The sequence below is a fragment of the Deltaproteobacteria bacterium genome, from assembly GCA_015233135.1.
Classification (GTDB): domain Bacteria; phylum UBA10199; class UBA10199; order JADFYH01; family JADFYH01; genus JADFYH01.
Genome location: JADFYH010000027.1, coordinates 1 through 41987, shown reverse-complemented (window position 1 = coordinate 41987; position 41987 = coordinate 1). Strand labels below are relative to the sequence as shown.

Sequence of the window (41987 nt, the reverse complement as noted above, 5' to 3'; positions counted from 1 at the left end):
TCTGCCTATGTTTCTCAAAATGCTGCAAACCGCTATGCTCAAGCCCCCCAAGTACCTTCAAGAAATTTTTGGACCCGGGGTTGGGAGAATTTTTCCATTTTTGATTTGATCCCTGGCGTAGGCTGTTCAGCCAGTTTAGGTGTGAATGAATCCAATGCAGATGCTGGGCTGAGTCCCGACGCCACCCCGCGTTCAGATGCTGCTCTGACAGATGCTAGGAATCGTGATGTGGTTTCGGATACTGGCGATACTGGATTCCAGTCTGTCTGCGATACCTATGCTCCATTTACGCCTCTGGCCCCTGTTCGCCCCAACACACCTTTAAACAATATTGTTTTAGGGGGCCCCAACGGAGAGTTTGTTTGTTATCAGGAATGGAACTGGGTTCCTGCAAGAGACCCTATTCCAGGGTACGGTTCTCCGTATGTCGATGGGTATGCCATTTTAAACCGTGTTACCGGTGCAATCACTCGCCTGAATGTCATTCATCGTGAAGACGCTTATGCTAGAAACTGCTCCTTCTCCGATGATGGCCGCTATGTAGTGGTGCTGGAGAGTCCCCACGCAGCAGGTCCTGAACAAATTGTACTTTATGATCTGCAAGATCCTGCTTCACCAAGGCGTATTACAGTGACAGCAGGGAATGATTCAAGTGTTGCAGGAGTGATCTCCTCTGATGGAACCAGACTCTACTTTGTTTCCCATGCCACCGATCTGACAAGCGAGCCGAATCCTCATGGTGGAATTTTTCAGTATGATGTGCGTACAGGAAGGTTGAATCGATTGCCACTTCCCAATGTTTACTTTAATAGTGTTGAATATGGGATTGATCTTAATAGGCCTGCGTTGTCTTTGAGTGCAGATGGCCGTCGTCTGGCCTTTGTGGCCATGTCGAGTGTGACTTCTGCCATTCCGCAAATTTATCTCGCCGATCTGGAGACGTATCATATCTCGCAGATTTCTTCTGCATCAAACTACTCTGCTTTGCCCTTTACTTCAGGCACTGGCCATCGCGTTTTGTTTACTTCTTCTAGTGGCGGTGGTGTTTTTTTATGGGAAGAAGGAAGCGGTTTGCGTCTTGTGAGCACTGCTCCTGATGGAAGCCCTTTGCGTTACGGTAATATTGGGTCTGGAATCAGTCGCGATGGCACTCGTGTGGCTATGAGCGCACAGGACTCTCGAGTGGTGCCTGGTGCTTGGCCTACATTGCCTGGTCGTCAAGATGCTTTTACGGAGCTTGTTGTTCTTAATCTCAGTACAGGGCGACGTAACTTGGTTTACCAAAATTTATGCCTGGGCATTCGATTTGGAATGGGCGCCATTTCTGCCGATGGGCACTTTGGTATAGGTTCTTTCGCGGGTTTCTATGATAGGGGGGATGCTAATAGTTTTTATATGTATCCTTTGCTTGGATTTTCGGTGGATCATTTTTTGAATCCTTAGGCGTCTGTGAATTTGGAAAAATGATACGATCGCATTGGGGAATTGAGAATAAATTACATTGGCGATTAGATGTTTCATTATTGGAGTTCTGCTTTAGGTCAACATCTCTCGGTATTTTTCAGGTAATTTTTTTCAATCCCCTTATCCTTTGATACTTGCTTTTGTCCGACAAAATCTCTACCCTCGCAAGACAAAGGAGAAATTATGATTCATTCAGAATTGAGCAAAGTTTCTTTGCGTATTCCTAAAACAATTATCAAAAGCATTACGCAAATTTATCCCAAAGATTCGCTTTCCGAAATTATTCGCATGACTTTGTTGCAGGAGATTGAAAGAAAAAAAGTCATGAAAGAACATCTGAAACGCTATGGTAAATTCAAGCCGGAGCATTTTGATGAAAGCATTCTTTGATACCAACGTTTATGTGAATACTTTCTTCAGGCCTGTTTTACCCAAAGCACAATTCGAGTCTTATTTTAAGTCTTATGAAGTATGGATTTGTCCTCTCGTAAAACATGAACTGTTATTGGGAACGATTCATCCAAAAACCAAAGCCGATTTGGAAAAGTTTTTCTTGGCCTGCCCCACTTTTGAAGCCCCTGATCGCGAAATGTGGAATCAGGCCACTGAGCTTATGAAAAAAATGAAATGGAAGGAAAGTAAACATCAAAACGATGTATTGATTGCCCTAACGGCTTGCCGAGAATCTGCCTTATTATTTTCATACGATAAAATTTTCAAGATTCTCCAAAAAGAATTGAGTTTTTCCTTTCAATGTTTGGAAGAGAAAAAGCATTAAATTTATCTTAAATTCTTTTGTTTTCCCTCATTGCATTTTTTTCATAAAGCCATTATCCCAATTGCCTTATGAAAGACCTCGTCCAAATCTACGACACCACCCTCCGCGACGGCACGCAGGCGGAAGAGGTTGCTTTCACGGTAGAAGACAAGCTCGCCATCGCGAAAAAATTGGATGAGCTGGGTGTCCACTATATTGAGGCCGGCTGGCCGGGTTCTAATCCTCGTGATCTTGATTTCTTCAGGCAAGCGACAAAGCTCAAGCTCAAGAAAGCAAAAATCACCGCTTTTGGCTCCACGCGAAAATCTTCGATCCCCGCGCATCTGGATCCTAATTTAAAGGCGCTGCTTGATTCCAAGGCCAGCGTGATTACTATTTTCGGCAAGAGCTGGGATTTTCACGTCAAAGAAGCCCTAAAAATTTCTCTCCACGAAAATCTCAAGCTCATTGAAGACTCCATCCAGTTTCTGAAAAAAAATTCGGAGGAAGTGATTTACGATGCCGAGCATTTTTTTGATGGATACAGGGCCAATCCGGATTATGCCTTAAAAACCCTGGAAGCTGCTCTTCGAGGAGGGGCAGACTGGCTCATCCTCTGCGAAACTAATGGGGGGAGGCTTCCTGAGGAAGTGTTTGAAATTTTTTCGCAGGTGAAAGAAGTGTTTGACGTCCCTTTGGGTATTCATTGCCACAACGATGGGGAATTGGGCGTAGCCAATAGTTTGGCGGCGGTGAGGGCAGGGGCGCGTCAGGTGCATGGCACCATCAACGGCATTGGTGAACGCTGCGGCAATGCGAATCTCATTTCGATTATCCCCAATCTGGAACTCAAAATGGGATATGCAAGCGTAGGGGAGAGATCGCTCAAAAAACTGCGAGAGACCTCCCATTTTGTGTCCGAGCTGATGAATGTTCAAGTTCCCACCCATCAGGCCTTTGTGGGGAACTCCGCTTTTGCCCATAAGGGGGGAATTCACGTCAGTGCAGTGATGAAAAATCCAAAGACTTATGAACACATCAACCCCGAAGCAGTAGGCAATGTACGCCGTGTACTGGTTTCCGATCTGTCCGGGGTTTCAAATATTGTCTACAAGGCCAAGGAGTTTGGATTAAAGCTCGATTCAAAAGATGAGCGAATCAAAAATCTTCTGAAAGAAATGAAGGAGCTTGAGAATAAAGGTTTCCAATTTGAAGGGGCCGAGGCCTCTTTCGAGATTCTACTAAAGAAGGCCTTGGGGAGTTATAAAAGTTTTTTTAGACTCATTAGTTTTCGGGTGGTGGATGAAAAAAAACTGAATGAAGCAAATCCCTTGTCCAGTGCCAGCATCGAAATCGAAGTGGAAGGCCAAAAAGAAAGTTCTACTGCGATGGGTCATGGTCCAGTAAACGCTCTGGATAAAGCCTTGAGGCGGGCCCTGGAGCGCTTTTATCCTTCGCTTAAAAAAGTAAAATTGATCGATTATAAAGTACGGGTCTTGCAAAGTGGATCGGGAACAGATTCAATTGTGCGGGTGTTAATCGAATCCAGTGATGGAAACCATCGTTGGGGAACCGTGGGAGTCTCTGAAAACATCATTCAAGCCTCCTGGATGGCACTGGTCGATAGCATGGAATACATGTTGCTTCGATATACCTCTAAAAAAAGGAGGGGCTGATTGTATCCTTCTTTCCTCAAGGCCTTCCTGTCTCTTTTTGTGCTCACCCTTTCTTATCTTGTCCCTTTTTTTGTGCATCCTTTTGGGCAGGATTTTAAACTGAAAAAAGAGTCTAACCCTTGGGTAAACCTCCTCCAATCTTCTCCACTCTTGTCTGAAGAGAGGGCCGAAGAAATTAATTCCCTCAGCGCCCCAGCACGATTGAGTTTAGGTGAAAAAATAAAACTCAATCAAGCCACAGTGAAAGATTTGGGATATCTCCCTGGTATTGGTGAAAAAACGGCGGAAAAAATTATTGCAGAACGCCAGCGAGTGGGGGCTTTTAAGAAGTTGGAGGATTTAATGCACATTAAGGGAATAAAAGAAAAAAAGTTTGCTAAAATTAAACCCCAGTTGGAACTTTAGATTGACACTCTGTGTAAAGCCCTTCTACAAGTAGTATGCCGAGTATAGGCACATTTATAATTTGCATTTTTTTCAAGGAGGAAAAAGCATGAAACATAAGAACAAACTCAAGGTATTTGCTCTGGCGATCTTGATGTCCGTGTCATCCGTCGCAAAGGCGGAATTGGTGTCTGTGTTTGATGCCATCAACTTCAAGCCCGCAGTAGATTCGTCCAAATTTATAACTCTTTATGATGCTGAATTGCGTCCTGCTGGTGAGTGGAATACAGGATTTTATATCGATTGGGCCCATCATCCTTTGGAGCTCGGAACCACAGGGGGGACCCGTAGTGCAGGGGTGCTGGACGATACCGTGTTTATAGATATTGGGGGCAGTTATAGTTTTACCAATTGGTTCACTGTTGGGGCGCGTGTCCCTGTGGGATACTACAACTACCTGGGATTAACCTCTACAGTGGCGCGCAGCCTGGATGAATCTTCTTTCTACCTGGGGGATGTGGCTCTCGATTTCAAATTCCGTTTACTAAAGAGTCAATATGTAAAACTAGCCGTAATTCCCTTTGTTGCTTTCCCAACCGGAAAGTCTACGACCTTTCTTGGTCAGGGAACTGTAACGGGGGGTGGAAAGATTGCCTTAGACTTTGATCCCCATGAAAAGGTAAAGATTGGTTTGAATGTAGGGTATCGCGTAAAAGACGAAGTGATTATTCGTGGGGCTGACATCAATGATAGCTTAAGTGCTGGTTTAGGGGTGAGCTGGAGAGTGCATGATAAAATCTCCTTAATTGCCGAAGGCCAAGTAGAGGGGGTTGTAAAAAACCTGTATTCAAGTGAAGTTCAAACCCCCGCTGAAGTAGGTGGAGCTGTTCGGATTCATGCCACTCCTAATTTGGATGTCACTGTGGGTGGCGGTGCTGGTTTGACCTTGGGTGTGGGAACGCCGGATTTTAGGACTTTCCTGGGTTTGAATTATACCCATCATAATAGCGAAGAAGCGCCTCCCCCTCCTGTCAAAAAAGAAATCAAAAAAATCGTGATCGATAAGGTGATCTATTTCAACTTTGACAAGTCGGATATCAAAAAAGAATCGATGGCTATTCTTGACGATGTGGCTTCCGTGTTGAAGTCCAATCCTCAAATCAAGAAAATTCGAGTTGAATCACATACCGATGCCATTGGGAGTGAAGCTTATAACCAGAAACTTTCTCAGCGTCGTGCAAATTCCACTGTAGCGTATCTGGTTTCCAAGGGAGTGGATACAAGTCGTCTTGAAGCGGTTGGATACGGTAAAACCCGTCCTATTGCAGATAACAAAACTGAAGCAGGTCGTGCGCAGAACAGGCGTTCGGAGTTTAATGTGGTTGAGCAGTAATTCCCTTTTTGCCTTAATAAAAATGCCTCGATTTATCGGGGCATTTTTTTTAACTTTTTTTTATATCTAGGATGGAGTGTACAAATGGACAACCTCTACTATAAGCATTGCAAAATAAAATCTTATAGTTTTCTTTCCTTCTTTTTAGTGGCTCTATTTATATCCGGTTGTAATTTTTTAGGAAATGCTTATCAGGAAAGTGGAAAGAAATTTTCTGAAAGGGTTATTTTAGAAAGTCCAGAACTTGCCCAGCAGATTTTTCACCTCGTTGAAACCCCGGAAGTCGGTTTTCGCAAAGAACAAGAGAAAAAACAATATCCAGACTGGATCAGCGGAGTTGATATTCAATTTTTCAATTGGAAACAGGATGGGAAAGAAGATTACACGGCCCAGGTAGTTGCAGAAGTTCATTCGAGCCCTTGGTTGCAGAAAAGAAAAGCCCTTTCTCCGGTTTCGGAAAAGGCAAACATACACCTTACTATTCGTTTTTATATCAAACATTGGCCAGCTCCTATTATTTTTTTTCCTGAAAGCAAAGATCTGGAACCCTATACTTGGGAGCTTACCTTGGTGGATGGAAAGGAAAGCAAGGCCAAGGGTTTCTTTAGAGATTATCTAAGTTACTAATCCTCAAAAATGATTTTGCGGATGAGCTCAATGTCCACGGACTTCCCTTGATAAAAATTCTCAAACACCCGGCTGGCGCCTTCGTAAAAGGTGGAAAGAATTTTTAGTTGGTTCAATAGAAAACTCAAGTCTTCGGGAGCTGTTGCTTTGCTATTCTCTATTTTCTGAAAAAGGTTTTTACACTTATTGATAATGCGAATGCTTTCATCCACCCCGGTTCGCAAGCGATCAAAAAAATCTCGGAACACTTGTTTGGGATATTCCCTCTTGGCCTCGTAATAATCTTTGCGAGTGCCTTTCACCCAAACTTTTTGAACCAGCTTACATTTTTCTAACAAACGAATGTTGATGCTCACATTCGATTTGCTGGTCTTGAGATGGTCTGCAATCTCATCCAGTGAAAGGGGTTTGGAAGAAAGAAAAAGCAGGGCATAAATTTGCCCTCCCACCTTACTCACCATCCCCAGCATATTGGCCGATATTTTTCCGGCAGCCTGAATAAAGGTATCCAGGGCTTTTTCATATTCGGGAGTAACGGCTTTGTTTTCGCTGACAATCTGTAACATACGGAGAGAGAGGGATTCGAACCCTCGGTACCTTTTCAGGCACGCCGGTTTTCAAGACCGGTGCAATCAACCACTCTGCCATCTCTCCAACTTTACCAAGGTTTCCAAATGATGGGTCTTTGGAAAAAAATCACAGGGAAAAATTTTGTCTATCTGCCATCCTGCCTGAATCAAGATTTTTAGATCTCGAATGAGGCTCACAGGATGACAAGAAAGATAAAACAGGGTTTTCAAGCTCGATTGAGCCAGGCAATTTGCGGCCTGCTCATGAAGCCCCTTTCGAGGGGGGTCTACCAAAGCCACTGTATTAGTTAAATCTGCTTTCTGTAATAAATTTTCAAGTAAATCTTCTACACGGCCTTCAATTATTTTCCAGCTCTTCATCTGATGCTGTTCCTGATTATATTTCGCCAGCCCAATGGAATAGGGATGTTCTTCAATCATCCAAACCTCTTTGATATGCCTGGCCATTAAAATAGAAAAAAGCCCTACGCCGCCATATAAATCCAGAAAAAGGGTTTCGGAATTCCAATTTTGCAATTCTAAAAGTTTTTTATAGAGAGGACTCAAAATGGAAAAATTGGCCTGAAAAAAAGTGGAGAGAGAAAAATAGATTTTTTGTCCTTCAACTTCAGTAAAGAGATAATCTTCCGGTTTTTGAACGAGTGATTTTCTTCCAATGCCTCCCCAATAAATTTTACCCTCTTCACTCACTTTTGCCACGATGCTGGCAATCTTGTAATTGGCGGGAAGTCTGGCAATAGCTGCTTCTCGTAGCTGAGGAATGAAGTCTGAAAGTTGTTCCATCGCAATGGCACAGCTTTCAATCGCTAATATTCTTTTGGGGGCTTCGCTAACAAATCCGAAAAAGTATTCTCGTCTTTTGTCTTTTCTCAGGCTGATGTCGAGTCGATGACGGTAGTGATATTCTTTGGGCGAGGGAAGAATCGGTAGAAAGGTAGACTCGGTAATTTGAAAATCTTCTTTCAAAAAAAGAGCTTTCAGTTCTTCTTCTTTGAAGCGAAGTTCTTCTGCATAGGGCAAATGCTGGTAACTGCAGCCACCGCAGGTGCCGAAGTAGGGACAGAGAATATGGGGGGAGGGGGGTATCATTGAGCGTTATTGACAAACTAATTCTTCCCCTCTCCCTCGAGGGGAGAGGGCAGGGTGAGGGTGATATTGGTGGAATCAAATTGAATCAAATGTCACCCCCTCCCTAACCCTCCCCCCTCAAGGGGGAGGGGATTTCTAATCCAAGTGGAGTCTGTCGACTTCTAGTCGACAGTGGTTGAAAAATAACAAATCTTTCTACATCAACTGCAAATTCGCATACTTCACCAGTAATCGCTTCAACTCCCCATTTTGAAACAACACCGTCAGCTTGGCATCACTGACATTTCCCTCAAAAACTTTAATAGTCCCAAAACCAAAAATAGGGTGTTTTACCTTTCGTCCGACTTGGTAAGGATTGTCACTATTGGTAGCGGAAGCGGATGAGCTGTTGTCCACCGTATGATTCCCCATTCCACTTCTTGAAGACGTAGCCTGTTCCTCTTGAAGATGGAGTAAGTTTTTGGGGACGTCTTCCAAAAATCGTGAGGGGAGATTCCACTGTTCCCTTCCATACAAAAGTCGTGTTTGAGCATGACTCATAAATAATTCTTTTTTGGCTCGGGTCATCCCTACATACATCAGCCGGCGTTCTTCATTCATTTCTTCGGGGCTTTCAAAGGAGCGCGTGTGAGGAAATAGACCTTCTTCCAGGCCCACTAAAAAGACATAATTAAATTCCAGTCCTTTTGCCAAATGCAGAGTCATCAAGGGGAGCACGCCTTTGCCGTCTTCCATTTTATCCAGATCAGAAGCGAGGGTGATTTGTTCCAAAAAGTGACTGAGTGTTCCTTGAGGATTAGAAATTTCAAAATCGGCGACTACGCTCAAAAGTTCTTGTAAATTTTCGAGACGACTTTCGGCTTCAATGGTTTTCTCGGCTTTGAGTTCTGCAATATAGCCTGTAGCTTCCATTAAACTCTTTACCCATTCTGAAAGTTTTTTATTGTTTGTCATCTCGAGTGAAGCGAGAGATCCAGTGGATGCAAGTGGAAGACCAACGGGATCTCTCTCCGGCGTTGCGGATCGAGATGACAGATTCTGATCTTCTAAGCTTGTTCTTAAAGTTTTTAATAATTCCAAAAATTTCAAAACTTCCTGAGCAGTCTTCCCGGCGATGCCTGCTTCCTGAGGGAAAGACAGTGCGTCAAAAAGATTGAGGCCACGTGCGCTCGCAAGGCTCTCCAATTTTTCAATACTTGTTTTTCCGATGCCACGGCCTGGCACATTGATAATTCGTTTGAGATGAAGACTATCTTGAGGATTTGAAATGATATACAAATAAGCCAGCATGTCTTTAATTTCGAGTCGGTCGTAAAAGCGGGTTCCTCCGACGATGATATAAGGCAGATTGTGCTTGCGCAGTTCATCTTCAAACACCCGCGACTGTGCATTGGTTCTGTAAAAGAGGGCGAATTGATTGAGAGAAATATTTTCTCTTTCACTAGTCTCCTTAATTTTCTGGACTACAAATGACGCTTCCCCTTTTTCACTTTTAGAAGTGAAGAGCGTAATTTTTTCACCTTCGTCATTTTCGGTCCAAAGCTGTTTGGGGCGTCTTCCCTCAATTTGGTTGACCACTGCATGAGCGGCTTTGAGAATCGTTTGAGTGGAGCGATAATTCTGTTCCAGCTTGATGACCGTGGCATCTTTAAAATCGAGCTCGAAATCCAGAATATTTTTAATATCCGCCCCCCGCCAGCGGTAGATGGATTGATCGTCATCTCCCACGACACATAAATTATGATGAGCTTGTGCAAGCAGTTTGATGAGACGGTATTGGGCATGGTTGGTGTCTTGGTATTCATCCACCAGAAGATAGCGAAAACGATCTTGATACAGTTTTAAAATCTCGGGATGTTGTTCAAAAAGTCGGACGGGCAATAAGAGTAGGTCTCCAAAATCGACGGAATTATTTTTGCGCAACTTTTCTTCATACCAGCTGTAAACCTGGGCGACCTTTTCATCAAAAAAATCATTATATTTTTTGCTATAGTTTTCAGGCGAGATAAGTTCATTTTTCGCATTGTTTATTTTTGCCTGAACACTGCGCGGGCTATAAATCTTCGGATTGATATTGAGTGTTTCCAAGGCCTCTTTGATGAGAGTCATTTGATCGCTATCGTCAAAGATAGTGAAATAGGGCCCCAGCCCGATTTTTTCGGCATGCCTCCTCAAGATTTTTACACCCGAAGAATGAAAGGTGGAAATCCAGACATCATCCGCTCGTGAGCCGAGTAGATGTCCAATGCGCTCTTTCATTTCCCCGGCGGCTTTGTTGGTAAAGGTGACCGCAAAAATGTTCCAGGGGCTCACTCCTTTTTCTTGGATCAAATAGGCAATACGATGAGTAAGGACGCGAGTTTTCCCTGATCCAGCACCGGCAAATACAAGCAGTGGGCCCTCAGTGTGGAGTACGGCTTCTTGTTGGGGAGGGTTGAGTTTTGCGACTAGGGACTGGGAATTCATTATTAGATGAGGTTTTTAAAAAAATTACCGCTTTTTAATCTGTAGATATCAAAATCAGAATCGAAGCTTAAGATTTGATTAATTCCAAGAGAGTTTCCAATACAAACCAATGAAGCATCTGCAAAATCCATTGGGACATTTTTATACTTCTTCATTAAACTTTGGCACTCCAGTAAATTTGCTATGGAAAGGTTTTCAAGAATTATTCCTTCTTCTTTTATCCAGCTGAATAAAATATCTATATTTTTTAAATTTTTCCTAAGCAAATAAATGACTTCACAAATTACAGGAAAGGTTGTTCGGTAGATGAAATTATTGAACTCAAGAAGACGTCTGTTTTTTTGAAAGTTTTGATCGTTTGGATCGAGTAAGGCGACTAGAGGTCCTGTATCGAGGAGAATGTTCGCTGTGTTCATCAAAAAACTCCCTAATATATTTTTTTGAGTTGGTTCCCAGGTCGGATTTTCCACTACCTTCAAGTGGGCCATATTTTTTGATAGCTTCTAAGTAGATTTCGTAGGCACTTTTTTTATTTTTTTTGACAATAGAGATACCAAAAAGCAATTCTAAGCCCCGTTTGATAACTTGACTTTTGCTCATTTGGTTACTCTTTGCCCATTGATCAATTTTTTTTTGAAGTTCTGGTTCAAAATGAAGGGTCATTGCCATAAAATTTCTCCTATTTATCATTTGCATTATAATTTTCAGCTTCGTCAAGAAGCTATTACTCCACCGTTACACTCTTCGCCAAATTTCTCGGCTGGTCTACATCGTGCCCTTTTTCGTTGGCAATGTGATACGCGAAGAGTTGCAAAGGAATAATTGCAAGCAGGGGATAAAAAAGATCTAGCGTTTTTGGTATTTCAATTACCGCTTTGCATTTTTGTTTCAAAGATTTTTCTTGTTCATTACAAATCGCCAAGACTTCCGCACCGCGTGCCAGCACTTCCTGAATATTCGAACTCATTTTTTCATAGCTTTCGTCCTGAGGAACCAAGGCAATGACCGGAGTTCCCTGATCGATCATGGCAATAGGGCCGTGCTTGAGTTCGCCGCCCGCATAGCCTTCGGCAAAAATGTAAGAAATCTCCTTAAGCTTCAGTGCCGCCTCCAAGGCGATGGGGTAAAGTAGGCCGCGCCCAATAAATAAAAACAAATTTGAATTCATGTAATGCAAGGCTAATTTTTTAATTTCCTCTGCTTGTTTTAAAACCAATTCCATTTTTTGGGGAAGTTCTGCAGTTTCTTGCAAGATGGTTTTTAATGCCTCTTTTGAAATTTTATTTTGATGATCGGCCCAGCAAAGTGAAACCAAGAGCAAGGCCTGCAGCTGAGTCAAAAAAGTTTTGGTGGCCGCTACCCCAATTTCAGGGCCTGCATGCGTGTAAAAAACTCCATTCGCTTCACGGGCAATGCTCGATTCTAAAACATTGCAGATGGCGTACACCGGCGCTTTTTGCAATTTTGCAGATTTTACTACGGTGAGGGTATCTGCGGTTTCTCCCGATTGAGAGATCACTATTAATAAAGTTTTGGAATTTAATATTGGTTTTCGATATCGAAACTCGGAAGCCACATCCACCACTACAGGAATTCTGGCCCATTTTTCCAAATAAAATTTTCCGACCAAGGCTGCATGATAACTGGTTCCACAGGCCACCAGATAAATAAGTTCAGGTGGATATTGATCGATGGTTTTTTTGAAATCCTCGAGTAGAATTTCGCTGTGATCGGCGGGCACTTTACCTCGCAAGGTATCGATGAAGGCGCGGGGGCCCTCAAAAATTTCTTTCAGCATGAAATGCTTGTAGCCTTCTTTTTCGGCCTGGGTCAGACTCCAATCGATATGCTTCGTCTCAAAATTGACGGTGTGTCCCTCGTTATTAAACACCTCAATTTTATCGGGTTGAAGGACTGCGATTTCTCCATCCTTCAAAAAAATAACTTCTCGCGTGTAAGGGAGCAGGGCAGGCACGTCCGAGGCGATAAAATTCTCTCCAAGGCCTTCACCCAAGACCAGCGGGCTTTGGTTACGGGCGACCAAAACTTGCTGCGTTTCTTTTTCATTTAAAATCGCCAGGGCGTAAGAACCTCGCACCCGCTTCAAAATATTTTGCAGTGCTTTAAAACTGGATTTGGTTTGTTGAAATTCTTCATTCATCAGATGGGCTAAAATTTCGGTATCGGTATCCGAAGAAAAAACATGTTTCTTTTTTTGCAGTGCTTCTTTGAGCTCCAGATAATTTTCAATGATGCCATTGTGGACTACCGTAAACAGGCCATAATGATGCGGATGCGCATTCTGTTCATTCGGTTTTCCATGAGTCGCCCAGCGGGTGTGTCCAATGCCTACATTTCCTGGCAGTGCATTTTTTTGCAGTTTGCTTTTCAGTTGCTTCAGTTTTCCCTCAGCACGGCAGATTTCTGTTTTATTTTGATGCAGGGTGGCAATCCCTGCCGAATCGTAACCGCGATATTCCAGACGGGTAAGGCCGTCAAAGATGATATCTGCTGCACTTTGTTTGCCGATATAGCCGACAATTCCACACATAAATATCCTTATTTATTAATGAGATGAGAATTCTTCATTTGGAATGATTATCGGGATCAATTTTTTTTAGCAACTAATTCCTCAAACAATCGATAAGTTCCCAAACCAGAGGAGGAGCTGTTTGTGGTCCATTCCAATATTACAACACTACGCGGGAATGATTTTGCTTCTTTGCGTCACCCTCAAAGTACGCTCGATCATCCTCGTGTGCCTGCGGATGCAAATGAGCTGGGGCAGATTTTATCTCAGTCCAATGAAAATATTCTTGGTCACATTGCGGCGCTTTTGCATCGAAATCAGGCCCAGGGCTTTGGTCGCGATTATGTCTCTCGCCTTTTTGCAAATCTCCCTTTTTTTCATGCCCACAACGAAGCCTTACCCCGTGCGCAACAAGACCTGGCCTTGGTGCAGTCGCTTTTGATTGCGCTCGAAGAAAGAAATTTGTCTTCGGGTCTGCGCTCGCAAGTACAAGAGCTGCGTCATACTTTTGATACCCTCGATGGTTTTATGGAAATGGATGCTACTTTTCGTCAAAGCACTTTTTTCTTTGCCCGTAATGGATTGGAGCGCTGGGGAGCAATCTTCAATTTGGCTTCGGCGTTAAGTGGCATGGCGGCCTCTGCCTTGGCAGTATGGGCGGGAGCACGGCAAAATTTTGCCCTGGGTCTTATTTCCGGTCTGGTGAATGCCAGCAGCCAAAGCGGTTTGCAGTTGCTTTATCGGCTGACGATTAACCATGAAAATTTCAGCGGCGAAATGGCGGCGGATTTGGGGCAGGCTGGCTACGATGCGCTGGTGTGCAGTCTGGTTTCTTATGGGATGGGAAGTCTGGGGACAAAACTCGGCATCACAGAAACTTCTTCAAGAGCAGTGAGGGCTTCCTGGGCGGTCGCAGAATTTGGCAGCGATGTGGGTGCCGAATATTTCAGTGGGCAGTTTGCTGCCCTCAGACGAATTGCAGGATATGAAACAACCGATTTAAGTCACCTCACTCTCAGGCGCATGGCTTATGGCTTAACGGCCAATGCCTTGGGAGAACTGCTAGGAGACGCCACTTCAAAACCCCTGCATCACTTTTCACCGCAGATGCATCACTGGGCCTTGCAGAATTCTATTGCAGTACCCGTCTCCCCCGAGGAATCGGGGGCCCATTCTCTTCAAACTTATCTCAGCACCCCTGCCTCCAACGAAATCTTTCCCGGCCAAGGGGATGAGCCTGCTAACGATAATGTACATCCCTCGGAAGAAGAACCTCATGTGATGCCTATTGCAGTAGGAGCAGAGGAATATGGGGATGTGAGAGGGACTTTGCTCCAACTTGTTTCTTCAGCTCATTCTTTGGAATTATCACCTCGTGCCATGGATGCTTCGGATCCTCGTGCACATAATGTTCGTCTTCTCGTAGAGGGTCTAGTTAGGGCGGGTATTCCCCATTGGAGAATTACAAACGCTTTTCTGCAGGCTACTGCTGTTTTGAAGAGTACAGAGGAACAAATATTTGCTCTTGAACTTTTCCTGTCAAGCCTGCGTGATGCTACTATTAAACAAAGTGCGGCTTTTCATATTGCCGAAGCCCTCTTGCCTCGTCTTCAGGTAGGCTCTCCGGAAGTGTTTGCCTTGGCCAAAATTCTAAATTCAGTTGTAGTTCTCTATTCTAATGATGGATTGGGACCGGGTTTTTTAATACGGCTTTATTTAGCTTGTCTTTCAAAGTTTGGAGCTAATTTGGAAGCCATATTAGAAGAACTTGGCAGGATAGCTGCCATGGCAACTGCGCCTCATTATGAGGATGAAGATTCAGAGGGTTTCTATAGGGCCCCTAGTGAACAAGAGGATCGGCGTAGAGGAGTAGAAGAAGCGCGGGCAAAGGCGGCCCGCGGGCGCTTAGAAGAAATGCTGATGGATCAATTGATCGGTGGTCGGAATGCTGAGTTCGTAAGTTCTATGAAAGCCTTGTACGCGTACTGGAAGAATACCGCTTACAATGAAAAATGTAGAGGGGTTGCTTGCAATCTATTTAAAAAACATTTTTCAAAACTGCTCCACTTACTCAGTGTATCTCGTTGGGAGGAATGTAAAGAAACTTTGAAAGCTGTTTTATTAGAGCCAAGATTTGACCCCGATTTTCGTACTAGTATCCAAAAATTCATTGCTAATATAGTAGATCATAGAAGAACTTCGGAGCTTGAACTGCTTATTCGCGAGCTTATTCCTCAGGCAGATAAAGGGGGAATGCTAAGACGAATATTTTTGGAGGATCATTCTGAAAATAATCCTTATCTTCATCTGCTTCAACACATCCATTGGTCAGAGACTGATGCAAAGCCCGTGGTAGAGTTTTGGTTAACACTTTTAGAATTGGACAAAAGAGAACGCTATTATGGCCGTGCTTATTTGATGGGATTTCTTTCCGGGCTTTGGGCAATAGTTTTTTCTGCAGCCTTTAAAGATTCGCCCTTTAGAGAAGGGCGTTTACTATTGTTGGATGCCCTAACCGGACCCGAAGAACTTTTAACTTTTTTGGAAGAATTCAAAGGCCCGGTTCTATCGGAAGAAGAGTATTTCCATCTCTTGCCAAGGCTGGAAGAAATTTACTTACAGCGCCCAGAATTGCGTGACCGATTAACGCGTTCAAGGCTTTACCGCTGTCTCAAGGTCTTTTTCCCATGGATAGAACATCTTTTGGCAGCTGCCGCTCCTGAAGTGCCTCAGTTTTTATCGATCTTTAAAATTGAGTTGAGGGGCTGTTCTCATATTGATGTTGCAGGCTACGCCGCAGCTCATCCAGACTCTGCCTTTCAGATTTTTTATGCTTATTACCAGGCAGGTTTGCCCTTAGACCATCCTGAGACTGTGAGAGCCTATCTTGAGGCGGAAGACCGGGATTTTTAGAGAATCTTGTAGAAATCGCTATCCCTTATGCTTATGGGAAAAAACATATTCGATCGGATGATCCTGTTTCTCTGAGAGAGGCCTATCTGGCTTTTGCAGCTTATGGTGCTTTTTCATGGGCACAATTACAAGATCGAATGCAGGGGGCTCTTGAACATTCTGGTCGCCACATTAAAACACCTCAATCCTTTCAATTTGAAATTGCAGATCAAAATGTGGCTGTGGTTTTTTGTGAAGAAAACGCCCTCGATCGAATGCTGATCACAGGATGTCCAGGGAAGCAGATCGCGCGCATTATCGTGAATGGCTTGTGGCGAGGTGTTGTGGCTATCAACGAAGGCGAACACGAATCTCGCAAGGCCTGGTTGATTCAATTGGATTTGGGCGTTCGTAGTCCTATCACGGCAAATCAACTGTTAATGGGGCTTGCTGCAGGATTCGGTAATATCGCCAGACACGATCCCGAAGTCGATTTTGTGCTTTGTATACAGGGGAACAATCGTGAAGTGTTTTGGTCGAGAGAGACGGACTCTGAACAAATTCCCTTGGTGGAGAGAATCATTCAACAAGGAGATGGAGCAATATTTCCTACAGATAAAAATGCAACGATAAGGCTTTTTTCGGAATTGTTACAGTTTTTAACAAACAAAGACAAAAAGGCAAAAGACAGAAAAACTGCCTCACGATTATTAATAGGCTTGTTCCCCAGTTTAGGCCGTACTGCGACTGAGTTTGCGGAGATTGTCGATCTTCTTCTCATGGAAGAAGATCTTGATCATTTGAGCAAGAAACTTCTCGAAAATTTAAGAAGCATGTGTAGTGATGAAGAGGAGGCAGAAGACAGAACAGAATCTTCCTCTGTATCTGGCAACACACCTGCTGGGAATTCTTTATTAAGCATACTTGCCACTTTAGGTGTGGGCGCCTTAACTGCGTTTGTCGCAGGAAGAGCGAGGAGTGCAGTAATGCAAAGCCCTACTCCAATTGCCCAACTTCCGGATGGATCCGATCGAATACGCTTGGATTTGGGAGAAACCAGGACAGCTGTAAACATCTTTCAATCTCCCCTAGACAAGTTCCCTAAGTGCCGATAAAAACATCAGCACCATGCAAAATCCTTACAATCCAAAGGCTGTCGAATCCAAGTGGCAAAAGCATTGGCAAGAGCACAAAACTTTTCAAGTGCTTGAAGACCCCAAAAAACCTAAATATTATCTCCTTGAAATGTTTCCCTATCCCTCGGGCCGAATCCACATGGGGCATGTGCGCAATTATACCATTGGGGATGTGGTGGCGCGCTACAAGCGTATGAAGGGTTTCAACGTGTTGCATCCCATGGGTTGGGATGCCTTTGGGATGCCCGCCGAAAATGCTGCGATTCAAAATAAAACTCATCCCGTAAAGTGGACCGATTCCAACATGGCCTACATGCGGGAGCAATTGAAGAAGATGGGATTTTCTATCGATTGGGAGAGGGAAGTTGCTACTTGTCGCCCCGACTATTATCGTTGGGAACAAAAAATATTCACCGAGATGTATGAGAAGGGGCTTGCCTATCGAAAGCATTCCCTCGTGAATTGGTGTGAAAAATGCCAAACCGTTTTGGCGAACGAACAAGTAGAGCAGGGCGCTTGCTGGCGCTGTGATACAACCGTGACTCAGCGTCCTTTGGAACAATGGTTTTTTAAAATTACTGCTTATGCCGAAGAGCTTTTGCAGGATACTTACAAACTAAAAGGTTGGCCTGAAAAAGTCCTCACGATGCAACGGGATTGGATTGGAAAAAGTGTTGGGGCTACGCTGCAATTTACCTTAGAAAATTCGGATCAAAAAATTGAGGTCTTTACTACTCGTCCGGATACCTTGTACGGCGTTACTTTTCTGTCTCTAGCTTTGGATCATCCTTTGATTGCTCAGCAGGTAAAAGAGGAAACTTTACTAAAAAAGCTTTCAACGCTTCGAGAAAAAAATCGCAAGATTGATCGAGAGAAAAAACTCGCTGGAGATTATGAAAAAGAGGGTCTGTTCTTGGGCTTTTACGCCCTGCATCCGCTGACGGGAGAAAAAATTCCTGTCTATGCCGCAAATTTTGTATTGATGGAATATGGCAGCGGTGCGGTGATGGCGGTCCCTGCGCACGATGAGCGAGATTTTGAGTTTGCGAAGAAGTATGGGCTAGTGGTTAAGCAAGTGATTGAACCCCTCACCCTGACCCTCTCCCCCAAGGGGAGAGGGGATAATGCTCAAGGAAAAAGTAGTAAAGAAATCCCTTCTCCCCTTGGGGGAGAAGGTGCCCGTAGGGCGGATGAGGGGACAAGTTTAGCACAAGCCTTTACCGATCCCGGCATCCTCATCCACAGTGCCCAATTTACAGGGCTTCCTAGCGAAGACGCCAAACTCGCCATCATCCAACATCTCGAAGAAAAAAAAATGGGCCAACAAAAAATCAGCTACAAGCTGCGCGATTGGGGAATTTCCCGTCAGCGTTATTGGGGTGCTCCGATCCCCATGATTCATTGTGATGCTTGCGGGATAGTTCCTGTTCCAGCAAATCAGCTTCCAGTAAGGCTTCCCTTGGATGTGGAATTTACAGGGGAAGGTGGGTCGCCCTTGAAAAAAATTGAAAGTTTTATCCACACCACTTGCCCCAAATGTCAAAGGCCCGCACGGCGTGAGAGTGACACGATGGATACCTTTATGGAATCGTCCTGGTATTTTTTGCGCTACACCTCGCCGCATTGTGAGCAGGGGCCCTTTGATCCAAAGGCTGTGGAATATTGGATGGGGGGAGGGGGAAAGGAAGAGGGAAGAGGGAAGAGGGAAGAAGAACATGAGAGGAGCGGCAGTAATCCCCTCTCCCTTGAGGGGAGAGGGCAGGGTGAGGGTGAAGGGGTAGATCAATACATCGGCGGAATTGAGCACGCGGTTTTGCATCTTCTTTATTCGCGTTTTTATACCAAAGTGTTGCGCGATTTAGGCTATCTCAAAATTTCAGAACCCTTCAAAAATCTGTTGACCCAAGGCATGGTGATTAAAGATGGCGCCAAGATGAGTAAGTCGAAGGGAAATGTAGTTGATCCTAATTATCTCATCGATAAATACGGTGCCGATACAGCCCGCTTGTTTTCATTGTTTGCCGCTCCTCCCGAAAAAGATTTGGATTGGAATGATCAAGGCGTGGAAGGATCCTTTCGATTTTTGAATCGGGTTTGGAATTTGTTGGGGGACCTGATTGAGGGTGGTTTCAAGCAGGGCCTGGAGGACGAACAGGAGACTAAAAAACTAAAACGAAAATTTCATCAAACGCTCAAAAAAGTGGGAGAGGATCTTGAACGCTTTCAATTTAATACTGCCATTGCAGCCATCATGGAATTGACCAATGTACTTCAAGATTATCTCAAAAAAAATTCGTCTGTTTTTTTGAAAGATTTTACCCGTGATTTTATTTTGATGCTTTCTCCATTTACTCCCCATTTTGCAGAAGAGTTATGGGAAAAGTTTGGAGAAAGAAGCGAACTCGCTAATGTAACCTGGCCAACCTTTGATGCAAAAGCCTTGGAGAGCAGCACTCAAAATATCAGTATCCAGGTAAATGGGAAACTCAGGGCTAATTTGGAAGTCGCTGTGGGCGCCAAACAGGACCTTGTACAAACAATTGCTCTAAAAGAAGCGAAGGTGGCTTCGCAATTAGAAGGGAAACAAATTGTAAAAGTGATTTTTGTGCCGGGGAAGATTTTGAATCTGGTGGTGAAATAAATGCATAGCATTTACCTCATTCTCAACGAAGATCCTTATCTGGCCGATCAGGCCTTGGCAAAGCTGCGCTCGGAATTAAAAAAAGAAAAAAACGAATTTGAAGACCTCTCTTTTGATGCCTCCGAAATGGGTGTGGAGGCCCTTCTCAATGAGCTGAATTCTTTTTCTTTTTTTTCAAGTTATAAACTCATTCGTATTCAAAATGCCGAGAAATTTAAAAAAAACGATTGGGAAAAAATAATTCCCATTCAAAAAGATAATGAAGGGGCCTGTCTTTATATCTCTTGTGCAAATAAAACTCTTTATAAGGAGTTGAATAAGCAGGCTCAAGGCTCCTTGATGGCTATTGAGTGTTTGAAGCCTAAACCCCGCGATTTGCCGCAATTTTTAATTCAGGCCGCCAGGAAAGAAGGAAAAGAAATCAGCTTGGACAACGCGCGACTGATTTTTGATTTAATCGGTGACGACCTCGCATTTGCCTTGGGGCAATTGGAGCTGCTTGCTCTGTTTACTCAAGATAAAAAACGAATTGAAGCCGAAGATATCCATGCCTTACTGAGTGAAACTTCAGAAAAAAACGTATTTGCTTTTACTCGCAGTCTATCCCAAGAAAACCTGGTCCAAGGAAACCTGGGGCTTTGCTTTGGGCTGCTCGAAAAAATATTAAAACAAGGGGAAGCGCCTGTAAAATTGATGGGTTTATTGGCCCGGCATTTTCGTATTGTTCTTAAAACAAAACTGCTTCAACGCCACGGAGCCTCTCAAAGCGATATTTGCCAGCAATTAAAAATTCCACCCTTTGGATTTTCAGAATATGCCACTCAAGCAGCAGAACTCAGTTGGAAAAAACTCATTCGACTTTACTCGAAGCTGGCAGAAGGGGACATGCATCTCAAAAGCGTTCCTTTGCCTGCTGAGAAAATTTTTCAGAAATTCTTATTGGGAGTTTTTGAGTCCTAATACGGGGCTACGTATTTAGGATCAACGCCAATCGTGGCGTCTATCTCTGTCGTGATCCCAGTGTCTGCGTTCGCCATAAGGCCTATAATAAGGTCGATGAGGGTGTCGGGGGGAATAGCGATAATAAGGATAAGGCCGATAGTGTCGATGGTGGTGCCTGCTGCGATGAGCGTCTGCTAAGGGAAAATAAGCGGTGAATACAAATGCCAAGGCGATAGCGATTGCTAGAAGTTTTTTGAACGGCTTCATTTGTTCCTCCAAGTTTAATCTCTTCAAATTCGACGTACGTCCTATTTTTATTTTTGACGAAAGACCTCTTGCTTGGCAAATAACGTCCCCATCCCCACAAAAAACAAAAAGGCTGCTCCCACAAAGGGGCTTTGAATTCCATAATGGTCAAATAGCAGCCCTCCCAAAGGTGGGCCGAACATGCGTGCCAGGCTTCCTGCGGATTGAAAAACGCCCATGCTTAATCCTTGAACATCCGAGCCGGAATTTTTTGAAAGCAGGGCCGACAGGGAAGGGTTAGTGAGGGAAGATCCCAGGGCGAGCAGGCAAAGAAAGAAGACGAAAAAAGCCAGAGATGGGGCGAAGCTGGCGAGTAATAAGCCAGAGCCCATGAGTAGAGTTCCCGATTGAGCCAGTTTTATTTCTCCCCATTTTTTGGAAAGTCTCCCAATGGCGCCTCCTTGAACGAGCACCATAATGACTGCCATCAATGCCAAAATGAAGGAGGCGTGTTCTGCATCCAGATGAAATCTTGCCAACAGATACAGGGCAAAAGTGGTTTCCATTTGGGAAAAGGCAAAAGTAACCAGGAAAAAAAGAAAGATGGGAATTGCACGTTGGGGAGAAGCCAAAGTATTTCTCCAGACTTCTCTCCCTCCTTTGTGACGATGCTCTTTTCGAATTTCTTCGTTCAGTTTGGGTTCTTGAAGGGAAGAGAATGCAAAAAGTAAATTAATCAAGGCAAGAGTGGCGGCCATAAAACCTACCGATCCATAACCCCATTTTGCAAGGATTCCCAATTTTCCCAAGATGCCTACCAAGGCAGGACCAAACAAAAAACCCAATCCAAAAGCGGCTCCAATGAGGCCCATTCCTTTGGCGCGCTGGTCAGGCGGCGTAATGTCGGCGATGTAGGCGGAGGCCGCGGAGATATTGGCTCCAAAAAAACCGGCCAGCAATCGAGCTATAAAAAGGAGGGTCAGGTTGGGGGCCAGTCCCAATAAAATCATCGAGGCCCCAATTCCGGTGATGCAGGTGAGAATGACAGGACGTCTACCGATGCGGTCGGACAATCTTCCCCAAAAAGGTGAAAATAAAAATTGCATGCCGGAGTAGCTCATCATCAAAAGCCCCATGGTGAACCCCGAACCACCGTAAGACTTTGCATAGTAAGGAAGTATGGGAATCACCATCCCAAAGCCGACAAGATCGATGAAGACTACAAGAAAAATGGTAATAAGAGATTTTTTTTGCATGGAGCTTCTATAAGGAAGGGAAATAGTGGCGACAAGAGAAAAGAAGCAGGGTTTTTGGTTTGCATTCTGTGGGGTCTATCGATACATCGAAAAAAAGGAGTAATTTGTGAGTGAAGATAAAAAACAGGAAGAATTGGCAAAGGCCTTGGGTCGCATTCCCAGTGGCATTGGAGTACTCATTACTCAGGATGAGGAAGAGAATCCTCAAACCCTGTTGTGTTCCTGGTTTCAGCAACTCAGTTTTGATCCTCCCCTCATTGGAGTAGCTATTAAAAAAGGGAGTGAGATTGGAAATTGTATCCAGGATTCTGAACTTTTTGTGCTGAATATTTTGGCCGATGGAGATCAAAAAAATAGTATCGCTTATTTAGAATGTGAACTTCGGCACGTGTTTGAAATAGGGGATCATCGTTTGTATGTGGGAGAAGCGGTGGCTGGAAAATTGAATGAAGAAGGGGCCCCGCAAGTGCATCTCAGGAGAGATGGGTTTAAGTATTAATCCTTTTGTATGATTGAAGAAGAGGGTATTTTTAGTTATCATGACCCTCGATGGGGTTCTTCAAAATATCAGGAGTGGTTTATGAAAAATTCTGCATTAAAATTATCGGATAAAGGGGAGCTTACCCTTCCTTCCATGTTACGGAACAAGCTTAACCTTAAGCCGGGAGATAGGCTAGTTCCGCAGGTTCAAGATGGAGTGCTCGTTTTATTAACGGAAAAAATGTCTAAACATAAATCTTCTCAAAATTGGTTTTGGACAAAAAAATGGCAGCAAAAAGAGAAAGAAGTAGAGCTGGCCATTAAAACTAAAAAAACAAAAAGAGCAGAAAATGTGAAGGATTTGATGCGAGAATTACAAAAATGATTATTGAATGGTCATCTCCTTTTAAAAAGGATTTCAAAAAACTTCCTCAGAAAATCCAGGAGCTGTTTGCAGAGAAAATGCACCTTGCTACTGATTCAAGGCTTACACATCCATCTCTCCGCATTAAGAAAATGCAAGGTCATCCTTATATTTGGGAAGCTTCTGTCACGATGAATTATCGTTTTACTTTTCATAAGACAGAGTTGGGGATTTTTTTAAGAAGGATTGGCACTCATGACATGTTGAAAAATCCTTGACCTTCATTAAATTAATACCAATCTTGGGGTGCGGGCTCAGTAGATTAATCAAAGTAAAGAGGAAAGGAGAAGAAGGAATGAGAAACTATAAAACTGTATTTTTATCGCTGCTAATTATTACTTCGAGTTCTTGTGCTTTTACCAAGCAGCAGATGAGTATTCAGGCAGCTCCAGTTGAGGCTTCGCGTTGTGCTGTATCGGGTCGGGGTAAGGCTTTAGTCTTAAATGTAAGTGATGAAAGAGAAGATTCTAGTTTTATTGGTAAACGTATTGATGGTGGCGCGGCAATCAAAGATACGGGCACAACAATGCCTACTTTTAAACAAGCCCTGCAACAAAGTTTTCAAAATTGTGGTTTTAAAGTGACAGAGGCCCCCCCGCAAAAAGCAATTGGTTTGAAAGTGGCTTTGAGAAGTTTGTCTTATACGGTGATGGATGGTATTTGGACTGGGACAGTCAGAATGCAAGCTGCTGCGCAAGTCAGTCTTCTGCCAAAAGAAGACTGGTCTAAAATGATTAGAGAGGAGAGGGAACTTAAAAAAGCGGTTGTGCCTTCTGCAAAAGAAAATGAGCGTTGGATGAATGAATTGATTAGTAATCTAGTAGCTAAAATTGTGGGGGATAAAGAACTTAGCGCAAAATTGATTCCTTAACTATTTCTTTGACATTATCAGACACTCCTATATACCACCCACGGACTAAAAAACGCAGCCTCTTGCAGTCTCTGGAAAACGAATGATGAAACTTAAAATAGAATTGATTTTGAAACACAAAACCCTCCCTCGGTAAACGACGGAGGGTTTTTTTTAGTATGAAAACCTTGCTCGATCAAAAACAACTGGCAGTAGCCATTCAGCAGATGGCGCAACAAATTTCGCAGCGTCATCCCCATTTGGCCAATTTGATTTTTGTGGGTATCCAGCGGCGAGGGGTTATTTTGGCACAGCGCTTGATCCATTTTTATCAGCAACAAAATATGCTGCTACCCAGCTTGGGAACTTTAGATATTAATCTTTACCGGGATGATTTTTCTTCGCTGAATAAAGTGCCCGTGGTGCATGCCACCGAAATTTCGGAGTCCATTCACAATAAAGGCATCATCCTGATTGATGAAGTGCTCTACACCGGTCGCACGATTCGCGCGGCCATGGATGCCTTGATGGATTTGGGAAGACCTCGCTTTATAGAGCTGGCGGTGTTGGTCGATCGTGGAGGTCGCGAGCTGCCTATTCAGGCAAATTATGTGAGCCTCGTGCATCCCATCGGTGCCGATGAGGAAATTCAGGTGCGTTTTCAGGAGTTGGACGGAGAAGAAGGAGTACGAAGCGTGAGGCGTGATCCGTGATCCGTGATCCGTTTCCCGCTTTACAAAACAAAAATGTCATTCAATCGCAAACATTTACTTTCTACCCATGATCTTCGCCTCAGCGAAATCGAAGAGATCTTGCACAATGCGAAATCTTTCAAGGAAGTGCTTTCGCGCGAGGTGAAAAAAGTCCCCACACTTCGGGGGAAAACCATTCTCAATTTATTTCTGGAAGATTCTACGCGAACCCGAACCTCCTTTGAAATCGCCGGTAAACGCCTGTCTGCGGATGTCGTCAATATTTCCAAAAGTGGTTCCTCGGTTTCAAAAGGTGAAAGTCTACTGGATACCGCGAAAACCTTGGAGGCCATGCAGCCGGATATCCTCGTGGTTCGAGCCAAGCAAAGTGGTTTTGCCTTTCGTATGGCCCAGTATCTGCATTGTTCCGTCATTAACGGCGGCGACGGTACTCACGAGCATCCCACCCAGGCCTTGCTCGATCTTTTTACCATTCTTGAAAAGCGCGGTTCTGTAAAAGGGATGAAAATAGCCATTGTGGGGGATGTGGCGCATTCCCGGGTGGCGCGCTCGAATATTTATCTTTTAAAAACGATGGGGGCGCAGGTCTCGCTCGTCGGTCCTACGTCACTCATGCCTGCACAAGTAGAGCTTTACGGTGTGGAAGTTTTTAATGAGCTGATTCCCGGTATTCGCGATGCCGATGTCATTATGATGTTACGCATTCAGCAAGAACGTCTGGATGAAGTGCCCACTTTTCCTTCACTCCGGGAATACTCCCGTTTTTATGGATTAGATCGTCGCAAGATGAATGAATGCAAAAAAGAGGTGCTGATTTTACATCCGGGGCCCGTCAATCGCGGGGTAGAGATTTCTCCGGAGGTGGCCGATGGTCCCCATTCAGTGATTCTAGATCAGGTGGCTCATGGCGTGGCGGTCCGAATGGCCTTGTTATATTTATTGGGAAAGTGAAATATGTCTACACTACTCATCAAAAATGGTCGACTGATTGATCCGGCAAATCATCGGGATGGCCACTTCGATCTCAAAATCGAAAATGGAAAAATCGTTGAAATTGCTGCGTCAATTACTGCGTTAAAAACGGATCAACTGATCGATGCAAAGGGCTTAATTGTTGCTCCGGGTTTTGTGGATGTGCACGTGCATCTGCGCGAGCCGGGGCAGGAATATAAAGAAACCATTGAAACAGGCAGCAAAGCCGCTGCAGCGGGGGGATTCACGTCTGTTTGCTGCATGGCCAATACGCATCCCGTCAACGATCATGGCGCCATTACTGAAGCCATTTTACAACGTGCTCGGGAAACTGCTTTGGTGAATGTGTTTCCCATTGGTGCAGTGACTAAAAGGCTGGAAGGCCAACAGCTCTCTGAAATAGGAGAGTTGAAAGAAGCCGGCTGCGTGGCCCTGTCGGACGACGGAAGAACTTTACAAAATTCAGCCTTGTTACGCAAGGCCCTGGAGTACGCCAAGGCCTTTCGACTTCCTCTGGTGTCACATGCCTTGTGTCCCGATCTCATGGGCAAGGGGGTGATGAACGAGGGCTTTGTCTCTACCGAACTGGGTTTGCCGGGAATCCCCCACGTGGCAGAAGAGGTGATTATTGCCCGCGATATTGCCCTGGCCGAACTTACGGGCTGCCCAATACACGTGGCCCATCTTTCCACAGCCCGCGGAGTGGAGTTGATCCGGGAGGCCAAGCGGCGCGGTGTTCCCGTGACCTGTGAAGTAAGCCCGCATCATTTTACACTCACAGACGAGGCCTGCCGTACCTATGATACAAACACCAAAATGGCGCCTCCCTTGCGTCGGCCAGAAGATATCGCAGCAATCAAAGAAGGTCTGAAAGATGGCACGGTGGATGCGATAGCCACTGACCATGCCCCACATGCAATCTCCGAAAAAGAGTTGGATTTCGAAGAAGCGCCCTTTGGCATTATCGGTTTGGAAACGGCCTTTAGCCTTTCGCTGCGCTTGGCAGAGGATAAGCTCATTGATTTAAATCGCTTGATTGAGCTCCTGGCGACGAGGCCAGCGCAAGTGATGAATTTAAATCGCGGGGTTCTCGGCGTGGGCAGCATTGCCGATGTTACTTTATTTTCAGAGACAGAAGTTTGGACCTACGATGTTTCCCAAGGTCTATCCAAGAGCAAAAATACACCTTTCAATGGGTGGAAATTTAAGGGACGTGTGAAAGTGACGATCGTGGCGGGAGAAGTGGTTTACTCAGGATAATTTATGAAGAAAAAAGTAGCGAAGACAGATAAAAAAGCCCTCCTTATTTTGAAAGATGGAACTTCTTTTGAGGGGAGATCTTTTGGTTATGAAGGAGATGAGCATGAAGACGAAGATTTTTTCAGCAGCAGCGGAGAAGTGGTTTTTAATACTTCCATGACCGGCTATCAGGAAATTCTTACCGATCCTTCCTATAAATGGCAGATGGTGTGCATGACCTATCCTGAGATTGGAAACTATGGGATTAACCTCGAAGATGTGGAGTCGGCTAAACCCCAGGTTTCAGGATTCATCGTCAAAAATTACAATGCAAGCCCTTCCAATTTCAGGTCCGAAAAAACTCTGGCAGCTTATCTGAAAGAAAATAAAATTCCGGGCATCGAAGGGATAGACACGCGAGCCCTCACTCAACATCTTCGCGACAGAGGGGCTCAACCGGGCGTGATTGCTGTGGGGGATTTTGATGCAGACCAAATCAAAAAAAACGCTAAAAAATTACCCGGCATGGATGGAATGGATTTGGTCAAAGAGGTGACTTGCAAATCCTCTTACAAATGGCATGGGGGCTTGTGGAGATTGAATGGGAATAACTCACCCCAACCCTCTCTTACTTTAAGAGAGGGAGTTTTAGGAAAAAAACCCTATCGTATTACCGCCTACGATTTCGGCATCAAACAAAATATTTTGCGCTGTCTGGTTTCCTCGGGATTCGATGTGGTGGTGGTGCCTGCCCAAACTCCGGCAAAGCAGGTTTTGGCGCAAAAGCCGGATGGAGTTTTTCTTTCCAATGGCCCCGGAGATCCTGCAGCGGTGACCTATGCCATCGAAAATGTCTCCAGGCTTTTGGGGAAAGTTCCTGTTTTTGGAATTTGCCTGGGGCATCAAATTATGGGGCTCGCTTTGGGGGCAAAAACTTTCAAACTCAAATTTGGTCATCGGGGTGGCAATCAGCCGGTGATGGATTTGTCCACCCGCAAAGTTGAAATTACCTCTCAAAACCACGGTTTTGCTGTGGAAGAAAAATCTCTCAGTAAGATTGCAGCCATCACCCATATCAATCTAAACGATAAAACCGTGGAAGGCCTGGCAAATTTTAAACAAAAATATTTTTCGGTGCAGTATCACCCGGAGGCCTCGCCGGGGCCGCATGATTCGATGTATCTCTTCGAAAGATTTAAGCAGACGATTGCAGGGAAGTATTAGCAACTCACAAATAAAAAATTATCTCTATGCCCAAACGAAAAGACCTCAAAAAAATCCTCATCATCGGCAGCGGACCCATCGTTATTGGTCAGGCCTGCGAATTTGATTACTCGGGAACTCAGGCCGTGAAGGCCTTGAAAGAAGAGGGTTACGAGGTGGTGCTCGTCAATTCCAACCCGGCCACTATTATGACTGATCCGGAATTTGCCCATCGCACCTACATTGAACCCCTGCAGCCGGAGGTGGTGGCGCAGATTATTGAACGCGAACGGCCCGATGCGGTGTTGCCTACCTTAGGCGGGCAAACCGCCCTCAATATTGCGATGGCCTTGCATCAAATGGGGGTCTTCGAAAAATTTAAGGTGGAGTTGATTGGGGCCAAGATCCCTGCCATTCAAAAGGCCGAAGATCGCAAAGAATTCAAGGCCGCAATGGAAAAGATCGGCGTGGGAGTGGCGAAGTCCGGTCTCATCCACAGTATGGAAGAAGCGAAAGAGGTGATCAAGGATCTGGGCTTTCCAGTCATTCTTCGTCCTGCATTTACTCTGGGTGGAACCGGCGGCGGTATCGCGACGAATATGAAAGAGTATGAACATCTGGTGCGTTGGGGTCTCGATCAATCTCCCAATCGTCAAATCCTGATCGAAGAATCCCTTATTGGCTGGAAAGAATACGAACTCGAGGTGATGCGCGACACGAAAGACAATGTGGTGATCATCTGTTCCATTGAGAATCTGGATCCCATGGGAGTGCATACCGGCGATTCGATTACCATCGCCCCCGCGCAGACCTTGAGTGACAAGGAATATCAGATTTTAAGGGATGCTTCCATTGCGATTATCCGTGAAATTGGTGTCGAAACCGGAGGTTCCAATATCCAGTTTGCCATCCATCCCAAAGAGGGTCGCATGATTGTCATCGAAATGAATCCCCGCGTGTCTCGCAGCTCGGCACTGGCTTCCAAGGCCACGGGTTTTCCCATTGCCAAGATCGCAACCAAACTTGCGGTGGGTTATACGCTGGATGAAATTTCGAATGACATTACGCGCTATACCCCTGCCTCATTCGAACCTACTTTGGATTATGTAGTTACCAAAATTCCCAGATTTGCCTTTGAGAAATTCAAGGGCGCCGACGACAAACTCACCACGCAAATGAAATCGGTGGGTGAGGTGATGGCCATAGGGCGTACTTTTAAAGAGTCGCTCCAAAAAGCGATGCGTTCTCTGGAGATTGATAAGAGCGGTTTTGAATCCCCCCAACCCCCCTTATTAAGGGGGGATCAAGGGGGGATAGAAAAACGCCTCCGCATCCCCAAAGCAGACCGCCTATGGATAATTGGCGAGGCCTTTCGTCGAGGCTTTACTTTAGAAAAAATTAGAAAACTCACGCACATCGACTCCTGGTTTTTGAAACACATTGAAGAAATTATTTTGGAAGAAAAAGAAATTAAGAAATTTTTTGGGAAGAGGGAATATTTAGTCAGAATTAAGCAAATGGGTTTTTCGGATAAACGTATCGCTCAATTGACGGGTAAGACAGAAGATCAGATCCGCGCACTGCGGAAAAAATTAAAGATCAAGCCCGTCTACAAACGTGTGGATACCTGTGCGGCTGAGTTTGAGGCCTTTACCCCTTATCTTTATAGCAGTTATGATCAGACGGATGATTCCAAACCCAGCAAAAAGAAGAAAGTGGTTATCCTGGGAGGTGGGCCCAACCGTATTGGGCAGGGGATAGAATTTGATTATTGCTGCGTGCACGCCTCTTTTGCGCTGCAAAAAATTGGTTATGAAACTATCATGGTGAATTGTAATCCCGAAACGGTGTCTACCGATTATGATACCTCCGACCGTTTGTATTTTGAACCACTGACCATTGAAGATGTTTTGGGAATTTTGGAAAATGAAAAACCTTTCGGAGTAATTGTGCAATACGGCGGACAAACGCCGCTCAAGCTTTCTCATGCGATCAAAAAAGCCGGATTCAAAATTTTGGGCACTTCTCCCGACAGCATCGATTGTGCCGAAGACCGAAAACGTTTTCAAAAAATGTTGCAAAAGCTCAAGCTCAAACAGCCGCACAACTCGACGATTTATTCGCTGGCGGAAGCTTTGAAGGCCACCAAGGAAATTGGATATCCCGTGGTCGTGCGTCCTTCTTATGTCTTAGGCGGACGGGCCATGGAGATTGTCTACGACGATGCGGCACTCAAAAAATATATGACGGAGGCCGTGCAGGTTTCCTGGGATCATCCCATCCTGATTGACAAGTTTTTGGAGTCGGCTATCGAAGTGGATGTGGATTGTGTCAGCGATGGAAAAACTCGAGTCATTGGCGGCATCATGGAACATATCGAGGAAGCAGGAATTCATTCGGGCGATTCGGCCTGCTGTCTGCCCCCGCATTCCCTTTCCCCACGCCTATTGGAAGAAATCAAAAAACAGACGCTGAGAATGGCCAAAGAATTAAAGGTAATTGGTTTGATGAATGTACAGTTTGCCGTGAAGAATGAAGAAATATACGTGCTCGAAGTCAACCCGCGTGCTTCACGCACCATTCCCTTTGTATCCAAGGCCATCGGTCAACCGCTGGCCAAGATAGGCGCCTTGGCCATGGTTGGGAAAACGCTCCCATCGCAAAAATTCAGCGAAGAAGTTTATCCTCCTTATTTATCCGTCAAAGAAGTGGTGCTTCCTTTCAGTAAATTTCCGGGGGTGGATGTGCTTCTAGGCCCTGAAATGAAAAGCACGGGTGAGGTGATGGGCATTGCCCAAGATTTTGGTGCCGCCTTCGCAAAAGCCCAACTTGGGGCTTATACGATACTCCCCAAAAAGGGAGAGGTTTTTGTCTCGGTGAACGATCAGGATAAAGAAGCCATTTTAGAATCTGCACGACGTTTAATCCAAAATGGATTTGCCTTAGTTGCTACTAGCGGAACTGCGGATTATTTAAGCAAGATGGGAGTTCGCACTCGTTCCATCAATAAAGTAACAGAAGGTTCTCCACATATCGTGGATGAGGTGAAGGCCGGCAAGATTGCGATGATTGTGAATACGCCTTTGGGACGAAACTCGACGATTGATAGCTATTCCATTCGCCGTTCCGCCATTGAATATTCGGTTCCCTATTTTACCACCACCGCCGCGGCAAATGCTGCTACTTCAGCTATTTTAGAGATGAAGCAACATCCTTTGGAAGTGAAGACAATTCAGGAGTATCATGCGGAGCTGAAGAAAAAATAGTAGGATTAAATTTATAAAGGGCCGCTCTAAACACCCTCAATTTCCTCTCCTATTGACACCCTTAATTTTCCTCTGCTACTGCAAACATTCCTTATCAATAATTAACCGTTGTTTTTAATTCATGGGAGAGATTTTATGGCCAAAACAGTGATTGTCAGTGCGGCAAGAACTCCTATCGGTTCTTTGCAAGGAACTCTTTCTTCTCTCACGGCACCTCAACTGGGTGCGGTTGCTATTAAAGCGGCCTTGGAGCGTGCAGGAATTTCCGGGGATCAAGTGCAAGAGGTTCTTATGGGTAACGTGTTGAGCTCGGGGATTGGTCAGGCTCCAGCCCGGCAAGCGGCTATTTATGCAGGTCTGCCGAAAAGTGTGCCTTGTACCACCATCGGAAAAGTTTGCGGATCGGGCCTCAAAACGGTGATGCTGGCCGATCAGGCCATTCGTGCTGGCGATTCGGAAGTGATTATCGCGGGGGGGATGGAGAGCATGTCCAATGCGGTTTACTCTTTACCCAAGGCGCGAACGGGCTACCGCATGGGTCATGGACAGGTAGAAGATTTGATGATTAAAGATGGTTTGTGGGATCCTTACAATAATTTGCATATGGGAAGCATCACGGAAATTTGCGCCAAGGAATATAAACTGGATAAAGCGGCTCAAGACGCCTATGCCGTCGAAAGTTATAAACGGGCCTTGGCGGCTATCAAAAATGGCGTGTTCAAAGAGGAGATTGCCCCGGTAGAAATTCCCCAGAAAAAGGGTGTAGCTCTTGTGGTAGATACCGACGAAGAACCCGGCAAAGGCAATATTGAAAAGTTGCCCAGCCTTAATCCAGCCTTTCAAAAAGACGGGACTGTCAGCGCCGGAAATGCCTCTAGCATCAACGATGGCGCTGCTGCCCTGGTACTCATGAGCGAAGAAAAAGCCAAGGTTCTGGGACTGAAACCCTTGGCTCGAATTGTTTCTCAGGCCTCCGCCGCCTTGGCCCCGGAATGGTTTACCACAGCCCCCGCTGCAGCAATGTCTGCGGCTTTAGAAAAAGCCGGTCTGAAAGCCGCGGATATTGATTTGTGGGAAGTGAACGAAGCCTTCTCGGCCGTAGCCCTGGTGAACAATCAAAAAATTGGAATCCCTGCCGACAAGGTAAATGTCAACGGTGGGGCTGTGGCTTTAGGCCATCCCATCGGAGCTTCCGGTGCCCGAATTTTGACGACGTTGGTTTACGAGATGAAACGTCGTGGCTCTAAACGTGGACTTGCCTCGCTTTGCATCGGTGGTGGAGAAGCGGTGGCATTAATTATTGAGGCCTTATGAAAAAAACGGGAATCCTTCTGATTTTCTTGATGCTTTTTTCTTCTTTCCTTTTTGCTGAAGAGCTTTCTCCTGAGAAAGAGAAACGCCCGTGTTTTTCTCCGGACCAGATTCCCAAGGTGACTATTGAGGGAATCAAATACACGGTGCTGGATGAGGCCTTCGAAAAAATCACTCAAGATGACAGGGGTCGTGTATTTGAAAATTATATCGGTGGAAATCTTTATGCCATTGACTTGCTAACGAATTGGCCGAAGTGGAAAGTAAATGTTTATAAAGAAACAGGCGTGGCACCTCTGCAGTATAAGGTAAAAACGGGAAGTCAGACCATAGAACCATTATTGGAAAGTGCCTGTCTTGTTAAAGTGGAGTTTCAGGACAAAAAAGTAGTGGTCACTAATCGTCGCGGAGAAAAGTTTGAGGTGAATCTAAAAGACAAGAGTGTGAAGTTGCTGGGGGAGAAGAAGCCCCAAGTGATTTACGAATAACATTAATTAAAGGAGAAAAACATGTCTGTGCAAAAAATAGGAATTGTCGGTGTAGGTCAGATGGGTTCTGGAATTGTTCACATTGCCGCCATGGCGGGTTTTGATATCGTGGCGATGGATCAATCGGGTGACCACAATATTAAGGCGCAGTCTACAATCAAAAAACAATTTTTGAAAGGGGTTGAAAAGGGAAAGTTAACTGCGGATGTCGCTGCTGCTGCAGAAGGTAAAGTCAAATGGACCGAGTCGCTGAAAGATTTTTCTTCTTGCGATCTCATCATCGAAGCCATCATTGAAAATCCAAAAATTAAAGAAGATTTATTCAAGGCCTTGGATCAAGTTTGCGAAGCCAAAACTATTTTGGCTACCAATACCTCGTCCATTTCTATCACAGGTCTTGCTGCCGTGACCAAGCGTCCTCAACAGGTGATCGGAATGCACTTCTTTAATCCTGTCCCTGTCATGAAACTTCTGGAAGTGATTCGCGCGGTGCAAACCGATGACGCGACTTATCAGGCTTGTGTCGCGGCGGGGACAAAAATGGGTAAAACCGTGGTCACCGCAAAAGACTCCGCTGCCTTTATTGTCAACCGAACTTTGCTGCCTTTCCTGAACGAAGCCATCTTCACTTTATACGAGGGAGTGGGAAGCGCCGAAGATATCGATAAAGCCGTAAAGCTGGGTTTGAATCATCCCATGGGTCCCCTGGAACTTTGCGATTTTGTGGGATTGGACACGCTGCTTGCCGTCCTCGATGTCATGTCGAAAGAATTTGGGGATCCCAAATACCGTGCCTGTCCTTTGCTGCGCAAATACGTGGAAGCAGGTTGGTATGGGCGTAAGGCGGGGCGTGGATTTTATAAATACTAAATTAGTTATCAGTTACCAGTTATTAGTTATCAGTTTGTTCTGTTAACTAGTAACTGTTCACTAGTAACTCAAAGAAATATGGAATTCAAAAATCTTCTTGTCGAAAATAATCAAGGAATCGTCACCCTAAAAATCAATCGCCCTCAGGCGATGAATGCCCTTAATCCCGAGGTGCTTTCAGAGTTGGCCGTCTTTGCCCATGAGGTGAACAAAAAGGATGAAATCAAAGCCGTCATTATTACAGGGGCTGGAGAAAAAGCCTTTGTAGCGGGGGCGGATATTGCCGCCATGAAAGACATGACGACTCTGCAGGCAAAAGCATTTTGTGATTTGGGTCACTGTGTGATGAAGCAAATCGAGACTGCCCACAAGCCTATTGTGGCTGCGGTGAATGGGTTTTGTCTGGGGGGTGGTTTAGAACTCGCCCTGTCTTGTGATTTTATTTACGCCTCTGAAAATGCAAAACTGGGTCTGCCCGAAGTGAATCTGGGAATTTTTCCTGGCTTTGGAGGGACACAAAGACTGCCTCGCCTCATTGGGAAAAACCGAGCCAAAGAAATGATCTTCACCGCCAGAATGCTGTCCGCGGCTGAGGCCTATGAATGGGGCATCATCAATAAAGTGACACCCGCTGCAGATTTGATGAGTGCCGTACAAGCAACCGTGCAAGAGATGATCAAGAAGGGGCCACTGGCGATTCAACTGGCCAAACAATCCATCAATCAAGGAAGCGATCTGGATATCAACAGCGGTCTGGCGATTGAGAAGGCCATCTTTCCTACCGTGTTCTCCACGGAAGATAAAAAAGAAGGAATCACGGCCTTTCTCGAAAAACGTAAAGCAGAATTTAAAGGGAAGTAATCATTATGAATCTCAATCTCAGCGACGAACAAAAAATGGTCCAGGATCTGGCACGCAATTTTGCCAAAAAAGAAGTGGCACCTATTGCGGCTGAACTGGATGAAAAAAGAGAATTTCCTTCTCGCCTGCTTCCGCAGATGGCCGAATTGGGCTTGCTCGGGATGATGGTCCCTACAGAATGGGGTGGGGCTGGACTCGACACTCTTTCTTACGTGCTGGCCCTGGAAGAAATTTCAGCGGCTTGTGCTTCCACCGGCGTCACCATGTCGGTCAACAATTCCCTCTATTGTGGGCCTGTTTTAAAATTTGCTACTGCTGCACAAAAAGAACGCTATCTGACGCCTTTTGCCAGTGGTCAAAAGTTGGGGGCTTATGCCTTGTCGGAACCAGGGAGTGGATCGGATGCCGCCAATCAACAAACTCTGGCAGTCAAAAAAGGCAATCAATACATTTTAAATGGGCGCAAAAATTTTATCACCAATGGCCCTCATGCGGATGCCCTGGTGGTGTATGCGATGACCGACAAAGCAAAGGGGTCCAAAGGAATTTCTGCTTTCCTCGTCGAGAAAAATTTTCCGGGTTTTGCCGTGGGAAAGGTGGAAAAAAAATTGGGAATTTGCGCCTCTTCCACTTCGGAGATTGTGCTCGATCATTGTGAAGTCCCTGCAGCTAATCTGCTGGGTGAAGAAGGCAAAGGTTTTACGATTGCCATGAATACGCTGGATGCCGGTCGTATTGGCATTGCCACTCAGGCGCTAGGCATTGCCCGTGCAGCCTTTGAGGCCGCCAGAAAATATTCAACCGAACGTGAGGCCTTTGGAAAAAAGATTTACGAGTTTGGCGATATTCAAAATTATCTGGCCAACATGGCCACCCAAATTGATGCCGCCCGCTTGCTGGTTCACCGCGCGGCCTGGATGAAAGATCAAGGCCTGCCTCACGGCAAAGAGGCCTCTATGGCAAAACTCTTTGCCTCTGAAACTGCGATGTATGTCACCAATAAAGCCATTCAAGTGCATGGGGGCTATGGTTACTGTAAAGAGTACCCTGTGGAACGTCATTATCGCGATGCAAAAATCACCGAAATTTACGAAGGCACTTCCGAAATTCAGCGTTTGGTGATTTGTCGAAATGTGATTAAGGAAATTTTATAACATATGAATTTTACCCTTTCCTCCGAACAACTTCAGATCCAACAAATGGCGCGCGATTTTGCACAAAAGGAATTGGCCCCACAGGCTGCACGCCTGGATGAGCTTTCCGAATTTCCCAGCCAAAATATTCGCAAATTGGCGGAATTGGGATTCATGGGAATGATGATTCCACCCGAATGGGGTGGGGCAGGCTTTGATGCTCTTTCTTATGTGCTGGCCCTTGAGGAAATAGCCGTGGGCTGCGCTTCAACGGCTGGAACGCTTTCGGTGCACAATTCTCTCTTCAATCATTTGTTGTTTACTTACGGGAATGATTCTCAAAAAGAAAGCTATCTTCGACCTTTTGCAGAAGGCAAAAAGCTTGGGGCCTATGCGCTCACTGAGCCTTCTACCGGTTCCGATGCGGCAGCCATTCAATGCCGTGCCATCAAAAAAGGATCTTCTTATTTTATTACGGGGCGCAAAATCTTTATCACCAGTGGTCCTCAGGCGGATGCCATGGTGTTGTACGCGCTGACGGATGCCAGCAAAAAAACAAAAGGCATTACGGCGTTCATCGTCGATAAAAATTTCAAAGGATTTTCAATTGGAAAAATTGAAAAAAAATTGGGGCTCTGTGCCTCTTCCACTTCAGAAATTGTTTTAGAAGATTGTGAAGTGCCTGAAGAAAATATTTTAGGCAGGGAAGGGGAAGGGTTTAAAATTGCCATGGCCTCGCTGGACCGTGGCCGCATCGGGATTGCAACTCAGGCGCTGGGCATTGCCCGAGCTGCGTTTGAGGCTGCTCGCAAATATGCGAATGAACGCGAAGCCTTTGGAAAAAAGATTTACGAATTTGGATCGATTCAAAATTATCTGGCTGACATGGCCGTAAAAATAAAAGCCTCCCGTTTGATGATTCACGAAGCGGCCTGGAAGATGAGTGAAAAAATGCCTTTCGCCCAAGAGGCCTCCATGGCGAAACTCCATGCCTCAGAAGCAGCCATGTGGGTTGCAACCAAGGCGGTACAGGTATTTGGGGGCTATGGTTATATGAAAGATTATCCAGTCGAGCGTTATTTCCGCGAGGCAAAAGTGACGGAAATTTATGAGGGGACCTCCGAGATTCAACGTCTGGTGATTTGTCGGAATTTGATGAGAGAAATTCAATAAATTTGAATCCATGAAGCCCAAAGACTTCGTCCATCTCCATGTCCACTCCCAGTACAGTCTCCTCCATGGGGCTATCCTCGTTGAAAAGTTAATCAAACAAGTAAAAGATTTTGGCCTCTCTGCTATTGCGCTCACCGATCACGCCAATCTATTTGGGGCGGTCGAATTTTATGAAAAAGCCAAAAAAGAGGGGATTCATCCTATTTTAGGTTGTGAAATTTATTGTATTACCAAGGGTTCTCGTTTGGAACGCGTCAAAACCCGCGACGATCAACTGGCTCATCTTTTACTCCTAGTGCAAAATGCCGAGGGCTATAAAAATTTATCTCGTCTTTTGGCCTCGGCCTACAACGAAGGTTTTTACTATAAACCTCGTCTCGATAAAGAGATCTTAAAAGAAATGTCCGCGGGACTCATTGCGCTTTCCTGCTGCAGCAAAGGGGAAATTCCTCGTCGAATTATTGAAGGGAAGGTTGAGGCTGCTTTTGATGCCGCAAAAAAATTGTCTGAAATTTTTCCGGATCGCTTTTATCTTGAATTGCAAGATCATGGCTTGTCCCATGAAACACTGGTGAATCATCAGTTTGTTGAGTTTTCTAAACAATTGAATATTCCTTTGGTGGTCACCAACAATGCGCATTATTTGTACCGGGAAAATCGTGAAGCACACGAAGCACTGCTCTGTATTCAATCGGGCAATAAACTTAGCGATGAAGATAGGCCTTCTTACGACGGTGAAGAATATTATCTGAAAAGCGGCGAAGAAATGTGTGAGCTGTTTAAAGATTTTCCGGAGGCCTTGGAAAATACCAGAAAAATTGCAGACTCTTGTGTCTTTGATTTTGATTTCAAGACTTATTATTTTCCAAAATTTATTCCGCCTGAAAATAGAACGGTAGATGACTTCTTTCAAGAGTGCGTCTGGTATGGTTTTGATGAGCGCTGGCTTCTGATTGAAAAATTTTATGAGCATTTGGGAAAGAATTCAGAAGAAAGAAGTCAGAAAAAAGAAGAATATAAAGCGCGCATTGAATTTGAACTCAAAACCATTTTGAGTATGGGTTTTTCGAGTTATTTTCTCATCGTTTCCGATTTTATCACCTATGCAAAATCGCAAGGTATTCCCGTAGGCCCAGGACGCGGATCTGCTGCGGGTTCACTGGTGGCTTTTTGTTTGAAGATTACGGATATTGATCCCCTTCCTTATTTTTTGCTCTTTGAGCGCTTCTTGAATCCGGAACGCATCAGCATGCCGGATATGGATATCGATTTTTGCATGAATCGGCGTGACGAAGTGATCGCTTACGTGAATCAAAAATATGGAAATGTGTCACAGATTATTACCTTTGGAAAGATGAAGGCCAAGGCAGTGATTCGTGATGTAGGGCGTGTGCTGGACTTTGCCTATGCCGATGTCGACAAGATTGCCAAACTCATTCCCAATGCCCTGAACATGACCCTGGAAGAGGCCATGAAGACCGAGCCCCGCATTCGTGAATTGGAGATGGCGGACCCAAAAGTAAAAAAACTCCTCTCCATTGCCAAATCCCTGGAAGGCCTGAATCGTCATGCTTCTACGCATGCGGCCGGGGTGGTGATCTCCGATCGTCCTTTGACAGAATTTCTACCCCTCTATCGGGGAAGCAACGAAGAAGTGGTGACGCAGTTCGATATGAAGGCCGTTGAAAAAATTGGCTTAGTGAAATTTGATTTTTTGGGGCTTAAAACTCTAACCGTGATTGAAAACACCCTCAAGATTATCAAGCGCACCCGAGGGTTGGCAATCCGCTTGATTGAAATTTCACTCGATGACGAGGCCGTCTACCAGACTTTAACCAAAGGGGATTGTCTGGGGATCTTCCAACTCGAATCGTCGGGCATGCGCGATTTGATTGTAAAACTCAAACCCAGCTGCTTCGAAGACTTGATTGCCCTGGTGGCCCTCTATCGCCCGGGGCCTCTGGGTTCAGGAATGGTGGATGATTTCATCAATCGAAAACACGGAAGGACAAACATTGTCTATGATTTGCCCGAACTGGAGTCTATCCTGAAAGATACTTATGGGGTTATTGTTTATCAGGAACAGGTAATGCAGATTGCATCAGCGTTGGCAGGTTTTACGTTGGGGGATGCAGACTTGCTGCGTCGTGCGATGGGTAAGAAAAAGCCGGAAGAAATGGCCAAACAAAGAGAACGATTTATTAAAGGGGCGAAAGAAAGAAATATCAACATCCAGAAAGCAGAAAAGATTTTTGATTTGATGGCGATGTTTGCGGAGTATGGTTTTAACAAATCACACAGTGCAGCTTATGCCCTCATCTCTTATCAGACAGCCTATCTGAAAACCCATTTTTGCGCGGAGTATCTGGCCAGCGTGCTCACTTTTGAAATCGGGGATACCGATAAGGTGCTCACCTATATCAATGACCTAGAAAAGCACAATATTGCAGTGTTGCCGCCGGATATCAATGAATCGTATCGTTATTTTTCGGTGCTTTCTGATAAGGAAATCCGCTTTGGTTTGGCGGCCACAAAAAACGTGGGAGATGCTGCCATAGAAAGCATTTTGGAGGCGCGGAAAGAAAAGATCCGTTTTGAAAATTTTTTTGATTTTTGCGAATCGGTAGATCTGCGTAAAGTAAATCGTAAAGTGATTGAGTCGCTCATTAAATGCGGGGCTTTTGATAGTTTGAGTGACAGCCTGGCATTGGGTCGCTCGACGATGATGGAAGTGCTGGATTCGGCCATCGAATATGGTGCCGCCAGACAGCGGGATTTGGAAAAAGGTCAGAGTTCTCTTTTTGATGTGGCGGGAGAAAAATCGAAAATGCCGCCCTTGCCAAAGGTGCTGCCCTGGAATGAAGAACAAAAACTGAAATTTGAAAAAGAGGCCATGGGTTTTTATGTGACCGGACATCCTCTAAAAAGCTTTGCCACGCTCATTGCCAAACTGACTCCCTATGACACAAAAAATTTGAGGGAAATTACAGAAAAAAAAGAAGTTTTAATGGCCGGAGTGGTGACAGGTTTAAAGGAGATCTTCACCAAAAAGGGTGATCGCATGGCCTTTGCCACCCTGGAAGATTTAAAAGGCTCTGTGGAAGTGGTGGTTTTTTCGGATGTCTACAACCTGGCGCAAACCCTGCTTAAATCGGATGATCCACTGCTCATCCAAGGCACTGCAGAACCCAGCGAAGAAGCGCCAAAAGTTTTGGCCACCCGTATTCTTTCCCTAAAGAACTATGCCGGTATTTCACAGGTATTGCATATTGAAATGGATGCCATTTATCTGACAGAAAATAAGTTAAAAGATTTTCGCTTCCTGCTTTCGAAATCTCCTGGCAACTGTCCGGTATATCTGCATTTGCTTACTGCGAGCGGTAAAACCAGTTTAAAGCTTCCCACCGAGTTGGATGTCGCCTGGAGTAATAACCTGGAAACCGACTTGCAGGTTTTATTAGGACAAAAGGCGAAAATAGCCCTTCAAAGTGTGGGGAAGTTGCAGTAGAATTATCACGAGAGGGGGGGACTATTGAAAGCCTATCCATCCTACCAAAAAAATAAAAATGCCGAAAAAGTACTGCTCATTGGAGTTCGCCTCCCAGGATATGCCCGTAAAGAAGCCGAAGAATCTTTAGAAGAATTGGAACAACTTGCCATTACCGCCGGTGCCGCGGTCCAGGGCGCCCTGTCTCAGGAAATCCATCGTATTGATCCTGCCTATTTTGTGGGGAGTGGCAAGGTGGAAGAAATAGCCGCGAAGGCCAAAGAACTGAAATGTGTCACCGTGTTGTTTGATGAAGACCTGTCCCCCTCGCAAAATAGAAATTTGGAAGAAGCCATCAAAATTAAAGTGGTGGATCGCACCGGTTTAATTTTGGATATTTTTGCTCAGCGCGCCAAAAGTAGAGAAGGAAAATTACAGGTGGAGCTGGCCCAGGATTTATACTTGCAATCGCGATTGGTCGGACAGTGGGGGCATCTTTCGAGGCAGACCGGAGGCATTGGAACTCGTGGTCCGGGCGAAACTCAGCTGGAAGTAGATCGCCGTCTGGTGAAAGACAAGATTACCCGTATTAAGCGCGAGTTGCAACGTGTGGCCTCTGCGCGCGAGATCCATCGTTCACGGCGATCTGAGGTCCCCATCCCAACAGTATCGCTGGTGGGTTACACGAATTCAGGAAAATCCACGCTCATGAATGCGTTGACTCAGGCGGGAGTGCTGATGGAAGACAAACTGTTTGCGACTTTGGATCCTACCGTTCGACGTTTGAAGTTGCCCAGCGGCCGTGAGGTGCTCCTTTCAGACACGGTCGGATTTATTCGTAAACTTCCTCATGCCCTGGTGGAATCTTTTAAGGCCACTTTTGAAGAAATTCAGGGGGCAGACTTGCTGATCCATCTGATGGATATTTCACATCCTTCCCGGCAATTGCAGAAAACCAAGGTCTTGGAGGTTTTAAAAGATCTAAAACTGGATCAGAAAGCCATCCTTGAAGTGTATAACAAGATTGATCTCATGGGTTATGGCCTCGAATTAAACAAGAACGACATTGGTGTTTCGGCCTTACGCCAAGAGGGTTTGGATAAATTGCTCCACAAACTGGATCAGTTGTTGTCGAAAGGTTTCAAGTCCCTCACTTTAAAAATTCCTCATCAGGAAGGGGGCTTACTTTCCTTTTTACATCGCTACGGGCGCATCCTGAAAAAAGAATATCAAGACGATGGGGTTTTCATGGAAGTGGAGGTGTTTCAAAAATTTGTAAAAGGCTTGGCAAAATTTAAAGTGAAAAAGCAGAAAGGGGATCCGAAGATCTCCCTTTGTGCGTAGTCTATAAAAAAACCCCGATTTCTCGGGGTTTTTTTATACAGCAATTTGTCATTCTAACTAGCTATCCGATCTCATGGTGCTCGC

At 45.0% G+C, this 41987-nt stretch carries 35 protein-coding genes and 1 tRNA gene; 28 read left to right on the top strand and 8 right to left on the bottom strand.

Annotation, left to right across the window (positions count from 1 at the left end):
• The 7 genes from HQM15_09235 to HQM15_09205 all read left to right on the top strand — a co-directional run.
• Positions 1 to 1443: hypothetical protein (locus tag HQM15_09235; protein ID MBF0492950.1), on the top strand; the 1443-nt coding region annotated here is incomplete at its 5' end.
• 204 nt (positions 1444 to 1647) lie between these two features.
• A complete protein-coding gene (locus tag HQM15_09230; GenBank protein ID MBF0492949.1) occupies positions 1648 to 1854 on the top strand; it encodes a hypothetical protein in 207 nt (68 codons plus the stop codon).
• On the top strand, positions 1838 to 2242 hold the full coding sequence (locus tag HQM15_09225) for a PIN domain-containing protein (GenBank protein MBF0492948.1): 405 nt from the start codon (positions 1838 to 1840) through the stop codon (positions 2240 to 2242). The genes HQM15_09230 and HQM15_09225 overlap by 17 nt, the downstream gene beginning before the upstream one ends.
• A gap of 68 nt (positions 2243 to 2310) precedes the next feature.
• Entirely contained in the window at positions 2311 to 3897 is a 1587-nt protein-coding gene (locus HQM15_09220) for a citramalate synthase (protein ID MBF0492947.1), read from the top strand.
• Positions 3898 to 4302, top strand: a complete 405-nt coding sequence (locus HQM15_09215) for a helix-hairpin-helix domain-containing protein (protein ID MBF0492946.1) — start codon at positions 3898 to 3900, stop codon at positions 4300 to 4302.
• Positions 4303 to 4390: 88 nt separating this feature from the next.
• Complete coding sequence (locus tag HQM15_09210) at positions 4391 to 5674, top strand: OmpA family protein (GenBank protein ID MBF0492945.1); 1284 nt, start codon at positions 4391 to 4393, stop codon at positions 5672 to 5674.
• A gap of 84 nt (positions 5675 to 5758) precedes the next feature.
• Positions 5759 to 6301 (top strand): hypothetical protein, encoded by a 543-nt coding sequence (locus HQM15_09205; GenBank protein MBF0492944.1) that lies wholly within the window; start codon positions 5759 to 5761, stop codon positions 6299 to 6301.
• On the opposite strand, the gene HQM15_09200 is transcribed toward HQM15_09205, so the two are convergent.
• From HQM15_09200 to glmS, 6 genes are all read right to left on the bottom strand, one after another.
• Positions 6298 to 6867 carry an ArsR family transcriptional regulator gene (locus HQM15_09200; GenBank protein MBF0492943.1) on the bottom strand — a complete coding sequence of 190 codons (570 nt, stop codon included), beginning with the start codon at positions 6865 to 6867 and terminating at the stop codon, positions 6298 to 6300. The two genes, HQM15_09205 and HQM15_09200, sit on opposite strands and share 4 nt — an antisense overlap.
• Before the next feature lies 1 nt (position 6868).
• Positions 6869 to 6955, bottom strand: a tRNA-Ser gene (locus tag HQM15_09195).
• Positions 6934 to 7980, bottom strand: coding sequence for a class I SAM-dependent RNA methyltransferase (locus HQM15_09190; GenBank protein MBF0492942.1), 1047 nt, complete (start codon positions 7978 to 7980; stop codon positions 6934 to 6936). Before HQM15_09190 ends, HQM15_09195 begins: the two co-directional genes overlap by 22 nt.
• A 195-nt stretch (positions 7981 to 8175) precedes the next feature.
• Positions 8176 to 10446, bottom strand: a complete 2271-nt coding sequence (locus HQM15_09185) for a UvrD-helicase domain-containing protein (GenBank protein ID MBF0492941.1) — start codon at positions 10444 to 10446, stop codon at positions 8176 to 8178.
• A gap of 2 nt (positions 10447 to 10448) precedes the next feature.
• Positions 10449 to 10934, bottom strand: a complete 486-nt coding sequence (locus HQM15_09180) for a type II toxin-antitoxin system VapC family toxin (protein MBF0492940.1) — start codon at positions 10932 to 10934, stop codon at positions 10449 to 10451.
• Between the two features lie 236 nt (positions 10935 to 11170).
• On the bottom strand, positions 11171 to 12997 hold the full coding sequence (gene glmS / locus HQM15_09175; GenBank protein ID MBF0492939.1) for a glutamine--fructose-6-phosphate transaminase (isomerizing): 1827 nt from the start codon (positions 12995 to 12997) through the stop codon (positions 11171 to 11173).
• Positions 12998 to 13120: 123 nt separating this feature from the next.
• On the opposite strand from glmS, the gene HQM15_09170 reads away from it, so the two are divergent.
• From HQM15_09170 to holA, 4 genes are all read left to right on the top strand, one after another.
• The gene (locus HQM15_09170) at positions 13121 to 15889 is read left to right on the top strand and encodes a hypothetical protein (protein ID MBF0492938.1); all 2769 of its coding nucleotides are present in this window, start codon (positions 13121 to 13123) and stop codon (positions 15887 to 15889) included.
• A 137-nt stretch (positions 15890 to 16026) separates the two neighbouring features.
• A complete protein-coding gene (locus tag HQM15_09165; GenBank protein MBF0492937.1) occupies positions 16027 to 16983 on the top strand; it encodes a hypothetical protein in 957 nt (318 codons plus the stop codon).
• Positions 16984 to 16996: 13 nt separating this feature from the next.
• Positions 16997 to 19645: a leucine--tRNA ligase gene (locus HQM15_09160; protein MBF0492936.1), complete on the top strand. Its 2649-nt coding sequence runs from the start codon at positions 16997 to 16999 to the stop codon at positions 19643 to 19645.
• Complete coding sequence (gene holA, locus HQM15_09155; GenBank protein ID MBF0492935.1) at positions 19646 to 20605, top strand: DNA polymerase III subunit delta; 960 nt, start codon at positions 19646 to 19648, stop codon at positions 20603 to 20605. It begins immediately after the preceding gene.
• 21 nt (positions 20606 to 20626) lie between these two features.
• Here holA and HQM15_09150 read toward each other — a convergent pair whose 3' ends face one another.
• Together HQM15_09150 and HQM15_09145 are read right to left on the bottom strand one after the other, a co-directional pair.
• Positions 20627 to 20854 carry a hypothetical protein gene (locus HQM15_09150; protein ID MBF0492934.1) on the bottom strand — a complete coding sequence of 76 codons (228 nt, stop codon included), beginning with the start codon at positions 20852 to 20854 and terminating at the stop codon, positions 20627 to 20629.
• A gap of 47 nt (positions 20855 to 20901) precedes the next feature.
• Positions 20902 to 22089 carry an MFS transporter gene (locus HQM15_09145; GenBank protein MBF0492933.1) on the bottom strand — a complete coding sequence of 396 codons (1188 nt, stop codon included), beginning with the start codon at positions 22087 to 22089 and terminating at the stop codon, positions 20902 to 20904.
• 106 nt (positions 22090 to 22195) lie between these two features.
• Here HQM15_09145 and HQM15_09140 point away from each other — a divergent pair, with 106 nt between their 5' ends.
• From HQM15_09140 to hflX, 17 genes are all read left to right on the top strand, one after another.
• Complete coding sequence (locus HQM15_09140; protein ID MBF0492932.1) at positions 22196 to 22588, top strand: flavin reductase family protein; 393 nt, start codon at positions 22196 to 22198, stop codon at positions 22586 to 22588.
• An 81-nt stretch (positions 22589 to 22669) separates the two neighbouring features.
• The gene (locus tag HQM15_09135) at positions 22670 to 22954 is read left to right on the top strand and encodes an AbrB/MazE/SpoVT family DNA-binding domain-containing protein (protein ID MBF0492931.1); all 285 of its coding nucleotides are present in this window, start codon (positions 22670 to 22672) and stop codon (positions 22952 to 22954) included.
• Positions 22951 to 23211: a hypothetical protein gene (locus HQM15_09130; protein ID MBF0492930.1), complete on the top strand. Its 261-nt coding sequence runs from the start codon at positions 22951 to 22953 to the stop codon at positions 23209 to 23211. Before HQM15_09135 ends, HQM15_09130 begins: the two co-directional genes overlap by 4 nt.
• 77 nt (positions 23212 to 23288) lie before the next feature.
• The gene (locus tag HQM15_09125) at positions 23289 to 23864 is read left to right on the top strand and encodes a hypothetical protein (GenBank protein MBF0492929.1); all 576 of its coding nucleotides are present in this window, start codon (positions 23289 to 23291) and stop codon (positions 23862 to 23864) included.
• Positions 23865 to 24022: 158 nt separating this feature from the next.
• Positions 24023 to 24556, top strand: a complete 534-nt coding sequence (gene pyrR, locus HQM15_09120) for a bifunctional pyr operon transcriptional regulator/uracil phosphoribosyltransferase PyrR (protein ID MBF0492928.1) — start codon at positions 24023 to 24025, stop codon at positions 24554 to 24556.
• Between the two features lie 33 nt (positions 24557 to 24589).
• The gene (locus HQM15_09115) at positions 24590 to 25507 is read left to right on the top strand and encodes an aspartate carbamoyltransferase catalytic subunit (GenBank protein MBF0492927.1); all 918 of its coding nucleotides are present in this window, start codon (positions 24590 to 24592) and stop codon (positions 25505 to 25507) included.
• Between the two features lie 3 nt (positions 25508 to 25510).
• Positions 25511 to 26788, top strand: a complete 1278-nt coding sequence (locus tag HQM15_09110) for a dihydroorotase (protein MBF0492926.1) — start codon at positions 25511 to 25513, stop codon at positions 26786 to 26788.
• Positions 26789 to 26791: 3 nt separating this feature from the next.
• On the top strand, positions 26792 to 27991 hold the full coding sequence (gene carA, locus HQM15_09105; GenBank protein ID MBF0492925.1) for a glutamine-hydrolyzing carbamoyl-phosphate synthase small subunit: 1200 nt from the start codon (positions 26792 to 26794) through the stop codon (positions 27989 to 27991).
• Positions 27992 to 28017: 26 nt separating this feature from the next.
• A complete protein-coding gene (carB, locus tag HQM15_09100) occupies positions 28018 to 31236 on the top strand; it encodes a carbamoyl-phosphate synthase large subunit (protein ID MBF0492924.1) in 3219 nt (1072 codons plus the stop codon).
• A 135-nt stretch (positions 31237 to 31371) separates the two neighbouring features.
• A complete protein-coding gene (locus HQM15_09095) occupies positions 31372 to 32550 on the top strand; it encodes an acetyl-CoA C-acetyltransferase (protein MBF0492923.1) in 1179 nt (392 codons plus the stop codon).
• Positions 32547 to 33035, top strand: coding sequence for a hypothetical protein (locus HQM15_09090; protein MBF0492922.1), 489 nt, complete (start codon positions 32547 to 32549; stop codon positions 33033 to 33035). The genes HQM15_09095 and HQM15_09090 overlap by 4 nt, the downstream gene beginning before the upstream one ends.
• 21 nt (positions 33036 to 33056) lie before the next feature.
• On the top strand, positions 33057 to 33905 hold the full coding sequence (locus tag HQM15_09085) for a 3-hydroxybutyryl-CoA dehydrogenase (GenBank protein ID MBF0492921.1): 849 nt from the start codon (positions 33057 to 33059) through the stop codon (positions 33903 to 33905).
• Positions 33906 to 33983: 78 nt separating this feature from the next.
• Positions 33984 to 34766 (top strand): enoyl-CoA hydratase/isomerase family protein, encoded by a 783-nt coding sequence (locus tag HQM15_09080; GenBank protein ID MBF0492920.1) that lies wholly within the window; start codon positions 33984 to 33986, stop codon positions 34764 to 34766.
• Between the two features lie 5 nt (positions 34767 to 34771).
• Positions 34772 to 35920, top strand: a complete 1149-nt coding sequence (locus HQM15_09075) for an acyl-CoA dehydrogenase (GenBank protein MBF0492919.1) — start codon at positions 34772 to 34774, stop codon at positions 35918 to 35920.
• 3 nt (positions 35921 to 35923) lie between these two features.
• Positions 35924 to 37072, top strand: a complete 1149-nt coding sequence (locus HQM15_09070) for an acyl-CoA dehydrogenase family protein (GenBank protein MBF0492918.1) — start codon at positions 35924 to 35926, stop codon at positions 37070 to 37072.
• A gap of 10 nt (positions 37073 to 37082) precedes the next feature.
• A complete protein-coding gene (gene dnaE, locus HQM15_09065; GenBank protein MBF0492917.1) occupies positions 37083 to 40580 on the top strand; it encodes a DNA polymerase III subunit alpha in 3498 nt (1165 codons plus the stop codon).
• Positions 40581 to 40604: 24 nt separating this feature from the next.
• A complete protein-coding gene (hflX, locus tag HQM15_09060; GenBank protein ID MBF0492916.1) occupies positions 40605 to 41903 on the top strand; it encodes a GTPase HflX in 1299 nt (432 codons plus the stop codon).
• The last annotated feature ends 84 nt before the right edge of the window (positions 41904 to 41987 follow it).

Coding starts and splice junctions, on each gene's coding strand:
- HQM15_09230 (MBF0492949.1), top strand. CDS start 1,648: ATGATTCATTCAGAATTGAGCAAAGTTTCTTTGCGTATTCCTAAAACA.
- HQM15_09225 (MBF0492948.1), top strand. CDS start 1,838: ATGAAAGCATTCTTTGATACCAACGTTTATGTGAATACTTTCTTCAGG.
- HQM15_09220 (MBF0492947.1), top strand. CDS start 2,311: ATGAAAGACCTCGTCCAAATCTACGACACCACCCTCCGCGACGGCACG.
- HQM15_09210 (MBF0492945.1), top strand. CDS start 4,391: ATGAAACATAAGAACAAACTCAAGGTATTTGCTCTGGCGATCTTGATG.
- HQM15_09205 (MBF0492944.1), top strand. CDS start 5,759: ATGGACAACCTCTACTATAAGCATTGCAAAATAAAATCTTATAGTTTT.
- HQM15_09200 (MBF0492943.1), bottom strand. CDS start 6,867: ATGTTACAGATTGTCAGCGAAAACAAAGCCGTTACTCCCGAATATGAA.
- HQM15_09190 (MBF0492942.1), bottom strand. CDS start 7,980: ATGATACCCCCCTCCCCCCATATTCTCTGTCCCTACTTCGGCACCTGC.
- HQM15_09185 (MBF0492941.1), bottom strand. CDS start 10,446: ATGAATTCCCAGTCCCTAGTCGCAAAACTCAACCCTCCCCAACAAGAA.
- HQM15_09180 (MBF0492940.1), bottom strand. CDS start 10,934: ATGGCCCACTTGAAGGTAGTGGAAAATCCGACCTGGGAACCAACTCAA.
- glmS (MBF0492939.1), bottom strand. CDS start 12,997: ATGTGTGGAATTGTCGGCTATATCGGCAAACAAAGTGCAGCAGATATC.
- HQM15_09165 (MBF0492937.1), top strand. CDS start 16,027: ATGCAGGGGGCTCTTGAACATTCTGGTCGCCACATTAAAACACCTCAA.
- HQM15_09160 (MBF0492936.1), top strand. CDS start 16,997: ATGCAAAATCCTTACAATCCAAAGGCTGTCGAATCCAAGTGGCAAAAG.
- holA (MBF0492935.1), top strand. CDS start 19,646: ATGCATAGCATTTACCTCATTCTCAACGAAGATCCTTATCTGGCCGAT.
- HQM15_09150 (MBF0492934.1), bottom strand. CDS start 20,854: ATGAAGCCGTTCAAAAAACTTCTAGCAATCGCTATCGCCTTGGCATTT.
- HQM15_09145 (MBF0492933.1), bottom strand. CDS start 22,089: ATGCAAAAAAAATCTCTTATTACCATTTTTCTTGTAGTCTTCATCGAT.
- HQM15_09135 (MBF0492931.1), top strand. CDS start 22,670: ATGAAAAATTCTGCATTAAAATTATCGGATAAAGGGGAGCTTACCCTT.
- HQM15_09130 (MBF0492930.1), top strand. CDS start 22,951: ATGATTATTGAATGGTCATCTCCTTTTAAAAAGGATTTCAAAAAACTT.
- HQM15_09125 (MBF0492929.1), top strand. CDS start 23,289: ATGAGAAACTATAAAACTGTATTTTTATCGCTGCTAATTATTACTTCG.
- pyrR (MBF0492928.1), top strand. CDS start 24,023: ATGAAAACCTTGCTCGATCAAAAACAACTGGCAGTAGCCATTCAGCAG.
- HQM15_09115 (MBF0492927.1), top strand. CDS start 24,590: ATGTCATTCAATCGCAAACATTTACTTTCTACCCATGATCTTCGCCTC.
- HQM15_09110 (MBF0492926.1), top strand. CDS start 25,511: ATGTCTACACTACTCATCAAAAATGGTCGACTGATTGATCCGGCAAAT.
- carA (MBF0492925.1), top strand. CDS start 26,792: ATGAAGAAAAAAGTAGCGAAGACAGATAAAAAAGCCCTCCTTATTTTG.
- carB (MBF0492924.1), top strand. CDS start 28,018: ATGCCCAAACGAAAAGACCTCAAAAAAATCCTCATCATCGGCAGCGGA.
- HQM15_09095 (MBF0492923.1), top strand. CDS start 31,372: ATGGCCAAAACAGTGATTGTCAGTGCGGCAAGAACTCCTATCGGTTCT.
- HQM15_09090 (MBF0492922.1), top strand. CDS start 32,547: ATGAAAAAAACGGGAATCCTTCTGATTTTCTTGATGCTTTTTTCTTCT.
- HQM15_09085 (MBF0492921.1), top strand. CDS start 33,057: ATGTCTGTGCAAAAAATAGGAATTGTCGGTGTAGGTCAGATGGGTTCT.
- HQM15_09080 (MBF0492920.1), top strand. CDS start 33,984: ATGGAATTCAAAAATCTTCTTGTCGAAAATAATCAAGGAATCGTCACC.
- HQM15_09075 (MBF0492919.1), top strand. CDS start 34,772: ATGAATCTCAATCTCAGCGACGAACAAAAAATGGTCCAGGATCTGGCA.
- HQM15_09070 (MBF0492918.1), top strand. CDS start 35,924: ATGAATTTTACCCTTTCCTCCGAACAACTTCAGATCCAACAAATGGCG.
- dnaE (MBF0492917.1), top strand. CDS start 37,083: ATGAAGCCCAAAGACTTCGTCCATCTCCATGTCCACTCCCAGTACAGT.